54 protein-coding genes (2 of these 54 only partly in view) are annotated in these 55,392 nt (G+C 66.5%); 31 read left to right on the top strand and 23 right to left on the bottom strand.

Annotated features, from left to right (window positions below; genetic code table 11):
* From LC062_RS18360 to LC062_RS18350, 3 genes are all read left to right on the top strand, one after another.
* Nucleotides 1–86: the 3' portion of a 3-hydroxybutyryl-CoA dehydrogenase gene (locus LC062_RS18360; RefSeq protein ID WP_224912476.1), read on the top strand. 796 nt of this gene lie to the left of the window's left edge; only the last 86 of its 882 coding nucleotides appear in the window; its start codon lies off the left edge, out of view; the stop codon is at nt 84–86.
* 68 nt (nt 87–154) lie between these two features.
* Nucleotides 155–1,648, top strand: a complete 1,494-nt coding sequence (locus LC062_RS18355; protein ID WP_224912475.1) for a class I adenylate-forming enzyme family protein — start codon at nt 155–157, stop codon at nt 1,646–1,648.
* Between the two features lie 73 nt (nt 1,649–1,721).
* Nucleotides 1,722–1,922 (top strand): hypothetical protein, encoded by a 201-nt coding sequence (locus LC062_RS18350; RefSeq protein ID WP_181759770.1) that lies wholly within the window; start codon nt 1,722–1,724, stop codon nt 1,920–1,922.
* Nucleotides 1,923–1,951: 29 nt separating this feature from the next.
* On the opposite strand, the gene tlpA is transcribed toward LC062_RS18350, so the two are convergent.
* Nucleotides 1,952–2,614: a thiol:disulfide interchange protein TlpA gene (gene tlpA / locus LC062_RS18345; protein WP_224912474.1), complete on the bottom strand. Its 663-nt coding sequence runs from the start codon at nt 2,612–2,614 to the stop codon at nt 1,952–1,954.
* 41 nt (nt 2,615–2,655) lie between these two features.
* Here tlpA and argH point away from each other — a divergent pair, with 41 nt between their 5' ends.
* The 4 genes from argH to LC062_RS18325 all read left to right on the top strand — a co-directional run bounded on the left by argH (nt 2,656) and on the right by LC062_RS18325 (nt 8,392).
* Complete coding sequence (argH, locus tag LC062_RS18340) at nt 2,656–4,053, top strand: argininosuccinate lyase (RefSeq protein ID WP_224912473.1); 1,398 nt, start codon at nt 2,656–2,658, stop codon at nt 4,051–4,053.
* 90 nt (nt 4,054–4,143) lie between these two features.
* Nucleotides 4,144–4,365: a lipoprotein gene (locus LC062_RS18335; protein WP_224912472.1), complete on the top strand. Its 222-nt coding sequence runs from the start codon at nt 4,144–4,146 to the stop codon at nt 4,363–4,365.
* 81 nt (nt 4,366–4,446) lie between these two features.
* On the top strand, nt 4,447–5,721 hold the full coding sequence (gene lysA / locus LC062_RS18330) for a diaminopimelate decarboxylase (RefSeq protein ID WP_224912471.1): 1,275 nt from the start codon (nt 4,447–4,449) through the stop codon (nt 5,719–5,721).
* A 124-nt stretch (nt 5,722–5,845) separates the two neighbouring features.
* Nucleotides 5,846–8,392: a TIGR02302 family protein gene (locus tag LC062_RS18325; RefSeq protein ID WP_404829746.1), complete on the top strand. Its 2,547-nt coding sequence runs from the start codon at nt 5,846–5,848 to the stop codon at nt 8,390–8,392.
* A 59-nt stretch (nt 8,393–8,451) separates the two neighbouring features.
* Here LC062_RS18325 and LC062_RS18320 read toward each other — a convergent pair whose 3' ends face one another.
* Genes LC062_RS18320 through LC062_RS18310 form a run of 3 tightly spaced genes read right to left on the bottom strand, consistent with a single transcriptional unit; the run spans nt 8,452 to nt 10,389 of the window.
* Nucleotides 8,452–8,850, bottom strand: coding sequence for a response regulator (locus tag LC062_RS18320; protein ID WP_224912469.1), 399 nt, complete (start codon nt 8,848–8,850; stop codon nt 8,452–8,454).
* A 1-nt stretch (nt 8,851) separates the two neighbouring features.
* Nucleotides 8,852–9,421 carry a hypoxanthine phosphoribosyltransferase gene (hpt, locus tag LC062_RS18315; protein WP_224912480.1) on the bottom strand — a complete coding sequence of 190 codons (570 nt, stop codon included), beginning with the start codon at nt 9,419–9,421 and terminating at the stop codon, nt 8,852–8,854.
* Nucleotides 9,421–10,389, bottom strand: a complete 969-nt coding sequence (locus LC062_RS18310) for an MJ0042-type zinc finger domain-containing protein (protein ID WP_224912468.1) — start codon at nt 10,387–10,389, stop codon at nt 9,421–9,423. Before LC062_RS18310 ends, hpt begins: the two co-directional genes overlap by 1 nt.
* A gap of 280 nt (nt 10,390–10,669) precedes the next feature.
* On the opposite strand from LC062_RS18310, the gene ftsE reads away from it, so the two are divergent.
* Together ftsE and LC062_RS18300 are read left to right on the top strand one after the other, a co-directional pair.
* Nucleotides 10,670–11,329, top strand: coding sequence for a cell division ATP-binding protein FtsE (gene ftsE, locus LC062_RS18305; protein ID WP_224912467.1), 660 nt, complete (start codon nt 10,670–10,672; stop codon nt 11,327–11,329).
* A gap of 100 nt (nt 11,330–11,429) precedes the next feature.
* A complete protein-coding gene (locus LC062_RS18300; protein WP_318246115.1) occupies nt 11,430–12,389 on the top strand; it encodes a cell division protein FtsX in 960 nt (319 codons plus the stop codon).
* Between the two features lie 156 nt (nt 12,390–12,545).
* Here the strand turns inward: LC062_RS18300 and rplS are convergent, their stop codons facing one another.
* Together rplS and trmD are read right to left on the bottom strand one after the other, a co-directional pair.
* Nucleotides 12,546–13,010 carry a 50S ribosomal protein L19 gene (gene rplS / locus LC062_RS18295; RefSeq protein ID WP_224912466.1) on the bottom strand — a complete coding sequence of 155 codons (465 nt, stop codon included), beginning with the start codon at nt 13,008–13,010 and terminating at the stop codon, nt 12,546–12,548.
* A gap of 208 nt (nt 13,011–13,218) precedes the next feature.
* A complete protein-coding gene (trmD, locus tag LC062_RS18290) occupies nt 13,219–13,953 on the bottom strand; it encodes a tRNA (guanosine(37)-N1)-methyltransferase TrmD (protein ID WP_224912465.1) in 735 nt (244 codons plus the stop codon).
* 124 nt (nt 13,954–14,077) lie between these two features.
* Here trmD and LC062_RS18285 point away from each other — a divergent pair, with 124 nt between their 5' ends.
* Nucleotides 14,078–14,581, top strand: coding sequence for a VanZ family protein (locus LC062_RS18285; protein ID WP_224912464.1), 504 nt, complete (start codon nt 14,078–14,080; stop codon nt 14,579–14,581).
* On the opposite strand, the gene rimM is transcribed toward LC062_RS18285, so the two are convergent.
* The 4 genes from rimM to ffh form a co-directional block, all read right to left on the bottom strand.
* Nucleotides 14,521–15,084 (bottom strand): ribosome maturation factor RimM, encoded by a 564-nt coding sequence (rimM, locus tag LC062_RS18280; RefSeq protein ID WP_224912463.1) that lies wholly within the window; start codon nt 15,082–15,084, stop codon nt 14,521–14,523. The two genes, LC062_RS18285 and rimM, sit on opposite strands and share 61 nt — an antisense overlap.
* A 67-nt stretch (nt 15,085–15,151) precedes the next feature.
* Nucleotides 15,152–15,529, bottom strand: a complete 378-nt coding sequence (gene rpsP, locus LC062_RS18275) for a 30S ribosomal protein S16 (RefSeq protein WP_224912462.1) — start codon at nt 15,527–15,529, stop codon at nt 15,152–15,154.
* 33 nt (nt 15,530–15,562) lie between these two features.
* Complete coding sequence (locus LC062_RS18270; protein ID WP_224912461.1) at nt 15,563–15,880, bottom strand: chorismate mutase; 318 nt, start codon at nt 15,878–15,880, stop codon at nt 15,563–15,565.
* Nucleotides 15,877–17,421 (bottom strand): signal recognition particle protein, encoded by a 1,545-nt coding sequence (ffh, locus tag LC062_RS18265; RefSeq protein ID WP_224912460.1) that lies wholly within the window; start codon nt 17,419–17,421, stop codon nt 15,877–15,879. Before ffh ends, LC062_RS18270 begins: the two co-directional genes overlap by 4 nt.
* Before the next feature lie 468 nt (nt 17,422–17,889).
* Between ffh and LC062_RS18260 the strand changes: the two genes are divergently transcribed.
* Nucleotides 17,890–19,332 (top strand): TrkH family potassium uptake protein, encoded by a 1,443-nt coding sequence (locus LC062_RS18260; RefSeq protein ID WP_224912459.1) that lies wholly within the window; start codon nt 17,890–17,892, stop codon nt 19,330–19,332.
* 18 nt (nt 19,333–19,350) lie between these two features.
* Here the strand turns inward: LC062_RS18260 and LC062_RS18255 are convergent, their stop codons facing one another.
* Nucleotides 19,351–20,016, bottom strand: coding sequence for a YggS family pyridoxal phosphate-dependent enzyme (locus LC062_RS18255; protein ID WP_224912458.1), 666 nt, complete (start codon nt 20,014–20,016; stop codon nt 19,351–19,353).
* Nucleotides 20,017–20,267: 251 nt separating this feature from the next.
* On the opposite strand from LC062_RS18255, the gene leuS reads away from it, so the two are divergent.
* From leuS to holA, 3 genes are read left to right on the top strand one after another with little or no spacing between them, the layout of a single operon-like run.
* A complete protein-coding gene (gene leuS, locus LC062_RS18250; protein ID WP_224912457.1) occupies nt 20,268–22,877 on the top strand; it encodes a leucine--tRNA ligase in 2,610 nt (869 codons plus the stop codon).
* On the top strand, nt 22,864–23,442 hold the full coding sequence (lptE, locus tag LC062_RS18245) for an LPS assembly lipoprotein LptE (RefSeq protein ID WP_224912456.1): 579 nt from the start codon (nt 22,864–22,866) through the stop codon (nt 23,440–23,442). The genes leuS and lptE overlap by 14 nt, the downstream gene beginning before the upstream one ends.
* 11 nt (nt 23,443–23,453) lie before the next feature.
* Entirely contained in the window at nt 23,454–24,494 is a 1,041-nt protein-coding gene (gene holA / locus LC062_RS18240; protein ID WP_224912455.1) for a DNA polymerase III subunit delta, read from the top strand.
* Between the two features lie 39 nt (nt 24,495–24,533).
* On the opposite strand, the gene LC062_RS18235 is transcribed toward holA, so the two are convergent.
* The gene (locus LC062_RS18235) at nt 24,534–25,076 is read right to left on the bottom strand and encodes an RNA methyltransferase (RefSeq protein WP_224912454.1); all 543 of its coding nucleotides are present in this window, start codon (nt 25,074–25,076) and stop codon (nt 24,534–24,536) included.
* Nucleotides 25,077–25,219: 143 nt separating this feature from the next.
* On the opposite strand from LC062_RS18235, the gene LC062_RS18230 reads away from it, so the two are divergent.
* Nucleotides 25,220–26,194: an NADPH:quinone oxidoreductase family protein gene (locus LC062_RS18230; protein WP_224912453.1), complete on the top strand. Its 975-nt coding sequence runs from the start codon at nt 25,220–25,222 to the stop codon at nt 26,192–26,194.
* A gap of 31 nt (nt 26,195–26,225) precedes the next feature.
* On the opposite strand, the gene LC062_RS18225 is transcribed toward LC062_RS18230, so the two are convergent.
* Entirely contained in the window at nt 26,226–27,029 is an 804-nt protein-coding gene (locus tag LC062_RS18225) for an exodeoxyribonuclease III (protein ID WP_224912452.1), read from the bottom strand.
* Between the two features lie 273 nt (nt 27,030–27,302).
* Here LC062_RS18225 and lysM point away from each other — a divergent pair, with 273 nt between their 5' ends.
* Both lysM and LC062_RS18215 read left to right on the top strand, forming a co-directional pair.
* A complete protein-coding gene (gene lysM, locus LC062_RS18220) occupies nt 27,303–27,740 on the top strand; it encodes a peptidoglycan-binding protein LysM (RefSeq protein WP_224912451.1) in 438 nt (145 codons plus the stop codon).
* Between the two features lie 190 nt (nt 27,741–27,930).
* Nucleotides 27,931–28,653: a glycoside hydrolase family 25 protein gene (locus LC062_RS18215; protein WP_224912450.1), complete on the top strand. Its 723-nt coding sequence runs from the start codon at nt 27,931–27,933 to the stop codon at nt 28,651–28,653.
* Nucleotides 28,654–28,741: 88 nt separating this feature from the next.
* On the opposite strand, the gene LC062_RS18210 is transcribed toward LC062_RS18215, so the two are convergent.
* Entirely contained in the window at nt 28,742–30,739 is a 1,998-nt protein-coding gene (locus tag LC062_RS18210; RefSeq protein ID WP_224912449.1) for a protein meaA, read from the bottom strand.
* Nucleotides 30,740–31,194: 455 nt separating this feature from the next.
* Between LC062_RS18210 and ccrA the strand changes: the two genes are divergently transcribed.
* The 3 genes from ccrA to LC062_RS18195 all read left to right on the top strand — a co-directional run bounded on the left by ccrA (nt 31,195) and on the right by LC062_RS18195 (nt 34,761).
* Nucleotides 31,195–32,490 (top strand): crotonyl-CoA carboxylase/reductase, encoded by a 1,296-nt coding sequence (gene ccrA, locus LC062_RS18205; RefSeq protein ID WP_224912448.1) that lies wholly within the window; start codon nt 31,195–31,197, stop codon nt 32,488–32,490.
* Between the two features lie 98 nt (nt 32,491–32,588).
* A complete protein-coding gene (locus LC062_RS18200) occupies nt 32,589–33,104 on the top strand; it encodes a CAP domain-containing protein (protein ID WP_224912447.1) in 516 nt (171 codons plus the stop codon).
* Between the two features lie 10 nt (nt 33,105–33,114).
* Nucleotides 33,115–34,761 carry an AMP-binding protein gene (locus LC062_RS18195; RefSeq protein WP_224912446.1) on the top strand — a complete coding sequence of 549 codons (1,647 nt, stop codon included), beginning with the start codon at nt 33,115–33,117 and terminating at the stop codon, nt 34,759–34,761.
* A 20-nt stretch (nt 34,762–34,781) separates the two neighbouring features.
* Here LC062_RS18195 and LC062_RS18190 read toward each other — a convergent pair whose 3' ends face one another.
* The 3 genes from LC062_RS18190 to LC062_RS18180 all read right to left on the bottom strand — a co-directional run bounded on the left by LC062_RS18190 (nt 34,782) and on the right by LC062_RS18180 (nt 38,372).
* Nucleotides 34,782–35,993: a GNAT family N-acetyltransferase gene (locus tag LC062_RS18190; protein ID WP_224912445.1), complete on the bottom strand. Its 1,212-nt coding sequence runs from the start codon at nt 35,991–35,993 to the stop codon at nt 34,782–34,784.
* A gap of 122 nt (nt 35,994–36,115) precedes the next feature.
* Nucleotides 36,116–37,564, bottom strand: coding sequence for a lipopolysaccharide biosynthesis protein (locus tag LC062_RS18185; RefSeq protein ID WP_224912444.1), 1,449 nt, complete (start codon nt 37,562–37,564; stop codon nt 36,116–36,118).
* 103 nt (nt 37,565–37,667) lie between these two features.
* On the bottom strand, nt 37,668–38,372 hold the full coding sequence (locus LC062_RS18180) for a carbonic anhydrase (RefSeq protein WP_224912443.1): 705 nt from the start codon (nt 38,370–38,372) through the stop codon (nt 37,668–37,670).
* Between the two features lie 202 nt (nt 38,373–38,574).
* On the opposite strand from LC062_RS18180, the gene LC062_RS18175 reads away from it, so the two are divergent.
* A complete protein-coding gene (locus tag LC062_RS18175; protein WP_224912442.1) occupies nt 38,575–39,627 on the top strand; it encodes a MaoC family dehydratase in 1,053 nt (350 codons plus the stop codon).
* A 25-nt stretch (nt 39,628–39,652) separates the two neighbouring features.
* Here the strand turns inward: LC062_RS18175 and xerD are convergent, their stop codons facing one another.
* Entirely contained in the window at nt 39,653–40,603 is a 951-nt protein-coding gene (gene xerD / locus LC062_RS18170; protein ID WP_224912441.1) for a site-specific tyrosine recombinase XerD, read from the bottom strand.
* Between the two features lie 51 nt (nt 40,604–40,654).
* Complete coding sequence (locus LC062_RS18165) at nt 40,655–40,798, bottom strand: hypothetical protein (protein ID WP_181759736.1); 144 nt, start codon at nt 40,796–40,798, stop codon at nt 40,655–40,657.
* Between the two features lie 209 nt (nt 40,799–41,007).
* On the opposite strand from LC062_RS18165, the gene LC062_RS18160 reads away from it, so the two are divergent.
* Genes LC062_RS18160 through LC062_RS18150 form a run of 3 tightly spaced genes read left to right on the top strand, consistent with a single transcriptional unit; the run spans nt 41,008 to nt 44,125 of the window.
* A complete protein-coding gene (locus LC062_RS18160) occupies nt 41,008–41,607 on the top strand; it encodes a shikimate kinase (protein ID WP_224912440.1) in 600 nt (199 codons plus the stop codon).
* 26 nt (nt 41,608–41,633) lie between these two features.
* Nucleotides 41,634–42,803, top strand: coding sequence for a 3-dehydroquinate synthase (gene aroB / locus LC062_RS18155; protein ID WP_224912439.1), 1,170 nt, complete (start codon nt 41,634–41,636; stop codon nt 42,801–42,803).
* Entirely contained in the window at nt 42,800–44,125 is a 1,326-nt protein-coding gene (locus tag LC062_RS18150; protein ID WP_224912438.1) for an HlyC/CorC family transporter, read from the top strand. Before aroB ends, LC062_RS18150 begins: the two co-directional genes overlap by 4 nt.
* 26 nt (nt 44,126–44,151) lie before the next feature.
* Here the strand turns inward: LC062_RS18150 and LC062_RS18145 are convergent, their stop codons facing one another.
* Nucleotides 44,152–44,460 (bottom strand): BolA family protein, encoded by a 309-nt coding sequence (locus tag LC062_RS18145; protein ID WP_224912437.1) that lies wholly within the window; start codon nt 44,458–44,460, stop codon nt 44,152–44,154.
* A gap of 135 nt (nt 44,461–44,595) precedes the next feature.
* On the opposite strand from LC062_RS18145, the gene LC062_RS18140 reads away from it, so the two are divergent.
* The 5 genes from LC062_RS18140 to LC062_RS18120 all read left to right on the top strand — a co-directional run bounded on the left by LC062_RS18140 (nt 44,596) and on the right by LC062_RS18120 (nt 50,800).
* Nucleotides 44,596–45,198: a J domain-containing protein gene (locus LC062_RS18140; RefSeq protein WP_224912436.1), complete on the top strand. Its 603-nt coding sequence runs from the start codon at nt 44,596–44,598 to the stop codon at nt 45,196–45,198.
* Between the two features lie 290 nt (nt 45,199–45,488).
* Nucleotides 45,489–46,466 carry a cobaltochelatase subunit CobS gene (gene cobS, locus LC062_RS18135; RefSeq protein WP_371873472.1) on the top strand — a complete coding sequence of 326 codons (978 nt, stop codon included), beginning with the start codon at nt 45,489–45,491 and terminating at the stop codon, nt 46,464–46,466.
* A 14-nt stretch (nt 46,467–46,480) separates the two neighbouring features.
* Nucleotides 46,481–48,373 (top strand): cobaltochelatase subunit CobT, encoded by a 1,893-nt coding sequence (cobT, locus tag LC062_RS18130; protein WP_224912435.1) that lies wholly within the window; start codon nt 46,481–46,483, stop codon nt 48,371–48,373.
* Nucleotides 48,374–48,379: 6 nt separating this feature from the next.
* Nucleotides 48,380–49,417: an esterase-like activity of phytase family protein gene (locus LC062_RS18125; RefSeq protein WP_224912434.1), complete on the top strand. Its 1,038-nt coding sequence runs from the start codon at nt 48,380–48,382 to the stop codon at nt 49,415–49,417.
* A gap of 348 nt (nt 49,418–49,765) precedes the next feature.
* Nucleotides 49,766–50,800 (top strand): aspartate-semialdehyde dehydrogenase, encoded by a 1,035-nt coding sequence (locus tag LC062_RS18120; protein ID WP_224912433.1) that lies wholly within the window; start codon nt 49,766–49,768, stop codon nt 50,798–50,800.
* 122 nt (nt 50,801–50,922) lie between these two features.
* Here LC062_RS18120 and LC062_RS18115 read toward each other — a convergent pair whose 3' ends face one another.
* Entirely contained in the window at nt 50,923–51,252 is a 330-nt protein-coding gene (locus LC062_RS18115) for a c-type cytochrome (RefSeq protein WP_224912432.1), read from the bottom strand.
* Between the two features lie 114 nt (nt 51,253–51,366).
* Here LC062_RS18115 and ggt point away from each other — a divergent pair, with 114 nt between their 5' ends.
* Nucleotides 51,367–53,124 (top strand): gamma-glutamyltransferase, encoded by a 1,758-nt coding sequence (ggt, locus tag LC062_RS18110; protein ID WP_224912431.1) that lies wholly within the window; start codon nt 51,367–51,369, stop codon nt 53,122–53,124.
* Between the two features lie 19 nt (nt 53,125–53,143).
* Here ggt and LC062_RS18105 read toward each other — a convergent pair whose 3' ends face one another.
* A complete protein-coding gene (locus LC062_RS18105; RefSeq protein ID WP_224912430.1) occupies nt 53,144–54,337 on the bottom strand; it encodes an MFS transporter in 1,194 nt (397 codons plus the stop codon).
* A complete protein-coding gene (locus LC062_RS18100; RefSeq protein WP_224912429.1) occupies nt 54,334–54,960 on the bottom strand; it encodes a GNAT family N-acetyltransferase in 627 nt (208 codons plus the stop codon). Before LC062_RS18100 ends, LC062_RS18105 begins: the two co-directional genes overlap by 4 nt.
* Nucleotides 54,961–55,141: 181 nt before the next feature.
* Between LC062_RS18100 and LC062_RS18095 the strand changes: the two genes are divergently transcribed.
* Nucleotides 55,142–55,392, top strand: the 5' portion of a protein-coding gene (locus LC062_RS18095; RefSeq protein WP_224912428.1) for a hypothetical protein. It continues 265 nt past the right edge of the window; 251 of the gene's 516 nt are visible here — the first part of the coding sequence; its start codon is at nt 55,142–55,144; the stop codon falls past the right edge of the window.

Here is a 55,392-nt window from a genome sequence, read left to right as displayed (position 1 = left end):
AATACGTCGAGGCCGGCTGGCTTGGTCGCAAGACCCAGCGCGGGTTCTACGACTATCGCGGCGAAACCCCGGTTCCGACCCGCTGAGCGACGTGCCAGCGTCATGGCCGGCGGGTCTTGCCTCCGGCCATGACGCCTATCGAGACCCATAGCCGATGAGCAACCTTGCCCGTTACTGCCTGACCAATGCGGCGCCGGAGCGGGAGCGCGAAGCGCTTTTGGTGCTTGGCCCGGGCGGCCAGGTCCTGGAATGCTGGACCTATGGCGCGCTGACGGACGCGGTTCTCGCAGTCGCCGGCGGGCTGGGCGCGCTCGGTCTTGCGCCGGGCGCGCGGGTGCTGTTGCGGCTCGGCCATTCCAGCGATTTTCCGCTGATGTTCTTCGGGGCGATTGCCGCCGGGCTGGTGCCGGTGCCGACCTCGGCGATGCTCACCGGAGACGAATGCGCGGTGATCCTGGCCGACAGCGGTGCGGCGCTGATCCTGCATGACGGGGACACGGTGCTGCCGCCGGATGCGGGTATGGCGCAGGTTCTGCGGCCGGAGGATCTGGCGGCGCTGAAGCGCGCGCCGGCAGCGGCCTTCGCCGAGCTGGATGACGATGCCCCGGCCTTCCTCGTTTACACCTCGGGCACCAGCGGCACGCCGAAAGGGGTGCTGCACGCCCAGCGGTCCGCTCGCGGACGGGCGCCGATGGTGGCGGGCTGGTCCGGGCTCGGCCCCGGCGACCGGCTGCTGCATGCCGGTGCCTTCAACTGGACCTATACGCTTGGCGTCGGCTTGATGGACCCTTGGGCAAGCGGCGCCACCAGCCTCGTCTATGACGGTCCGCATGACCCGCAGCTCTGGCCGGAGCTGATCGAGCGGTCCGGCGCAACGCTGTTTGCCGCCGTCCCGAGCCTCTACCGCCGGATCCTGAAATACGGCAAACCGACGAAAGCCTCGTTCCCGAAGCTGCGGCACGGGTTGACCGCCGGCGAGGCACTTGCCCCGGTGCTGCATGCGGAATGGGTGGAGGCCACGGGCCGGCCGCTTTTTGAAGCGCTCGGGATGAGCGAGATCTCCACCTATATCTCCTCCGGACCGGGGACGCCGACCCGTCCGGGCAGCCCGGGCCGGGCGCAGGCGGGCCGCCGCATTGCCATTTTGCCACCGGAGAGCCCGTCGACCGAGCCGCTGCCGGCGCGCGAGACCGGCCTTCTGGCGGTCCATCGCGACGATCCGGGGCTGATGCTCGGCTACTGGGGCAGGCCGGAGGACACGGCGGCGGCGTTTCGCGGCGACTGGTTCCTGACCGGCGACCAGGCGTCGATCGATGCGGACGGCTATGTCTGGTACGGTGGGCGCGACGACGATGTGATGAATGCCTTCGGCTACCGGGTGGCGCCGCAGGAGGTGGAAAAGGTGCTGCAGACCCATCCGGAGGTGCTGGAGGTCGCGGTCACCGATCTCTCCTTGCGCGACGGGGTGTCGCTGATCACCGCGTTCATCGTGCCGCGCGAGGCCAGCGGCTTCGATGAGACGGCGCTGGCCGAACATGCGGCGGCGCATCTGGCCGAATACAAGCGGCCGAAGCTCTACAGGAGCATTGCCGCCCTGCCGCGCACGCCTTCGGGCAAGGTGCGGCGCAAGGCGTTGAAATCCGCGTAGCGCGCTGGCGGCGATCTTAATGCTTCGTTAAGCCTGCGGGCGGATGCTCGGGCTTGGTTCAAGGAGCTCTTCGATGTCGAATGTCGCAGCCGCAATGGCGGGCGCCCAGCAGGCTCAGATGCAGACGGTACTCGCGGCCAAGTTCATGAAGATGAACGCCAGCGCCGAGGCAGGGATTGTCGCCCTTTTGGAGCAGAACGTCGAGGCTACGGCCGCCGCGGCCAAAGCGCCGGTCGCCAATGGCGTCGGCGGTAAGGTCGATATCAGCGTCTGATCCCGTGCCGCGCTCCTGTTCGCCGACCGCTACGTTCCGGGCGCTTCCAGCGCCTTGCGAATCAGCGCCTTGGCATCGTCCGACGCCCATTCCGCCGGCCCCATCAAGGTGCCGATCTCACAGCCATCGCGGCCGATCAGCATGGTGGCCGGCAGGCCGGGTGCGCGTCCGCGCGAGCGCATGTCCTTGAAGATCTTCATTGAGGAGTCGGCGTAGAAGGCCAGGTCGGTGACGCCGATATCGGCGAGGAAGGCCTTGGGCTTGTCAGCGCTGCCCAGATCCACATTGACGGCGACCACTTCGAACTCATCGTTGCCCATTTCCGCCTGAAGGGTGCCGAGCGCCGGCATTTCCTTGCGGCAGGGGGCACACCAGGTGGCCCAGAGGTTGAGCAGCACCGTCCGGCCGGCGAAATCGCCGAGGGTCCGCGTCGCGCCGCTGTCGTCGGTGAAGCTGAGGTCGGCCACCGACAGGGGCTTGCTGGCGGGCAGGAAGGCAGCCACCTCGCCGCTTGCCAGCGGTGCGACGGCGCTGGCCAGATCGAGCGCGGCGGGGCAACTTGCTGCCGCCTCCCGGTTGCCATCGGCCCCGCCCATCACGTATACCCCGGTCATTCCGGCCACCACCACTGCGGCGCCGAGTGCGGCAAAGACGGGAAGGCGGTTTCGTCGGGGCTGTGGTCCGTTTGTCATCTATCCGTTTTCCGTCCGAAGGGCACCAGAAGGGCACGTTCATGAGCAATCGTATGTGGGGCGGCCGGTTCGCCGAGGGTCCCGACGCCATCATGGAGGAGATCAACGCCTCCATCGACTACGACCGCAAGCTTTACCAGCAGGATATAGCGGGCTCCAAGGCCCATGTCCGCATGTTGGCGGCGCGAAATATTGTCGCCGGCGAGGACGCGGAGACGATTGCAAAGGGTCTGGACACGATCCAGGCGGAAATCGAAGCCGGTGCCTTCGCGTTTTCCCGGGCGCTGGAAGACATCCACATGAACATCGAGGCGCGGTTGGCGGAGCTGATCGGCCCGACCGCCGGGCGGCTGCACACCGCGCGTTCGCGCAACGACCAGGTGGCGACGGATTTCCGCATCTGGGTGCGTGACACGCTGGATACGCTCGATGAGCAGGTGACGGCGCTGATCCAGGCGCTGGCCGAGCGGGCGCTGGAACATGCCGGCGACGTGATGCCGGGCTTCACCCACCTCCAGTCGGCGCAGCCGGTGACCTTCGGCCATCACCTGATGGCCTATGTGGAGATGTTCGCCCGCGATCGCGGCCGGATGCGCGATGCGCGCGCGCGGATGAACGAATGTCCGCTGGGCGCGGCGGCGCTGGCCGGCACCTCCTTCCCGATCGACCGGGACATGACGGCGGAAAGCCTCGGCTTCGATCGGCCGACGGCCAATTCGCTCGATGCGGTGTCCGACCGCGATTTCGTGCTGGAAGCCCTGTCGGCAGCGGCGATTGCGTCGATGCATCTGTCGCGGCTCGCCGAGGAAATCGTCATCTGGTGCTCCGCCCAGTTCGGCTTCGTCACCCTGTCCGACCGGTTCTCCACCGGTTCGTCGATCATGCCGCAGAAGAAGAACCCGGATGCGGCCGAGCTGGTGCGGGCCAAGACCGGCCGCATCTACGGCGGCCTGACCGCGCTGCTGGTGATGATGAAAGGACTGCCGCTGGCCTATTCGAAGGACATGCAGGAAGACAAGGAGCAGGCATTCGACGCGCTGCCCAGCCTGTCTCTGGCGCTGGCGGCGATGACCGGCATGGTGCGTGATCTGGTGCCCAACACCCGCGAGATGAAAAAGGCGGCCGGTTCGGGCTATTCCACCGCCACGGATCTGGCCGACTGGCTGGTGCGGGTGCTGGGCATTCCGTTCCGCGAGGCTCACCACGTGACCGGACGCATCGTCGCCCTGGCGGTGGAGCGCGGGGTTGCCCTGCACCGGATCCCGCTGGAGGACATGCAGGCGGTGGAACCGCGCATCACCGCCGATATCTTCACCGTGCTGACCGTGGACAAGTCCGTGCGCAGCCGCACCAGCTATGGCGGCACTGCGCCTGCCAATGTGCGCAAGCAGGCCCGGCGCTGGTTGCAGCGGTTGGAGCGTGAAGCCAAGAAGGGCTGACCCACTCATGTGGAGGGCTTGCGAGGGATCGGGTCCTGTGCGAGGAACGAGAATGAGTTCAGCGGGAACCACAGCGGAGTTCTGCCACAGATGACGTCCGGTCTAGCCTCGGTGCCAGCGCGCGCCGTCTTGTTGCTCGTCGCGCTGCTGGCCGCCGGCACCCTTGCCGGTTGCGGTCGGCGCGGGGCGCTCGACAGCCCGGCCGCCGCCGGGTCGTCCGCCGTCACCGACCCGATGGGCGCCCCGGTGGTTCAGGAGCCGGCCAATGAGCCGGTCAACGACACGCCCTTCATCCTCGACGCCATCATCTGACGTTTGCGATCCGGTGGCCGCCGCCTCCCCGTGCGGCGGCTAGCGGTCCTTCGCCAGCGTCTCATATCCAGGGTCTCCCTCATGCATCACTTTTCTTATGTGAACGACCGACTTCATGCCGAGGACGTGCCGGTCGCGGAGATCGCCGCGGCGGTGGGAACGCCGTTCTACTGCTACTCGACGGCCACGCTGGAACGGCATTACCGGGTGTTCAGCGAAGCCTTTGCCAATATCGATGCGCTGGTCTGCTACGCGGTGAAGGCGAACTCGAACCAGGCGGTTCTGACGACGCTGGCCCGGATGGGCGCGGGTATGGATGTGGTCTCGGGCGGCGAATTGCGCCGGGCCCGGGCCGCAGGCGTGCCCGGCGAGAAGATCCTCTTTTCTGGTGTCGCCAAGACGGAGGAGGAACAGGCTCTCGGACTGGACGAGGGCATTTTGTGCTTCAACGTGGAAAGCGAGGCGGAGCTGCTTCAGCTTTCCCGGGTGGCGACGGAAAAGGGGAAGACCGCACGGGTGTCGCTGCGCATCAATCCGGATGTGGATGCGCGCACCCATGCCAAGATTTCCACCGGCAAATCGGAAAACAAGTTCGGCATTCCCTGGCGCCGGGCCCGCGAGGCCTATGCGGCCGCCGGCAAGCTGCCGGGGATCGAGGTGACCGGCATCGACATGCATATCGGCTCGCAGATCGTCGAGCTTGAGCCGTTCGATGCCGCTTTCTCCCGCCTTGGAACCCTGATCGGCGAGTTGCGCGCCGACGGTCACACCATCGATCATGTGGATCTCGGTGGCGGTCTTGGCATTCCCTATCAGGACAACAACGAGCCGCCGCCCAACCCGGAAGCCTATGCGCGGATCGTGCGTCGGCACGTGGAAGATCTCGACTGCAAGGTGATCTTCGAGCCGGGACGGATGATCGCCGGTAATGCCGGGATCCTCGTGACCAAGGTGGTCTATGTGAAGGAAGGGGCGGACAAGGCCTTCGTCATCGTCGATGCGGCGATGAACGACCTGATCCGGCCGACGCTCTACGATGCCTATCACGAGGTCCGGCCAGTGGTCGTCAAGGGCGCCGATCATCCGCGCATTCGCGCCGATGTGGTCGGCCCGGTCTGCGAGACCGGCGATTACCTGGCGCATGACCGGGATCTGCCGGCTGTGGAAGCCGGGGAGTTGCTGGTTGTCCATTCCGCCGGCGCCTATGGCGCGGTGCTGGCCAGCAGCTACAACAGCCGTCTTCTGGTGCCGGAAGTGCTGGTCAATGGCGACCGCTACAGCGTGGTGCGGCCCCGGCCGAGCTACGATGATCTGATCGGTCAGGATCGGTTGCCGGACTGGCTGACCGAGGACTGAACCGCGCGGACCACATCGGCGTTTGCCGAAGCGGCGCTTGCCAAAGTGGGGCAAAGGCCCCACCCTTATCTTAAAGCCGGATTGCGATAACCGTTCGTCCGGCCGGGCTGGCGGGCACGGAGGCATGACGGTGAGTGAACACGGCGCACCGAAAAGCGCCCGCCCTGGCGCGGGTCCCGCCAAGGATACCCGGCGGCTGGGCCGCGCCATCTGGACCGCACGGGCGGCGATCTGGTGGGAGGCCGCCTGGCCCCGGCTTCAGGGCATTCTGATCCTCCTTGTCTTTTATGTCGGCCTGTCCTGGCTGGGGCTGTGGGCGCTACTGCCGCGCTGGCTGGCGATCCTCTGTCTCCTTGTGTTTGCCGCGCTGCTGCTGCGGGCCGTCTATCGGCTGCGGTTCGTCCGCTGGCCTTCGCGCGCGGAAGCGGTCCACCGTGTCGAACTGGACACCGGACTGCGTCACCGGCCCCTGTCGGCGCTTGACGATCGCCTGTTCGGACAGGGAGACGGCGCCGAAACCGGGGTTCTATGGGCCGCGCACCAGGCCCGGATGGCCGAAGCCCTGAAAAACCTGCGGGCGGCGGTCCCGCATCCGGAGGCGTTTCGCGCCGATCCGCTCGCCCTGCGGGTGCTGGCGGTGCTGTTTCTGATCGTCGGCTTTCATGTGGCAGGCGATGAGCGCTGGCGGCGGCTGTCGCCCTTCGTCGCCGACGAGGTGGCACAGGCGGCGCCGGCCCTCAGGATCGATGCCTGGATCACCCCGCCGGTGCACACACGGCGGGCGCCGGTGTTCCTGACCGGAGCAAGCGCACGGCTGCGCGACCCGGGTCAGCCGGTTTCCGTGCCGGAGGGCAGCGAGGTCACGGTCCGGGCGCAAGGGATCGAGGGGCTGTCCGTGCTCCTGACCGGCAGGGCCGAACCGCAGGTGCTGGCGGCGTTCGATAGCGCCCCGGGCGGTGGGACGGGGCCGGGCAACCATCGCGGCGTGCTGGAGCGGTCCGGCGAGTTGCAGATCCGCGATGGCGACCGGCTGATCGATGCCTGGTCGATTGTCGTTGAGCCGGATGCAGCGCCGACCGTCCGGCTGCTGGATGATCCGGAAGAGCAGTTCAGCGGCAGTGTCCGGTTCTCCTATCTTTTGGGCGATGACTACGGGATCGTCGAGGCCTGGGCCGACGTCAGCCCGGTGCGCTCGAACCGGCGGAATGGCGGCGCACCGGCGCGGCCCCTGGTAGAGGCGCCGCATTTCCCGCTGTCGCTGCCTGGCGGCGAAAGCGGCCGCGGTGCAGGCGAGACGATCCGCGACCTGACGAGCCATCCCTGGGCCGGGTCGCCCGTCAGCCTGGTGCTGGGTGCGCGTGACCATGCCGGGCAGGAGGGGCGCTCGACGCCGCATGACTTCACGCTGCCGCAGCGGCGCTTTGCCAAGCCGCTGGCGCGAGCGATTGTCGAACAGCGCCGGGACCTGGCGCTTGATGCCAACGCGCAGGTGCGGGTGCTCGATGCTTTCGACGGACTGCTGCTGGCGCCGGACCAGTTCATCGAACGGCCGCGCACCTATCTGGGCATGCGCTTCGTGCGGCAACGGATCGCCGAGGCGCAGACCGATGACGCCTTGCGTGAAACGGTCGACCTGATGTGGGAGCTGGCGCTGTCGATCGAGGATGGCAACCTGTCGCTCGCCGAACAGGCCCTGCGCGATGCGCAGGAGGCGCTGCGCAAGGCGCTGGAGGAGGGGGCGTCCGATGAGGAGATTGCCCGGCTCACCGATGAGCTGCGCAAGGCGCTGGACACCTATCTTCAGGCGCTGGCCGAGCAGATGCGCCAGAACCCGCAGGCGATGCAGCCGATGGATCCGAACATGCGGTCAATGCGGCCGCAGGATCTTGAGGAGATGCTCTCCCGGATCGAGGAACTGGCGCGCACCGGCTCGCGCGATGCGGCCCGCGAGTTGTTGGCCGAGATGCAGCGGATGCTGGAGAACCTTCAGACCGGCCGGCCGCAACAGATGCCCGGCGGCATGAGCCAGGAGATGATGGAGGCGCTCAACGAGCTCGGCCAGATGATCCAGCGGCAACAGGAGCTGATGGACCAGACCCACCGGTTCGACCAGGGCAATCCGGATGGCGATCCGCAGCAGGGACAACGGGGCCGGGACGGCGAACAAGGGCAGATGACCCCGGAGCAGATGGCCGAGGCGCTGCGCCGGTTGCAGCAGGGGCAGGGGGACTTGAGCGACCGGTTGCAGCAGCTTCTGGACCAGATGGGCGAGAACGGCATCCCGCAAAACGATGAACTGGGCCGGGCCGGCAAGGAGATGGGCAAGGCGCGCGACAGTCTCGGCGAGGGGGATTCAGGCAGCGCGCTCGGGCAGCAGGGCAATGCGCTCGATGCGTTGCGGCGCGGGGCGCAAGGGCTCGCCGAGCAGATGTTCGGTCAGGGGCAGAGCGGACCGGGCATGGCCCGTCAGAGCGGCCCGCGCGATGAGGATCCGCTGGGCCGGCCTCGGCGATCCGAGGGGCCGGATTTTGGCGGTCAGGTGCGGGTGCCGGATGAGATCGACGTGCAGCGGGCGCGTCGGATCCTGGAGGAGTTGCGCCGGCGGTTCTCCGATCCGGGGCGGCCGACGCTGGAGCTGGATTATCTGGAGCGGTTGCTGCGGCGCTACTGAGCGGGCGGCGCAGGTCTTCGCCGGTGGTTCGAGGGACGCGGACGAGAGAGCCGCCCGCGTCAGGCGTAGAGACGCCGCTCGTCCTCGCGGACGATCCCATGCACCGCATCATGAACGGCGCGGCGGATCTCGGCGAGCGAGAAGGGTTTCACCACCACATCGTGGACCAGGGCGTCAAGGCCGCTGGCCCGTTCGCGCTGATCGGCGAAGCCGGTCATCAGCAGGATCGGCACGTCGGGATAGTCGCGGCCAGCCACCAGCGCGAAGGCGATGCCATCCATCACCGGCATCTTGATGTCCGACAGGATGAGATCGAACGCCCCGTCCGCCCGGGCGAGGCTGGCGGCGGCGGCGGCGCCGTCCTCCTCGGCGATGACCGTATGGCCGTCCAGCTCAAGCGCGCGCGTGACGAAGCTGCGGACCGCTTCGTCGTCCTCGGCGAGTAGGATGTGGCTCATGTCACTCTCCCGTTTGCTCTTCCGCCTGCCCTTCGGTGTCCTGAACCACGTAGCCGATGAAGGGGAGTTGGCGCCATTTGTGGCCCATGTCCATTCCATAGCCGACGACGAATTTGTCGGGACAGGTAAAGCCCACGTAATCCGCAGAAATGGCGGTTTTGCGGCGCATCGGCTTGTCGAGCAGCGCGGCGATGCGGACCGACCCGGCCCCGCGCCGGCTGAGCCGCTCCTTGGCGAAGGCAAGTGTGCGCCCGCTTTCCAGAATGTCGTCCACCAGAACGATGTCCCGCCCCGCCACGTCGCTTTCGACATCGCGCAGGACCTTGATATCGCCCGAGGATTCCGTTCCGGCGCCATAGCTTGAGAGATGGATGAACTCCATCTCCGGTTCAAGACCGATCCTGTGCAACGCCCGCACCAGATCGGCGGCGAACATGAAGCTGCCCTTCAGAACGGCGATGACCAACAGCCCGGACGGGACGTCGGCGGCAATATGCCGCGCCAGATCCTCGACCCGGCTGGCGATTTCGGTCTCGTCGTAAAGGGTGTGAATGTCAGGCTTGCGCCCCATCATGATTTCGCCTGTTTCTGTTTGCGTTCGACAAAACGAACCTGAATGTCCGCAGCCAGTTCCGGGGGGGCTGACAAGCGGGTGCGGAAACGTGTGGTAGCCCCCGGGTCGAGGCGCTGAAGCCTGGGTTCGACCACCCAGGCATAGATCTCCTGTGCGTCCTCGCTGCGCAAGGCAAACCGCAGCGCCGGTACCCGGGAGGACTCCTGAGTAATGTTCTCGATGGTGCCTTCCACCACCAGCACAATGGTTCCTTTTTCCAATTCGCGGAAGGTTCTGAGGTCGCGGAATTCCAATCCGCGCAGATTGACCTCGAAACCGGCAAGGGCGAACAGCCCGGCAAGATCGGGCATGCGCGCGACAATCGGCGTGCGGAAGGCGATAAACAGGGCGCAGAGCGCCAGTGCTCCGGCGAAGAGGCCCGCACCGAGCACCCGGCGGGGCTTGATCTGGCGCAGCCGCCGGCCCAGGGCACCGGCAAGGGCGGCAACGGGCGACCGGCGCTTCCTGGGCTTCACGTTGATCTTGGGCTTGCGGGCCAGGGTTTCGATATCCACCGGCGCCGCAGGCGTCTCTTCATCCTTGCCGCTGTCTTGAGGGACGCTGTCGAACGTGTCCAATGCGTCGAGCGCGGTGCTGTCCGCCAGCCGGCTGAACGCGTCATCCATGTCGGCGGGAGGCGCCTGGTCGGATGCGGTCTTGGGCTCAGGGTCGAAAGAGCTGTCGCTCTCCCCGGAAGGGCTGTCTTCCTGTGCGGTGGCGGCGGTCTGGTCCGGGCCGATGGCCTCTTGCGAGGACAGCTCCGACGGCCAGTCGGTTTCCTCATGCGCATCGGTTTCGGCCGCAGGCGTCGGATCGGCATGCCAACGGGAGCCGCAGCGGGTGCATTTCACGCTGCGGCCGGCCGATCCCAATGCTTCGGCGGTCACCTCATAGGAGGTGCCGCAGTCCGGGCATGTGATTTTCATTGTGGACGAAACCTCGTCATATCCACAAACCTGTCACCTTCTCGCTCAAGGCCGCCATATGCCGCCCGGTCGCGCAGTCCGCTGGCTATCCCACAGGCGTTTCGGCCAGTCGTCGCCCCCGAACCAGCCTGATCCGCTGGCCGCATACGCCCGGCCTCCGACCTTGCACGGGCGCGCGATGGTCGAAAGCTGCCGGTTGCCCATGACGCCCGTATATCGTTAATGAAGCGTTAAAGGCATGCGGGTAGGCTGCGGGCGCGCGTGCAGGAGAGGGTATTCCGTGATCCGTTTCGAAAATGTCGGGCTACGCTACGGTATGGGGCCGGAGGTGTTGCGCGATCTGTCCTTCGAGATCAAGCCGCAGTCGTTCCAGTTCCTGACCGGCCCGTCCGGCGCCGGCAAGACGAGCCTGATGCGGCTGTTGTTCCTGTCGCTGACGCCGACCCGGGGGTTGATCAAGGCGTTTGGCAAGGACACGTCAGCGCTGAAGAAAAGCCAGATCCCGGCCCTGCGCCGGCGGATCGGCATCGTCTTTCAGGATTTCCGTCTGCTCGATCATCTGACGACCTATGAAAATGTCGCCCTGCCACTGCGGGTGGTGGGGCAGGAGGAGAGCCAGTACCGCTCCGATGTGGTGGAGCTGCTCAAATGGGTCGGGCTGGGCGAGCGGATGCACGTGCTGCCGCCGGTGCTTTCGGGCGGAGAAAAGCAGCGAGCGGCCATCGCCCGGGCGCTGATCACCCGGCCGGAACTGCTGCTGGCGGATGAGCCGACCGGCAACGTCGATCCGCCGCTCGCCCGCCGGCTCTTGCGCCTCTTCATCGAACTGAACCGGCTTGGAACCTCGGTGGTGATCGCCACCCACGATCTGGCGTTGATGGAGCAGGTCGATGCGCGCAGGATGGAACTGGGCGAAGGACGGCTTGTGATCCATGACTGATACACCCGCGAAGAAAGCCCCTGGGGGAGCCGCGCCGCATCGGATGCCACCCCGCCCGGGGAAGCCGGCGAGACCGGCAAAGCGAAGCGGTCCGTCCGGGGTGGAGAAGCTGCGCTCCAGCCTCAAGCGCCGGATGGCGCGGCCCGGTGCCCGGGGCGAGCTGCGCCCCTCCGCGCCGATCGTTCCCTCCCAGGCGGTCGCGGGCCGGGCATTGACGCTGGTGGTGGCGATCATGAGCTTTCTCGCCTGCCTGACGGTGGGCGCGGTGACCATCATCCACGAGGCGGCCAATGCCTGGTCGAACGATCTGGTGCGCGAGGTGACGATCCAGATCCGCCCGGCGGACGGGGTCGACATGCTTCGCGAGATCGAAAAGGCGATTGCGGTGGCGCGGGAGTTTCCCGGGGTGGGTGCGGTGCGCGCCCTGTCCGATGAGGAAACCAAGGCTCTGTTACAGCCCTGGCTTGGGGCCGGGCTCGACCTGGAAAGCCTGCCGGTGCCGCGCCTGATCCAGGTGAACATTGCCGATGCGGCGATCCTCGATCTTGCCGGCCTGCGCCAGGCCGTGGTCGAACAGGTCAATGGCGCCAGCCTGGATGACCATTCCCTTTGGACCGACCGGTTGGCGGCGATGGCCAATGCGGTGGTGTTCGGCGGGGTGGCGATCCTGGCGCTGGTGCTCGGCTCGATGGTGCTGTCGGTGGTGTTCGCGACCCGGGCGGCGATGGCCGGCAACCGGGATGTGGTCGAGGTGCTGCATTTCGTCGGCGCCGAGGATGGCTTTGTGGCGCGGGAGTTTCAGCGCCACTTCCTGCTGCTCGGCCTGAAGGGCGGTCTCGCCGGCGGTCTGGCCGCCTGCGCCGTGTTCCTTGTTCTCGGCGTGCTTGCCGATGGCAACACCGGCCTTGCCGGCATGGAGCAGGCGGTGGTGCTGTTCGGCGGGGTCTCGGTCGGTCTCGCCGGCTATCTCGGCGTTCTGGCGGTGATCTTCCTGGTGACCGTGCTGACGGCGGCAACCTCGCGGGTCGCGGTGCACGCGCATCTGCGCCGGATCGACTGAGCCGTCCTTGCAGCGTGAGGCGGGCGGCGCCCCTGCCGTCCGCGCGGCCTGCCTCTCCGAGGCCCGAGCCCTTCTTCCGGAGGCAAGGCACAAAAAAAGCGACCCGAAGGTCGCTTTTTCCGTTTTTATGGCGCTGCAACAGCGCGGGCGCGCCGATTATTCGGCGGCAGCTTCCGCAGCAGCTGCCTTGCGCTCGGCGTCCTTGGCCGCCTTGGCGCTGGCCAGTTCGGCCTTGGCAGCGTCGTTGAGCTTGCGCGCGCGGGTGTTGGTCGCCTCGACGATACGGGCGGACTTACCGCGACGGCCGCGCAGGTAGTAGAGCTTGGCGCGGCGCACCTTACCGCGACGAACCACCTCGACGCCTTCGATCATCGGCGAGAAGATCGGGAACACACGCTCCACGCCTTCGCCGTAGGAGATCTTGCGGACGGTAAAGCTCTCGTTGATGCCGCCGCCGGACCGGGCGATGCACACGCCTTCATAGGCCTGGACACGGGTGCGGTTGCCTTCCGTGACCTTGACGTTGACGCGGATCGTGTCGCCTGCGGAAAACTCCGGGAGCTTGCGGGCGGCTTCGATCTTCGCCATTTCCTCGGCGTTGAGCTGCTCGATGATGTTCATGGCACTACCTTTGGATGTTCGCTCGGTCAGAGCGTCCGCAAACGATCGAGCCGCCGGGACGAATTCACCGTAGTTTTGGCCAGACCGGGCGGTCCGCCCGGGAATTGAGATCAGGCTTCCGCGCGGCGTTGCGACCACCAAGGATCGCACGCGGCACCGCATTGCGGAACCCGTGTGGCGCGGGTGATACCGCAGCCCGCAGCGTTTGTCATCTGTTTTCTGCCTTTCCGGGGCTGGGGATGGGTGCCTGCGTGCGGGCATGGGCCTGCCACAGGTCCGGGCGGCGTTCCCGGGTCAGCCGTTCGGCCTCTTCGCGCCGCCAGGCGTCGATCCGCGCGTGATCGCCAGAGGCGAGGATCGGGGGAATGTCCTGCCCCTCGAAGCTGCGCGGGCGGGTGTAGTGGGGATGCTCCAACAGGCCGGTCTCGAAGCTCTCCAGGGCGCCGCTCTCGGCATTGCCCATGACCCCGGGGATCAGCCGCACCACCGCATCGAGCAACACCATGGCGGCGATTTCACCGCCGGAGAGAATGTAGTCGCCAATCGAGACCTCGGTAAGGCCCCGGCCGGTGATGACGCGCTCATCGACGCCCTCGAAGCGGCCGCAGACGATGACCACACCCGGGCCGGCGCCGATGTCGCGCACCAGCGACTGGGTCAAGGGGCGGCCGCGCGGGCTCATCAAGAGGCGCGGGCGGGGATCCTCCGGCGGGCTTGCCGCATCGATCGCCCGGGCCAGGACGTCCGCGCGCAGCACCATGCCGGCGCCGCCGCCGGCCGGGGTATCATCGACCGAGCGGTGACGGTCGGTGGCGTGGTCGCGGATCTGTCGGGCCTCCAGCTCCCAGTCGCCCCGCTCCAGCGCCCGGCCGGCGAGGCTGGCGCCGAGCGGACCGGGAAACATGTCCGGGTAAAGGGTGAGGATCGAAGCCTTGAAGGTCATGTCTGTCTTTCGAGAAAACTGCGCCGGGGTCCGGGACCCGGCGATCCCGCCGGCAGGCGGGCGGTGACACGTTTGATTAACAGGTGCCGACGTAGGCTGGGAGCCTGCCGTTGGAGCCTTGTCCATGTCCTTGCCTCATATCAGCATAGCCTATCCCCGCTGGATCCGGCGCTATGTCGACCGGGACTATCTCGATCTGTCGCCGAGTCGTGTTTTGCCGATGGCGGTGCTGCTTGTCTACGGGGTGACTGTGGGGCTGGTGTTCAACACCGGTATCGACCACCCTTATGACAAGCTCCAGCATCTGGTGTTCTTCGGCCTGCTGACGCTGGCGATCCACGCGCTCTTCTGCTGTCGCTTGCGGATTTCGGCGGGGGTGGCGATGCTCGCCGGTCTTGCCGGCGAAGGGGTGCAGGCGCTGACGCCGCATCACCATGCCTCCCTGCTCGATGTCGCCGCCAATTCGGTTGGCGTCGCCATCGTGGTCGCGGCGATCATGCTGGTGCGCGCGGAGACGCGGATCGCCGAGGAAGAAGCTGTCGCTTCGGAAGGTGTACCGGCGCCGGTTCAGTCCGCCGCCGGGGTGCTTGTCTCGTCCTCGTCCGTCTCTCCGTCCTCGTCCTCGTAGGCCGGCGGGGGAACGATGGTGATCCGCCCGGCGTCGAGGTCGATGTCGGGGACACAGGCCTGGGTGAAGGGGACGAAGTAGGACGCCGCCGCCTCCGGCTTGATTTCCACCAGCGTGCCGGCACCGAAATCGGGCAGGGCGATCACCGTGCCAAGCACCGCGCCGTCGGCATCGACCGCAGTCAATCCGAGCAGGTCGGCATGGTAGAAGGTGTCATCCTCGTCCAGCTCCGGCAGCGCATCACGGGCAACGAACAGGTCCTCGCCGTTAAGCGCTTCGGCGGCGTTGCGGTCATCGACCCCCTTGAAGCGGGTGACGACCACGGTTTTTTGCACCCGAGCGCTGACCACCTCAAGACGGCGCGACCCGTCCCGCGTCTCCAGCAGGCCGTAGTCGGCAAAGGAAAGCGGGTCGTCGCCATAGGGCTTGACCCGCACTTCCCCGCGAACGCCATGCGGCGCGCCGATGCGGGCGATCATGATGCGGTCGGCGGGGGCGCTCATTGCAAGGCTCCCGCCCGACCGGTCACGATCGCAGCGTCATGCGCGGCGTATCGCACGTCAAGCTGGCTCACTCGGCCGCCGTTTCCTCGGCGGCGGCAGCGGCTGCGTCCTCAGCGGCCTGCTGCTTTGCCTCGGCGCGCTCCTTGGCCTTCTGGCCCGGCTCACCCTTCTGCGGGTTGTTGCGCGCGTCGCGCTTCAGCATGCCGGCGGCGTCGAGGAAGCGCAGAACACGGTCGGTCGGCTTGGCGCCATGGCCGATCCAATACTGGATCCGCTCCTGGTTGAGGACGATGCGCTCGGCGTGCTCCTTCGGCAGCATCGGGTTGTAGCTGCCGACCTTCTCGATGAAGCGGCCGTCGCGCGGCGAGCGCACATCGGCGATGACGATACGGTAGTAGGGGCGCTTCTTGGCGCCACCACGGGCGAGACGGATTTTCAGAGCCATTGAGGTTTCTCCTGTAGGGGTCGTTGTCGCCGCTCAGCGGCGAATGGCTTCGTGGTGCCGGATCACTTCCCGAACGATGAAGTTCAGGAATTTCTCGGCGAAATCGGGATCGAGATTCGCATCCCTGGCGAGGGCGCGCAGGCGCGCGATCTGCCGTTCCTCGCGCGCCGGATCGGCGGGCGGAAGATCATGTTTGGCTTTCAGCACGCCAACTTTCTGCGTGCATTTGAAACGTTCGGCGAGAAGATGCACGAGCGCCGCGTCGATGTTGTCGATCGACCCGCGCAGGCGCTGCAACTCTTCCAGCGGCGCGGCCTCGGCGCCGAGCAGATGTTCCGCGCTGTCGCTCATTTCTTCTTCCCCCGTCCCAGGCCCGGAAGGCCGCCAAGGCCGGGCATCTTCGCCCCGCCAAGCCCGGGAAGGCCGCCAAGCCCGCCCATGCCTCCGGGCAATCCGCCCGGAAGACCGCCAGGCAAGCCGCCGCCGGGAAGCTTGCCGGACTTGGCCAGCTTCTCCAGCTCCTTCGGGTCCATCTCCGGCATGCCGCCGGCCGGCATGCCCATGCCGCCCATCATCTTGCCGAGCAGACCCTTGCCCTTGCCCATCTTCTTCATCATGTCGGCCATCTGCCGATGCATCTTCAGAAGCTTGTTGACGTCGGCGACATCGACGCCGGAGCCGGCGGCGATCCGCTTCTTGCGGCTTGCCTTGAGAAGGTCGGGCTTGCGCCGCTCCTGCGGGGTCATCGACTGGATGATCGCCACCTGGCGCTTGATCATCCGGTCATCGATGTTGGCGCCTTCCATCTGCTTCTTGATCTTGCCGACACCGGGCATCATCCCCATGATGCCCGACATGCCGCCCAGCTTTTCCATCTGCTTGAGCTGCTCGGCGAGGTCTTCCAGGTCGAAGACGCCCTTTTGCATCCGGGCGGCCATCTTGGCCGACTTTTCCTGGTCGATCTCGCGGGCGGCCTTTTCCACCAGCGAGACGATATCGCCCATGCCAAGAATGCGGTCGGCGATCCGCGAGGGGTGGAAGTCCTCCAGCGCGTCGGACTTCTCGCCGGTGCCGATCAGCTTGACCGGCTTGCCGGTGACCGCGCGCATGGACAGGGCGGCGCCGCCGCGCCCGTCGCCATCCATCCGGGTCAGCACGATGCCGGTGATGCCCACCCGCTCATCGAAGGAGGTGGCGAGATTGACCGCATCCTGACCGGTGAGCGAATCGGCCACCAGCAGGATCTCGTGCGGATCGGCGGAGGACTTGATCTCCGCCATCTCGGCCATCAGCGCTTCATCGATATGGGTGCGGCCGGCGGTGTCGAGCATCACCACGTCGTAGCCGCCGAGCCGGGCGGCGGTCATCGCCCGTCCGGCGATCTGCACCGGTGTCTGGCCGGCGACGATGGGCAGGGTGTCGATGCCGGTCTGTTCGCCAAGAACCTTGAGCTGCTCCTGCGCCGCCGGGCGGCGGGTGTCGAGCGAGGCCATCAGCACCTTGCGCTTTTCCTGGCGGGTCAGCCGCAGCGCGATCTTGGCGGTGGAGGTGGTCTTGCCTGAGCCCTGCAGGCCGACCATCATGATGGCGAGGGGCGCCGGGGCATTGAGGTCGATCGGCTCGGCGTCGGAGCCGAGCATCTCCACGAGCTGGTCATGGACGATCTTGACGACCTGCTGGCCCGGCGTGACCGACTTGACCACCTCGTGGCCGATGGCGCGCTGGCGCACCTTGTCGGTGAAGGACTTGACCACTGGCAGGGCGACGTCGGCCTCGATCAGGGCCCGCCGCACTTCCCGCAAGGCTTCCGACACGTCGGCGTCGGTCAGCGCGCCGCGTCGGGTCAGCTTGTCGAGAATGCCGCCGAGGCGATCGGACAGACTTTCGAACATGCCTGGGTGTCCTTTCGGGTTGGCCGCCGGGTGTCCTCGCGGACGGCCCATCAGCGTTTGCGGGATCGGACGGCGCAACTCGCAAAGCGGAACGTCACCCGAGGGCGCATCGCGCTGTCGGGTGGGAACCTCCGGGATCTCTTTAGACCTTTTCGGGTCCCGGTCGGCGGATCGAACTGTCGTCACTCGTATGAGTGTCGCGGAGATAGGCGAAAACCTCTACCGGAGTCAAGGAAAACCGCCCCTCTTCCTTCCAGTGAGCGCCGATTTGGTCGCTCGTTCGGCGCTTGACGGTTGAACCTGGCCGAAAAAAGGCGCAGATGTGCGAACCGTCACCGGTTGCCGTCTCCGGAAGGGGGCCGCCGGTGGTTGTCGGGTCGCCGCCAGCGTCCCGGCTCCACATTACGCCCGGCAGGGTCGCCGTTCCTCCCGCGCGGCTGTCCCGCCGGGGATCAGGGTGCCGGATTTATGGACTACAGAGCCGTCGCGCTGCCAATCGGCCGCCTGATGATCCTGATTGCCGCCTTCATGCTCATTCCAGCGGGGGCGGATCTGATGGTCGGCAATCCCGATTGGATTGTCTTTACCGTTTCCGCCCTTGTGGTGGGCTGTACCGGCGGCGTGGCCACGGCGGCCTTCCTGCGTCGGGGAACCCGGTTCAGCATTCGCGAGACGCTGATCTTCGTCAACGCCGCCTGGCTGACCTTCAGCCTTGCCGGGGCGATGCCGCTCTATCTCAGCGGCCTCGACATTTCCGCGACCGATGCGGTGTTCGAGGCGGCCTCCGGCCTGACCACCACCGGGGCGACGGTGCTGACCGGGCTCGATCACCTGCCGCCGGGCATTCTGCTGTGGCGTTCGTTGCTGCAATGGATCGGCGGCATCGGCATCGTCCTTCTCGGCATCTGGCTGTTGCCGGGGCTGAGGGTCGGTGGGTCCCAGCTCTTCGCCATCGAATCCTCGGAAATGTCCGCCAAGCCCTATGGCCGGTTCGAGCCTTTCCTGGTGCGCCTGTTGCTGCTCTATTTCGGGCTGACCCTGTCGTGCCTGTTGCTTTACCGCTTCGCGGGGATGACGTGGTTCCAGGCGGTCAATCACGCGCTCACCACCGTGTCCTCGGGTGGCTTTTCCACCTCCGACCAGTCGATGGGTCAGTTCGACAGCGTCGCGATCCAGTGGATCGCCATTGTCTTCATGGTGTTTTCCGGACTGCCGTTCCTGTTCATGATCCGGGCGGTGGAGCATCGCGATTTTCGCGAGAACCAACAGGTACTGTTCTTCCTGGGGCTGGCCGGGGCGGCCAGCCTTGCCGCGTTTACCGTGCTGCACCTGGGTGCGACGGCGACACCGTTCCGCGAACTGACCCTGTCGGTCTTCCATGTGGTCTCGGTGATGACCACCACCGGCTACGCGGCGACGGATTACCTGCAATGGGGCAGCTTCGCCACGGTGCTGTTCTTCCTGCTGACCTTCGTCGGCGGCTGTGCTGGCTCAACCTCGGGCGGGTTCAAGTCCTTCCGCATCCTGGTTCTGCTCAATCTGATCCGGGCCATGGTCAAGGGCATGCTGCGCCCGCACCGGATCGCCGAGCCGCAGTTCGCCGGCAAGCCGCTGAGCGTCGGCGTGCGCGAGGGTGTGCTGATCTTCGGCCTGCTCTATGCGGGCACTTTCGCGATCTTCGCGCTGATTTATGCCGGCTTCGGGCTCGATCTGGAGACCGCGCTCAGCGCCTCGATCACGGCGCTGGCCAATGTCGGCCCGGGGGTGGGGGCGATCATCGGACCGTCGGGCACGTTCCAGAGCCTGCCCGATCCGGTCAAATGGATGCTGACGTTGCAGATGATCCTGGGCCGGCTGGAAATCATCTCCGGCATCATCATCCTGACGCCGGATTTCTGGACCGAGCGCTGATCTGCCGCACTCGACGATCTAGCGGGCGCCGAAGATCGCCGAGCCGACCCGCACATGGGTCGCGCCGAAGCCGACGGCAATCGGATAGTCGCCGGACATGCCCATGGACAGCCGCTCAAGACCGTTGCGCCCGGCGATCTTCTGCAGCAATGCGAAATGCGGCCCCGGCGCTTCGTCGGCCGGCGGGATGCACATCAGGCCGATGACATCGAGCCCGATCTCGTTGCGGCACAGGGCGATGAAGGCATCGGCCTCCCCGGGAGCGATGCCGGCCTTTTGCGGCTCCTCTCCGGTGTTGATCTGGATGAAACAGGGCAGGGGGCGGTCCTGCCGGTCCATTTCCGCCTTCAGCGCGCGGGCGATCTTTTCCCGGTCGACCGTGTGGATGACATCGAACAGGGCGACCGCCTCGCGCGCCTTGTTGGATTGCAGTGGGCCGATCAGGTGCAGTTCAAGGTCGGAATACTCCTGGCGCAGGCCGGGCCATTTCTGTTGGCTCTCCTGCACCCGGTTTTCGCCGAACACCCGCTGGCCGGCTTCGATCACCGGGCGGATCTCCTCGGCGCCGAAGGTCTTGGAGACGGCGATCAACTGAACGGATCCCTCCGCACGGCCGGTTTCACGTTCGGCCTGGGCGATGTCCTCGCGGACGGCGAGGAGGCGGGAGGCGGCACTTTCTGACATGGAACGGTCCCTGTGCTTTGCGGCGGTGCTTGATCCGGTTGAACGTCTGTCCGATGGTGGCGGGCGGCCAGCCTACGGGCAAACGGTCGACTGTCTGGCGGTGATGCGGCGATTGGCGGCGGATTGCAACCCCGGCGGTTTCAAACGATCGCGGGCGCGGAAGCTGTTGCCGGTTGACCACGGGCGCGATATCTGGTGACAGTCGCGCCACGCGACCCCATTCACGGAAAACGAGCGAAGCAATCAATATCATGGCGACGGAGCGCTACAACGCCCGCGAAGCGGAAAGCCGCTGGCAACGGGTCTGGGACGAAAACAACGTGTTCACCACGGTGAATGACGATCCCCGGCCGAAATACTATGTGCTTGAGATGTTCCCCTACCCCTCCGGGCGCATCCACATGGGGCATGTGCGCAACTACGCCATGGGCGATGTGGTGGCGCGCTACAAGCGGGCTCGCGGGTTCAATGTGCTGCATCCGATGGGCTGGGATGCCTTCGGCATGCCGGCGGAAAACGCGGCGATGCAGAACAAGGTGCATCCGCGCGACTGGACCTACGAGAACATCGCGGCGATGCGTGGCCAGCTCAAGATCATGGGCCTGTCGCTCGACTGGGCGCGGGAATTCGCGACCTGCGATGTGGACTATTACGCGCAGCAGCAGCGCCTGTTCCTCGATTTCCTGAAGGCGGGGCTCGCCTATCGCAAGAACTCGAAGGTCAATTGGGATCCGGTCGACATGACCGTGCTGGCCAACGAGCAGGTGATCGACGGGCGCGGCTGGCGCTCCGGCGCGCTGGTGGAGCAGCGCGAGCTGACCCAGTGGTTCTTCAAGATCTCCGATTGGTCGGAGGAGTTGCTGTCGGCGCTCGACACGCTCGACCGCTGGCCGGAAAAGGTCCGGCTGATGCAGAAGAACTGGATCGGCCGGTCCGAGGGCCTGCGCGTGCGCTTCGCCTTTACCACGCCCGCGCCGACCGGCGACACCGTGCTGGAGATCTTCACCACCCGTCCCGACACCCTGTTCGGCGCCTCCTTCATGGGGCTGTCGCCCGACCATCCGATTTCGGCCAAGCTGGCGGAGAGCGATCCGAAGATCGCCGCCTTCATCGCCGAATGTCGCAAGACGGGTACCTCCGCCGAGGCGATCGAGACGGCGGAGAAGATCGGCATCGACACGGGTCTGACGGTGGAGCATCCGCTCGATCCGTCGCTGACGCTGCCGGTCTACATCGCCAACTTCATTCTGATGGACTATGGCACCGGGGCGATCTTCGCCTGTCCGGCCCATGACCAGCGCGACCTTGATTTCGCACGCAAGTATGGGCTGCCGGTGAAGCCGGTGGTGCTGCCGGAAGGCGCCGATCCGGCGACCTTCGAGGTTGGCACGGAAGCCTTCACCGATGAGGGGAAGATCTTCAATTCCGGCTTCATGGACGGGATGACGATCGCCGAGGCGAAGGAGGCGGCCGCCTCCACGCTGGAAGCGCGCGAGATCGACGGGGCGCCGCAGGGCGCGCGCCAGGTCAACTACCGTCTGCGTGACTGGGGCATTTCGCGTCAGCGCTACTGGGGCTGCCCGATCCCGGTGATCCATTGCGAGGCCTGCGGCGTGGTTCCGGTTCCGGTCGAGGACCTGCCGGTCAAGCTGCCGGACGACATCGACTTCGACAAGCCGGGCAACCCGCTCGACCGGCATCCGACCTGGCGGAACGTCGCCTGTCCGTGCTGCGGCAAGGATGCGCGGCGCGAAACCGACACGATGGACACCTTCGTCGATTCTTCCTGGTACTTCGCCCGCTTCACCGATTCCAAGGCGGCGACGCCGACGGACAAGGCGGTGGCCGATGCCTGGCTGCCGGTGGACCAGTATATCGGCGGCATCGAGCACGCGATCCTGCATCTCCTCTACTCGCGCTTCTTCGCCCGGGCGATGTGCGCGACCGGCCATCTCGGCGTGAAGGAGCCGTTCAAGGGGCTGTTCACGCAAGGCATGGTCACCCACGAGACCTACCGCAAGCCGGATGGGGCCTGGGCCTCGCCGGCCGAGGTGCGGATCGACGGCGACGGCGATGCGCGCAAGGCGGTGCTGATCGACGGCGGCGCGGATGTGACCATCGGCTCGATCGAGAAGATGTCCAAGTCGAAGAAGAACACCGTCGACCCTTCGGACATCATCGAAACCTACGGGGCGGATACCGCACGCTGGTTCATGCTGTCCGACAGCCCGCCGGAGCGGGACGTGCAATGGACCGAGGATGGCGTCCAGGGCGCCTGGCGCTTCATGCAGCGGGTCTGGCGGCTGATCGGCGATATCGCCGAGACGGTGCCGGCGGGACCGCGCCCGGAGGCATTTGGCGAGGCGGCCACGGCCCTGCGCCGGGCCACGCACAAGATCTGTGTCGCCGTGTCCGGCGATTTCGAGGGGCTGGCGTTCAACCGGGCCGTTGCCCGGGTCTATGAGCTGGTCAACACGCTGTCCAAGGCGCATCAGGGCGGGGTGTCCGGTCCGGACATGGCCTTTGCTTTGCGCGAGGCGGCGGATTTCCTGGTGCAGCTGATGGCGCCGATGGCCCCGCATCTTGCCGAGGAATGCTGGCGCGCACTTGGCCATGAGGGCATCCTGGCCATGACCGGCTGGCCCGAGGTGGAGCAGGATCTGCTGGTGGAAAACACCATCACCCTGCCGGTTCAGGTCAATGGCAAGAAGCGTGCGGACCTGACGATTGCGCGCGAGGCTTCCAAGGAGGAGGTCGAAGCGGCTACTCTGGAACTGGAGGCGGTCGTGCGCGCATTGGCGGGTAAAACGGCACGCAAGATCATCGTGGTGCCGCAAAGGATCGTCAATGTCGTCGTCTGATCGCAACCGCCCGGCGGCGCCGGGCCGCCGCGTCTTTCTTGGTCTCGGGCTTGGCGCCATCGGTGCCATGGCGCTCGGCGGCTGTCAGGTGCGCCCGCTTTACGGCAGCCTCGACAGCGCACCCGGCGTGCCGGGCGTTGCCGACGATCTGGCGGCGATCGACATCGGCGAGGTCACCAGCGGTTCGACGCTGGATCTCGCTCGTGTCGGACAGGTGCTGCGCAACGAACTGGTCTTCGGCTTCCGGCGGGGGCGGGAAGCCGCCCCGGCACGGTACCGGTTGAAGATCATCATCAACCGTCCTTTGAGCGAGGTCGGCGTGGAGCGACTGGCGGACGTGCCCTCCGCCTACACGGTGACCGTCAACGCCAGTTATGTGTTGAGCGAGATCGAGGGCGACCGCACCCTGACCACCGGCCGTGCCTTCGGTTCGGCCTCGTTCGACTTCTCCAGCCAGCGTTTCGCCAACCTTCGAGCGGAGCGGGATGCGGAGAACCGGGCGGCCAAGGCGGTGGCGGCCGATATCCAGACGCGGATCGCGGGCTTCTTCGCCGCGCGCGGCTGAGGAGGCGAAAGATGGTCGCGCTCAAGGCCGGCGATGTCGACCGGTTTCTGGCCCGTCCGCCGGCGGATGTCCCGCTCATCCTGGTCTTTGGGCCGGATGTGGGGCTGGTGTCGGAGCGGGCTTCCGCCCTGGTGCAGGCCGCCTCGGGCGGGACCGACGATCCGTTTTCCCTGGTGAAGCTCGATGCGGGCGAGGTGGTGTCCGACCCCTCCCGGCTGATCGACGAGGCGCTGACCATTCCGCTCTTCGGCGGGCGCCGGGTGGTTTGGGTGCGCGACGGGGCGGGCAAGAACCTGGTGCCGGCGGTGGAGCCGCTGCTCGGCCAGCTCGATCCGGCCAATGCGCTGGTGGTGATCGAGGCGGGCGATCTGAAAAAAGGCGTCGGCCTGCGCAAGAAGGTCGAGGCGGATCGCGGCGCGGTGGCGATCCCTTGCTATGTGGATGCCGAGCGCGATCTGGAAAAGCTGATCGACGGCGAATTACGCGCCGCCGAACTGTCGATTTCCCGCGAGGCGCGCATGGCGCTGATGAGCCTTCTGGGCGCTGACCGGCTGGCGAGCCGGGGCGAGGTGCAGAAGCTTTGCCTTTATGCCCATGGGCGCGAGCGCATCGAGGTGGCGGATGTGGAGGCCATCATTGGCGATGCCTCGGCCTTTGCCGTCGATGAGCTGATCGACGCGGCGGCGCTGGGCGATCTGAAGACCCTCGATCACGGGTTGGAACGGCTGGAGGCGGCGGGCATGCGGCCGGACGTCTTGGCCAACATGGCCTTGCGCCATTTCCAGTTCCTGGCCCGCGCCCGGGCCGAGGTCGACCGGGGCGTTCCGGCCAATCAGGTGATTTCCCAATCGCGTCCGCCGGTGTTCTTCAAGCGGCAGCCGGCGGTGTCGCGGCAGGTGATGCTGTGGCGCGCGAGCGATCTGTCCCGCGCCGGCGAACGCCTGGCGGCGGTGGTGGCCGAGGCGCGAAAGGTCCCGACCCTCGGCGCGGCGCTGGTCAGCGATGTGCTGCTGATCCTCGCCCGGGTGGCGCGTCAGCGCGCCCGGCGTTAGGGGCCACACACCCGAACAGGACGAGCTGGCGAGGAGGCCTCAGCCGGGGATCTTGCGCCCGGAGCGCATGATCGGGCCGCCGTGCTTGTGCGCGGCGCGCGGTGTCTTTGGGCCTCCGGCGGTCACCGGCCGGTCGGCATACTGACCATGCACCCGGTGCCGGTCGTAAAGCACGATCGCCCCGGCCACGGCGATGTTGATGCAGAACTTGGTCGGGATCTTGATGATATGGGCGCAGCGTGCCTGCATTTCCGGTGACAGCGACCCCCGTTCCGGCCCAAGCACATAGGCCGCCTGCAGCGGATGCATGAAGCTGGGCAGGTCGACCGCGTCGTCGGTCAGTTCCACTCCGACGAGCTGGCAACCGCTCGGCAGGTCCATGTCGTCGATCGCCGGCCAGTGAAACAGCGGCAGATGGCCGGTGCTCTTGGAGGTGTCGGAGGGTGGCGCCTTGCGGATCCGCGTGTCCGCGTCAACGGTGAAGAAGAAGCTGGCGCCGAAGGCATGGGCCGAGCGCATCAGGTTGCCGAGATTCATCGGTTTGGAAATGCCTTCCGCGCCAACGGCGAAATAACCGCGCATGGGACCTGCCTGGATCGTTGTGTTGGGGTGTCCGGACATAGCGGCAGGGCGCGCGCAAGGCAAGCCATGCCTTGCGCCGGCTTTTCCCCCATCCGTGTCCATGCTAGGCGAGGAGAGTAGACGGTGAGCGGAGGGGGTATCCGGTGAAAGCGGTGTTGTGCGAGCGCCTTGGCGCGCCTGAGGATCTTGTTGTTCGCGATCTGGCGACGGCCGCGCCCGGTCCGGGCGAGGTGGTCGTCCGGGTGCGGGCGGCAGCGCTGAATTTCTTCGACACGCTGTTGATCCGGGGCAAATACCAGTTTCGCCCCGAGCCGCCGTTTTCTCCCGGGGCGGAATTCGCCGGCACGGTGAGTGCCGTCGGCGAGGGGGTGGAGCTGTTCGAGCCGGGCGACCGGGTGATGGGCTATATCCGCTGGGGGGCGGTGCGCGAGGAGGTTCTTGCGACCGAGAAGGACTTGGTGGCGCTGCCGGACGGGGTGGGCTTTGAACAGGCGGCCGGGTTGACCGTCACCTATGGCACCACCCTGCACGCCTTCAAGGACCGCGCGGGTCTCCGGTCGGGTGAGACCGTCGCCGTGCTTGGCGCCTCCGGCGGGGTTGGCCTGGCGGCGGTGGAGCTTGCCAAGACGATGGGCGCCCGGGTGATCGCCTGCGCCTCAAGCGCGGAAAAGCTGGCACTGGCGCGGGCCCATGGCGCGGACGAGCTCGTCAACTACGGCGAGGAGGATCTGAAGATCCGCCTGAAGGCGCTGACCGACGGCCGCGGCGTCGATGTGGTCTATGACCCGGTCGGCGGGACTTACGCGGAAGCGGCGCTCAGGGCGACCGGTTGGCGCGGCCGCTATCTGGTGATCGGCTTTGCCGCCGGCGAGATTCCGAAGCTGCCGCTCAATCTGGTGATGCTGAAGGGCTGCGACGTGCTTGGGGTGTTCTGGGGCGAGGCGCTGGTGCGTGAACCCGAGGCGCATCGGCAGAACATGGAGCAGCTTCTCGGCTGGGTTCTCGATGGCCAGATCACCCCGCATGTGCATGGGGTGTTCCCGCTGGAGGAAACGCCCCGCGCCTTGCGCGAACTGGCGGACCGCAAGGCACAGGGCAAGGTGATCATCCGGATGTAGTGCAAGCACATCCCGCCCGGACGCGCGGGCCTCAGGCCTTGAGGTGCATCAGCACGGGCGCGTGGTCGGAGGGCTTTTCCCAGCCCCGGGCCTCGCGCAGCACTTCCATTCCGGTTGCGGTGGCGCCAAGGTCTGCCGTGGCCCAGATGTGATCGAGGCGGCGCCCCTTGTCGGCCGCCGACCAGTCGCGCGCCCGGTAGCTCCACCAAGTGTAGAGCTTTTCCTCTGCCGGCACGAAGCGGCGCATGATGTCCTGGAAGTTCCCGGCCTCGCGCACCGCCTCCAGCTTGTCGCATTCGCCCGGCGTATGGCTGACCACCTTCAAAAGCGCCTTGTGCGACCAGACGTCATGTTCGTAGGGCGCGATATTGAGATCGCCGACCACCACGGACGGGGATGAAAAGCCGGCAAACCAGTCGCCCATCTCGTCGAGGAATGCCAGTTTGTGGGCGAATTTGTCGTTGACCTCCGGGTCCGGCTCGTCGCCGCCGGCCGGAACATAGAAATTGTGCAGGCTGAGCTTGTCACCGGCAAAGGCGATGTCGGTGGCCACGTGCCGGCTGTCGCCCTTATCGCAAAAGCCGCGTCGCTCCTCGGCGAGGAAAGGTCGCCGCGAAAGGGTTGCGACGCCGTTGTAGCCCTTCTGACCGTTGATGGCGATGTGCTCGTAGCCAAGCTTGCGCAGGGCGGCGAGCGGGAAGTTGCCATCGGGGCACTTGGTTTCCTGCAGGCAGAGAACGTCCGGGGCGTGCTCCTGCAGGAACCTTTCGACGATCGGCAGGCGCAGGCGCACCGAATTGATGTTCCAGGTGGCGATCGTCAGGCTGTCGGTCATGCGGTGTCGTCACTTTCGCGCGAGGGTCAAGGGCGAGGGCGCTCCGGAACCGCTCGGGGCGCGCCGGATCGCTCCCGATGACATGCCAGTCCCGTGCGGCGGTTTCAAGGGGCGGCTCTTGCCGGCGCCAGCCTTCCGCGCTTGCGCCCTCTGTTCTTCTCCGCATTAATGGCTGCGCCCCAGGCATGAAGGGCCCGGGGCACTCATGGCGGCAGGTCCGTCAGGTGCGTCGCAAAGCGCCGGTCCAAGCGCCGGCGGAGACGGGAGAGTGACATGGGTTTTTTCGATTTCGTGAAGGATGCCGGCAAATCCTTGTTCGGCGGCGACGAGCCGGAAGCGGAGGCGGCGGCGGCCATCGAGAAGGAGGTCGCCGATCTGGGGCTCGATGGCGATGTCAAGGTCGAGGTCGCCGGCGACACGGTGAAGATCGCCGGGGCGGCGCCGACCCAGGAGGCGCGAGAAAAGCTGATTCTCGCCGCCGGCAATGTGCTTGGCATCGCCAAGGTGGAGGAAGAGATCGCGGTCACCGAAGCGGCGCCGGAGGCGCGGTTCCATACGGTTGCCAAGGGCGACACCCTGTGGGCGGTGGCTGCGACGGTCTATGGAGACGGCTCCAAATACATGGCGATCTACGAGGCCAACACACCGATGCTGTCGAACCCGGACAAGATCTATCCCGGTCAGGTGCTGCGGATTCCCACGCTCGGTTGACCCGCTTGTCAGTCCGAACGGATGCGCCAGGAGCGCATCCGTTCACATTTTCGTGAAGTTTCATTTGCGTTCCGGACGCATCGCATTTCCGCGCGGTTCGGTTGGTAAGCCAATCCTTAACGGTTTGCCAATACGGTCCTCTCCCGCTGGTGGGCATAGGCCTTGAGCCTGAGGGGACCGAGAGAGAGTGATGCTGGCGCGCGTGTTGTCCTTGATCTGTGCAGTCTCGCTGGCCGCCTGTGCGGCCTTTGATTTTCCGGACCCGACGCCGGAGGATTTCGCTATCCATGGCATTGATGTGTCGCGCTATCAGGGCGACATCGATTGGCACCGGGTCAAGCGCGCGGGCACCGAATTCGCCTGGATCAAGGCGACCGAGGGCGGGGACTATGTCGACCCGAAGTTCATGGAGAACTGGGTCAGGGCCAAGGCCGCCGGGGTGCCGCGCGGCGCCTACCATTTCTATTACTTCTGCCGTCCGGTCGAGGAGCAGATTTCCTGGTTCTTTGCCAATGTGCCGGTGGATCCGGATGCGTTGCCGCCGGTGCTGGACATGGAGTGGAACGCCCATTCCAAGACCTGCCGCGAGCGGCCGCCGCGGGCGCAGCTCTTGCGCGACATGCGGGTCTTCCTGGAGGCGATGGAAGAGCACTACGGCAAGAGCCCGGTGATCTATTCCTCCGTCGACTTCCACCGCGACCGGCTGGTTGGCGCCAAGCATGAGTATGATTTCTGGCTGCGTTCGGTGGCGAGCCACCCCAACCGCAAGTATGAAAAGCGCGGCAACTGGGTGTTCTGGCAGTATACCGCCGAAGGCCGGGTCGATGGCGTCGACGGCAATATCGACCGCAACGTCTTCTTCGGCACCCGCTCCCAGTGGCGCGATTGGCTGAAGGGCGAGCTGGAGCGATAGCGGCTGCTGCCGGTTCGTACCCGATGCCTTTCCGCCGCCCTCCCCCTCGGACGGGGGCGCGGCGGAAAGGCGTGTTTGAGACCTGTCGTCAGGCGGCCACCTCGGCGCGGGCGCCGACGATCTCCACCACTTCCCGCATGATGTCGGTGAGCTGGAAGTTCTTCGGTGTGTAGACCGCGGCAACGCCCATGGCGCGCAGTGCCGCCGCGTCCTCATCGGGGATGATACCGCCGACGATAAGCGGGATGTCATCGATGCCGCTGGCTCGCAGCCGCTCCATCACGTCGCGCACCAGCGCCAGATGGGAGCCGGAGAGGATCGACAGGCCGATGACATGGACATCCTCTTCCAGCGCGGCGTTGACGATCTGCGCCGGGGTCAGGCGGATGCCCTCATAGACCACTTCCATGCCGCAGTCGCGGGCCCGCACGGCAATCTGTTCCGCTCCGTTGGAATGGCCGTCGAGACCAGGCTTGCCAACCAGGAACTTGAGCCGGCGGCCGAGCTTGGCCGAGACCGTGTCGACGGCACTGCGCACCTCGTCCAGATCGCCGCCGTCGCTGCGCGCCGCCTTGCCGACCCCGGTGGGGGCCCGGTATTCGCCGAACACCTCGCGCAGCGCCGCGCCCCATTCGCCGGTGGTGACGCCGGCCTTGGCCGCGGCAATCGACGGCTCCATGATATTGCGCCCCTCCTGGGCCGCTTCCTTCAGCGCGGCCAGGGCTCTTGCGGCGGCATCGCCGTCCCGTTCCGCCCGCCAGGCCTGCAGGGTCTCGATGGCTTCCGCCTCCACATGTTCGGGCACGGTGAGGATGCCGCCATCCTCGCCGGCGGCCAGCGGCGAGGGCTCGCTTTCGGTGAACTTGTTGACGCCGACGACGATCTGCTCGCCCGCTTCGATGGCAGCGAGGCGCTGGGCATTGGAGGCAACCAGCGCCTGTTTCATGTAGCTCGATTCCACCGCGGCAATGGCCCCGCCCATCTCCTCGATGCGGGCGAGTTCGGCGCGCGCTTCCTCTTTCAACGCCTCGACCTTGGCGGTGATCACCGTCGATCCGTCGAAGATATCGGCGTATTCGAGAAGGTCGGTCTCGTAGGCGAGGATCTGCTGCACCCGCAGCGACCATTGCTGGTCGAACGGCCGGGGCAGGCCGAGGGCCTCGTTCCAGGCGGGAAGCTGCACCGCGCGGGCGCGGGCGTTCTTCGACAGGACGACGGCCAGCGCCTCGATCAGGATGCGGTAGACGTTGTTTTCCGGCTGCTGCTCGGTCAGGCCGAGCGAATTGACCTGGACACCATAGCGGAAGCGCCGGTGCCGCTCGTCGGCAACGTCATAGCGCTCGCGGCAGATCTCGTCCCACAGCTCGGCGAAGGCGCGCATCTTGCACACCTCGGTGATGAAGCGCATGCCGGCGTTGACGAAGAAGGAGATGCGGCCGACCGCCTTGGAAAAATCCGCCGGCGGGATGGCGCCGCTGTCGCGCACCTCGTCGAGGATGGCGATTGCGGTGGCCAGGGCGAAGGACAGCTCCTGCACCGGCGTCGCACCGGCCTCCTGAAGGTGATAGGAACACACGTTCATCGGGTTCCACTTGGGCATCTCGGTATAGGTCCAGGCGATCACGTCGCGGGTCAGGCGCAGCGACGGGGCCGGCGGGAACACATAGGTGCCACGCGACAGGTATTCCTTGATGAGGTCGTTCTGGGTGGTGCCGGCCAGCAGCTTGCGATCCGCGCCCTGCTCGTCCGCGGCGGCCACATAAAGCGCCAGCAGCCACGGGGCGGTGGCGTTGATTGTCATGGAGGTGTTCATCTTCTCCAGCGGAATATCGGAGAAGAGCGCTCGCATGTCTCCCAGATGGGCGATCGGCACGCCGACCTTGCCTACCTCGCCGCGCGACAGCGCATGATCGGGATCGTAGCCGGTCTGGGTCGGCAGATCGAAGGCGACCGACAGGCCGGTCTGGCCCTTGGCAAGGTTCGTCCGGTAGAGCCGGTTGGAATCCCGCGCGGTCGAATGTCCTGCGTAGGTGCGGAAAATCCACGGGCGGTCCCGATGCGGCGTGTCCGAAGGGGTCTTGCTCATGGGGTCTCCTCACTCCCGCGCCCGCGCTTCAGTCGAACGGGCATTTTGCTGATTTTCGCCCGATCCGCCAAGGTACGGCGGGCATCCGGACGGTCCGATTGATGGCGCCCGGGCCGGTGCCCGAGCGGGTGCATGTGCACAATTTCTATGTGCGATGCAAAAACAGTCTTGGGCAAATGCGTAAATTAAGCAATAGTCCAATAGCGTACCCCCTGTTTTTAGCACGATAGTTTCGTGCTGTAAGCGGGAAACCGCGTTGGGACGGGGTTGGCGAGAGGCTGATGCGGCGGCGCAGCATCGGGCTTCAGCCACGCGGAACTGACGGGTTGAGCGCCATCCGCCGGTCGATTTCCGGCAGCTGGCGCGTTGGGAACGGACGGGTGTGCGGTGCTGTCATGCGGACGGCGCCGGAAACGGGTTGACGGGAAACCGGGAACAGGGAGGATGTGATTGGCATGAGTTCCGGGGCACTAGCGAATGACAACCGGGCAGCGGAGGAGAAGCCGTTGAAGGATCTGTACGAAATTGGCGAGATCCCGCCGCTCGGCCACGTGCCGAAGAACATGTACGCCTGGGCGATCCGCCCGGACCGGCATGGTCCGCCGGAAACCTCGATGAAGCTGGAAGTGGTCCCGACCTGGGAGCTGGACAGCAACGAGGTGCTGGTTCTGGTGATGGCCGCGGGCGTCAACTACAACGGCATCTGGGCGGGGCTTGGCGAACCGATCTCGGTGTTCAAGGTGCATGACCTGCCGTATCACATCGCCGGCTCCGACGCCTCGGGCATCGTCTGGGCGGTCGGCTCCAAGGTGAAGCGCTGGAAGGTCGGCGACGAGGTCATCATCCATTGCAATCAGGACGATGGAGACGACGAGGAGTGCAACGGCGGCGATCCGATGTTCTCCGCTTCCCAGCGGATCTGGGGGTATGAGACGCCGGATGGGTCGTTCTCCCAGTTCTGCCGGGTGCAGTCGCAGCAGTTGATGCCGCGGCCGAAGCATCTGACCTGGGAGGAAAGCGCCTGTTACACGCTGACCCTCGCCACCGCCTACCGGATGCTGTTCGGCCATGCGCCGCATCAGCTGCGTCCGGGGCAGAACGTGCTGATCTGGGGCGCTTCGGGTGGTCTTGGCGTGTTCGGGGTGCAGCTTGCCGCCGCGGCCGGCGCCAATGCCATCGGCGTCATTTCGGACGAGGACAAGCGGGATTACGTCCTGTCGCTCGGTGCGCGCGGGGTGATCAACCGCAAGGACTTCGACTGCTGGGGGCAGATGCCCAAGGTCAACTCGCCCGAATACAACGCCTGGCTCAAGGAAGCGCGGCGGTTCGGCAAAGCGATCTGGGACATCACCGGCAAGGGCAATGACGTCGACATGGTGTTCGAGCACCCGGGCGAGGCGACCTTCCCGGTGTCCTGCCTGGTGGCCAAGCGTGGCGGCATGGTGGTGTTCTGCGCCGGCACGTCCGGTTTCAACCTGACCTTCGACGCGCGCTATGTCTGGATGCGGCAGAAGCGGGTGCAGGGCTCCCATTTCGCCCATCTGAAGCAGGCGTCCGAGGCGAACCAGTTCGTCATCGACCGGCGCATCGACCCGTGCATGAGCGAGGTGTTCCCCTGGGAGGAAATCCCCCAGGCGCACACCAAGATGTGGAAGAACCAGCATGCGCCGGGCAACATGGCGGTGCTGGTCAACGCGCCGACCACGGGTCTTCGCACCCTGGAAGACGCGCTGGCGGTCGGTCGCGGCTGATCGATCCTCGCGTGATCCCTGCCGCCGGAGCGCCGTATGGCCTGCCCCGGCGGCAGAAAATTCTCGCGCCGGCCGCGTCGGCGCTGTATGAGGGCGGAATGACCTTCACACGCTTGATGCCGGTTCTGGCCCTTTTCGCGGGCACGTTGACCGCCGGCTGCCTGCCCGATCGGGACGCGGTCCCTCCCTATTACAAGAGCATGGCCCGGGTCGATGCGACGGTCGACGCCGCTTCGGCGGCGCAGATGATCGGCAGCTATCGGCAAACCCGGGGGCTTCCGCCGCTGACGATCGATCCGGCGCTGATGCGGGCCGCCCGCCAGCAGGCTACGGCCATGGCCGCCGCCGGCACCGTTCGCGCCTCGCTGGAGGGGGAAAACCGCCTTGCCGCGCGCATGGCCGCCGCCGGCGAGCCGAAGACCTATGCGGTGGAAAATGTCAGCGCCGGCTACCGCACGCTGGCCGAGGCGTTCTCCGGCTGGCGCGATTCTCCCGCGCATGACGCGGTGATGCGCGATGCCAAGGCGACCCGCATGGGCATCGCCACCGCCTATTCCTCCGGTTCGAAGCACAAGGTGTTCTGGTCGCTGGTGCTGGCGGCACCGGCGCCTTGAGGGCCTGACGATGCTGCAACGGGCCGAGACCTACCGGGACCTGCGCGAACGCTTCCGCTGGCAGATCCCGGCGCACTACAACATCGCCGTTGCCGCCTGCGATCGCTGGGCGGCACGGGAGCCGGACCGGGTGGCGCTTTTCTATCATCGGGAGCTTGGCGGTGCGGTCGAGCCGTGGAGCTACGGCGCGTTGGCGCGTCAGTCCAACCGTCTGGCCAACGCCCTGCGGGCGCAAGGGATCGGTCGGGGCATGCGGGTGGCGCTGCTCCTGCCGCAATCGCCGCAGACGCTGCTATCCCATCTGGCGGTCTACAAGCTCGGGGCGATCGCCGTGCCGCTGGCCAATCTGTTCGGCGTCGAGGCGCTGCGCTATCGGTTGGCCAATTCCGGCACCCGGGCGGTGATCACGGATGCGGCTGGGGTGGCGAAGGTCGCCGAAATCCGCGACGAGCTGCCAAACCTGTCCTTGCTGATCTCGGTCGATGGCGCTGCCGCCGGCGCGGCCTGTTTCGAGACGCTGGTGGCCGCCGGACGGGATGCCTTCGATCCGGTTTCGACCACGCCGGACGACCCGGCGATGATGATTTACACCTCCGGAACCACCGGGCCGCCCAAGGGCGCGCTGCATGGTCACAAGGTGCTGCCGGGGCATCTGCCGGGCATCCAGATGGCGCATGAGTTCATGCCCTGCGCGGGGGATCTGTTCTGGACGCCGGCGGACTGGGCCTGGGCTGGCGGTCTGTTGAACGCGCTGTTGCCGGCCTTGTCGCTCGGCGTGCCGGTGCTCGCCCATCGGTTCGAGAAGTTCGATCCGGAGCAGGCCTTCGCGTTGATGGCCGGGGCGGGGGTGCGCAATGCCTTCATCCCGCCCACCGCCCTGAAGATGCTGCGTACGGTGGCGCGGCCACGGGCGAGGTTCGATCTGCGTCTGCGCAGCATCGGATCGGCCGGAGAGGCGCTGGGCCGCGAGACCTATGACTGGGTTCGCGAGGAGCTCGGCCTCGCCGTCAACGAATTCTACGGCCAGACGGAATGCAACGCAGTGCTGGCCTCCTGCGCGGCCATCGGCGTCAGCCGGGCCGGGGCTATCGGCAAGCCGGTGCCGGGACATGAGGTGGCGATCATCGACCCATCGGGCGCGATCTGCGCGCCGGAGGTACAGGGGCAGATCGCGATCTGCCGGCCCGATCCGGTGATGTTTCTGGAATACTGGGGCGACCCGGGAGCGACCCGGGCGAAGTTCGTCGGCGATTGGATGGTCACGGGCGACCAGGGCGTCGCCGATGACGAAGGCTATGTGCATTTCGTCGGGCGGGACGACGACATCATTACCTCGGCGGGGTACCGGATTGGCCCGGGCGAGATCGAGGATTGCCTGCTCTCCCACCCCGATGTGGCGCTCGCCGCTGTCGTCGGCAAGCCCGATGCGCTGCGCACGGAGATCGTCAAGGCATTCGTCGTGCCAAGGGATGGGGCTGCTGCGGGCCAGGACCTGGAAGAGAGCATTCGCGGTTATGTGCGCACGCGCCTGTCCGCCCATGAATACCCGCGCGAGGTGGCGTTCGTGGATGCGTTGCCGCTGACGACGACCGGCAAGGTGATCCGGCGATTGTTGCGGGAAGAAATTTCTGCCGTAGCCGGGATCTCCGAAGAGTAGGCCTGCCGCGACGTCGGGGCTCAGGTCGCTGTCGTCGCGCCGCTTTTTCCGCGCCCGGCGCGCAGGCGGCGAAGGCCGGCCTTCGCCAGCTGGCGCAGGGAGCGGGTCATCGCAAGATCGAAGCGAAGCAGGCGGCAGCGCGTGGAGGCCAGGGCGCCGCGTGCCAGCAGCACGGTGGCGTAGGGCACGGTGCCGCGCCAGAGCGGCGTGATCATCGGATGATGCGGGACCGCGAGTGAATCCGCCTCCGCCAGCCCCGGTTCGGCCAGATCCTGCCGCATGGAATAACGGGTGATCTGCGCGCCGGGAGAGTAGCGCGCATAGCGCTCGTCATAGGCGATCTTCCACGACCAGATGCGGTGGCCGTCGCGCAGCATCACCATGGCGGCGATTGGTGTTCCGTCGAGGGTGAGACGGTCGATCCGCACCCGGCCGGCCTTCGCCTGGGCCTTGATGAAGTCGCGGGCGAAGGCGAGGCTGGCGGGCTGGCTGGCAAGGGCGGTGCCGTTCGTCCCCTTCCAGCCGCTCGCTTCGAGTTGAAGGAAGCCCTCAAAGGCGGGCAACACCTCCTGTCGCCCATCGACGCTGGTCAATTGGACGGCACCCAGGTCCTTCAGCCGCCGCAACTGCCGTTCGATTTCCCGCCGGCGGCTGGTGCCGACCAGGTCGTATTGTTCCTGGCCGGTGGGGCCGGTCGCATGTCCTGCGCGCACCTGTTCGCTGTCGAGTTCCAGGTGTCCGCCATCCTGAGCGGCGAGGTCCTGAAGCAGGTCGAACACCGGGCCATCGGTGCGCTGATAGGGGAGCGTCATCGGACCGGAGCCGAAGGTTTTTCTTGCGGTGGCGAAGAGTGTCTTGAGCGTCGCCGTATCCGCCTCGGGCGCGACCAGAGGCGTGCCAAGCGGCCCGTATTCTTCGACAAGGGCAGTGAGGGCTGGAAACAGCAGTCCCGGACGGCGGCGGCAAAAGGGCATCAGCGCCAGAAAGGCGCCGTCGCCGGGGCGGCGAACGACGCAGATCCGGCCGCGCCCGGGGGCCATCCGGGCCAGATACGGCAACAGGAATTCCGGCCGGAAGAACGGGTTGGGCTCGACGGCCCGGTCCGCCAGCCGGGTCCAGTCGGCGAGATGCGTTTCGGCCTCCTCCGGGGCGAAGCACAGGCCGGTCATGCCGTCCGGCCCCGGTCCGGGGCGCGATGTCGGCGGGGCTTGAGTGTGCTCGGCAACTGCCATTGGACCGATCCTTCCGGCCGCCCCGGGGAAAGGGACAGACAACGCGGGGTGATTGCAGAGGCGATCATGCCACACTCTTCATCGGTTTCTGGCGGTTTCTGGCGGTTTTTGGTTGGCGGTGGTTAATCCTGCTCGCGAGGCTCGTACGGTGTGGTTCTGCGGGTGACGGTCCATACGAAGGTGCGCAGACCGAGCCGGGTGTGGGCCTGATGGCAGAGTGCGGCGGCCTCGAAGCACATGGCGATGCTGGTGGCGATGGCGGCACCCAGAATGCCGAACCGGGGAATGAGCAGGATATTGAGGGTGATGTTGAGGGCGAAGGTCAGCGCATAGACGATAGCGCAGCGGTTCTGCTGATCGGCCATGGTCAGGAGCGCATCGACGGGCCCGACGGAGGCCCGCGCGAGCACGCCAGCAAGCAGGATCAGCATCACCGGATAGCCGCTTTCGAAGCCCGGGCCGAACAGGGCAAGCAGGAACGGGCCGACCGCCGCCAGCAGCAGGCAGAGGCCAAGGGTGGGCCAGAAGGTCCAGCGGGCGGTCTTGCCGGCGAGGGTTGCAAGGGCCGCGTGATCGCCCTTGTGAAACAGGTCGGAAAAGCGGTGCGCTGTCGCGGAGCGGACCGCGAAATAGACGAAATGGGCAATGGCCGGGGTTTTCGAGGCAGCGAAATAGATCGCCACCTCATCGGGTGGGCGCCACAGGCTGACCAGCACCACATCGGCACTGGTGATCAACTGGAAGAAGCCCTCGACCAGCAGGATCGGCAGGGAAATCTTCAGCCAGAGGCGAAGGGTCCAGTTGTCGCGGGCGGGCAGGCGTGGCGGTTGCGGCTTCAAGGCTCGCTGGAGCACGAGCATCTGCAGAAGGGCGATCGACCAGGTGGAGAGAATGGCGATGAGGCAGGCGGTTTCGGCGCTTGCCGGTGCGCCGGCCCAGATCGCCAGGGACAGCCCGCCGAGGAGCAGAAGGGGCCGCCAGATGAAGGTCGGCAACATGGCCAGCAACGGCCAGTCATAGGCCCGGGCGATGCCATCCTGAATGCTGCCGATGGTGAACAGCGGCAGGCAGACCGCGCCGAGAAACAGCGGCAGGACATAATACGAGGTGACCAGGTCGCCGAGCAGCCAGACGGCCAGCATGCCGGTGGCGGCGATCCCTGTCGCGGCAAGCCCGCCGACCATGCGGCTGCCGAGCAGCAGGGCGTTGAGCCGGGCCGGGGTGCTGTGGGCCCGATATTCGGGGATGAGGCGCAGGACGGAGGAGGAAAAGCCGAGCGGCGCGAAGATGCCGAGCACGACCACCAGGGTCCAGACGACAACATAGATGCCGTATTCGTGACCGCCCATCAGCCGTGCCAGAATGACCTGGGAGGCGTAGGCGACAACGGCGCCAAGCACGCGCACGGCAAAGATGATCAGTGCCATGCGCTGGGCGCGGAAGGTGTCCCGGTCGCCGGTCAGGATCGCATCGGCATGCTCAAGCAGAGGCCGAAAGCGCCGGAAAAGGGCCGCGGGCAGAACACGTTCGGACCATGTCAGCAGGGACAGGCGCAACAACAGCGGCTCCATTCCAGGGTGGCGTCGACAGAACCTAGGCCAAGAGCCTTAATTTTCCGTGCGCCACCCGGGACTTGGCGGGGGGAGATGCCAGCCCCAGCCCGCCTGCTGGGCGTCAGGTTCCGGCCGGCGAGCCGAAGGCGGCCTGGAAGCGGCCGGTGGCCGGATCGAGCAGGCGCAATTCGCCCGAGCCGATGTCGAACCAGGAGCCATGCAGGGCGAGCCGGCCTTTTTCCTCAAGGATCCGGACGCACGGGAAGGAGCGCAGGTTTTCCAGCGACTGGCGCACGCCGGCGTATTCAAGGGCGAGCTGCGGATCCTCTTCCCGCTCCAGCGGCAGGCATTGGAACTTGGCCGCCGGCTCCAGCAGGGTCATCCATTTGCCGATGAAATCGCCCGGCGAAAGCGGAACGGAATTCTGGTTGAGGAAGGCCTTCACGCCGCCGCACTGGCCATGGCCCATCACGACGATGTGTTTGACCCGCAGCGCCTGGACGGCGAATTCGAGGGCGGCACTGGTGGAATGGTAGTCATCGTCCGGCGCGTAGGGCGGCACCAGATTGGCGACATTGCGGACCACGAACAATTCGCCGGGGCCGGCGCCGAAGATACCCTCCGGGGTGACCCGGCTGTCGCAGCAGGACACCACCATCACCTCGGGCTGCTGGCCATAAAGGGCAAGCTTTTCGTAGCTGTGGCGGTGCGGTGCGTGCGCCTGGTCCAGGTAGTTGCGGTATCCGTCCAGAAGGAGATCGGGAAAACCGGAAGGTGCGGCGCCGTCCGAAGGCGTTTCGGCGCCGGTGGAGTGTTCGTTGGCCATGCGAAATCCCCATTCTGGGCCCGGCGTCCGGGCCCCGTGACTGATGGCCGGAACGTAAGGTCAAGTCGGGGTAACGTCCAGATGGGGGAGCGGGAATTGTTCCAAGTTCGTATTGCGCTGCGGTGAAACAGGCGGTCAAATGCGGCACTGCGAAAAAGGGGCCGGCCCGGAAGATGGGTGTTGGCGAGGGAAGGAACAGGCGTTGAGCAAGACCAATCCGGGCAATTTCTTTGAGGACTTCTACGTTGGGCAGGTGATCCGGCACGCGACGCCGCGCACGGTCACGGAGGGAGACAGCGCGCTCTACACCGCGCTTTATGGCTCGCGTTTCGCCGTGCAATCCTCGGCCGCGTTCGCGCGCGCGCTGAACTATCCGGCGGCGCCGGCGGATGACCTTCTGGTGTTCCACATCGTCTTCGGCAAGACCGTGCCGGATATCTCGCTGAACGCGGTGGCCAATCTGGGCTATGCCGGCGGGCGCTTCCTGGCCCCGGTCTATCCCGGCGACAGCCTGTCGGCGGTGTCGGAGGTGATTGGCCTGAAGGAGAACTCCAACGGCAAGACCGGTGTCGTCTATGTGCGTTCCACCGGCTACAAGGACGATGGCACCGAGGTGCTCGACTATGTGCGCTGGGTGATGGTGCGCAAGCGCGACCCGTCGGCGCCGGCGCCGATGCCGGTGGTGCCGGATCTGCCGGATGCGATCGTGCCCGACGCGCTGGGTGACGCCTGCCCGCTGATCGACAACACGGCCTGGGACACGGATCTGTCGGGCGCGTCGCACCGGTTCGGCGACTATGTGGCCGGCGAGCGGATCGACCATGTGGACGGCATGACCGTGGAGGAGGCGGAACACCAGATCGCCACCCGGCTCTACCAGAACACGGCGAAGGTGCATTTCAACCAGCATTCGGAAGGCCAGGGACGGTTCGGCCGCCGGCTGATCTATGGCGGCCATGTGATTTCGCTGGCCCGGGCGCTGTCCTTCAACGGCCTGGCCAATGCGTTCCATGTCGCGGGGATCAACGCAGGCCGCCATGTGGCGCCGCTGTTTGCCGGCGATACGGTCTATGCCTGGTCGGAAGTGCTTGAAACCTCCGATATTTCCGGGCGCGACGATGTGGGAGCAGTGCGTTTGCGCACTCTGGCCACCAAGGATCGCCCCTGCGCCGATTTTCCCGGCAAGGGCGCGGATGGCGCCTATGACCCGGCGGTGATCCTCGACTTCGATTACTGGGTGCTGATGCCGAAGTGATCGGACCCAATGGCGGCGGCGCCGGTCAGGTGCCGCTTGCCAGCGGGTGATGCTCTTCGACGAGCGCGCGCAGGCGCTCGTCGAGCACATGGGTGTATATCTGGGTGGTGGAAATATCCGCATGACCCAGCAACTGTTGTACCACCCTGAGATCGGCGCCATTCTGCAAGAGATGCGAGGCGAAGGCGTGGCGCAGCACATGCGGGCTGAGAAGGCGCGGGTCGAGGCCGGCGCGCGCCGCCAGCGCCTTCAGGTCGCGGGCAAAGGCCTGGCGCGTGAAATGACCGCTCTCGCCATGGGAGGGAAACAGCCAGCGGCTGCCCGTCTGACCCTTCGATCTTGGACCTTCGAGCGCCTGGCGTTCGGCGACATAGGCGCGCATTGCGTTACGCGCGGCCGGGCTGAGTGGCACGGCCCGTTCCTTGTTGCCCTTGCCGCTGACGGTGATCAGCCGCTCGTCGCGCAGGGCAGCCGACAGCGGCAGGGCGACGAGTTCCGACACCCGCAGGCCGGTGGCATAGAGCACTTCCAGCAGTGTGTGCAGGCGCCGCGCCCGCAGCGCCGCCGCTGGGGTCGCCCCGCCGGCTCGCGCTTCCGCCTCGGCGGTCTTGAGCAACAGGTCCACGTCGTCGACGCTGAGCACCTTGGGCAGGGCGGCGCGCTTTTTCGGCGCGAGCACCGCGCGGGTCGGATCGTCGCCGCGCAGGCCATCTGCGTAAAGGTGCTTGTAGAACTGGCGCAGTGCCGACAGGCGCCGGGCCTGCGAGCTGGCGGCAAAGCCGCGGTGGGTCAGATCGCCGAGATAGGCGGTGATCGTCTCCGTGTTCGCGCCAAGGAGGGTGGTGGCATTGGCGCCGGCGAACTCGGCGAAATCCTCAAGATCGCGCCGGTAGCTTTCCAGCGTGTTTGCCGCCGCGCCCCGTTCGGCGGAGAGCATTTCCAGAAAGGTTTCCAGATGGCGGCTGTTATCGGCCACGTCGGGTCTCCTGTTCCCGTTCGGTCGCGGGGTGTCCCCGTTTGACCGCTGTCAGCGGCCGAACCCGTCCATCTGCACGCGAACGGTGATGTCGCGCTGGGATGGCTCGACAAAGGTCGCCAGGCCATACACGGCGGCGACCGCGAGACCGCCAAGCAGCACAAGGACGAACAGCAATCGGGAAAGTGTGGGCATTCGGGATCCGTGGTGGTCCGGTGTCGCCGCCAGGCAGAGGGGCGTGCGGTCGCTGCGCAAGTATGTGGCCAAACCGGACGGGCGATGCAAGAAAAACAAGGCGATCCGCCTTGGCAGACATTATGTCCACGTGGGATGGCCGGGGGCTGACCTTGACAGCACCGGCGCGACACGGTCAAAGCGGGGCAGATGTTTCAGGGAGAGGCGCGGTGCAAACGTCCGCAGTGAGGAAAGACCTGGACCGGGATCGGGTTGCGCGCCTGACGGCGGCGCTGGGCACGCGCTCCATCGTGCTGGTCGGTATCATGGGGTGCGGCAAGTCGAGCGTCGGCCGCCGGCTGGCGCAGGCGATCGACCTGCCGTTCGTCGATGCCGATACCGAAATCGAGGCGGCCGCGAACCAGACCATCTCGGAGATTTTCGCCCAGCATGGCGAGGCTTATTTCCGGGCGGGCGAACAGCGGGTGATCGCCCGACTGTTGAAGAGCGGGCCGCAGGTGCTGGCCACCGGGGGCGGTGCCTTCATGAACGCGGAAACCCGCGAGGAGGTGCGCAAGGCGGGCATTTCCGTCTGGCTGCGCGCCGAGTTGCAGGTGGTGATGCAGCGGGTTCGCCGCAGGGGCACCCGCCCCTTGCTGCAGGATCCGGATCCGGAAGGGGTTTTGCGCCGGCTCCTGGAGGAGCGCGAACCGGTTTATGCGCTCGCCGATCTTGCGGTCTGGTCTCGCGATGTGCCGCATGAGACGGTGATGAATGATATTGTCGTCGCGCTGGAGGGGCATCTGGGCCTTCCGCCGGCACAGGATTGAAACACTTGAAAGGATCGATAGTTCCAATGGTCGCCAATGTTCCCCTTGATGCCGTCGATGCTGAAGCCTGCGGCCTGACGCGGGTGCCGGTCGATCTCGGCGCGCGCAGCTATGACATCGTCATCGGCCGGGGCGCGCTTGCCGAAGCGGGACGCAGGATCGCCGAGGTGCTGCCGGGCAGCCGGGCGGCGATCGTCACCGACGAGACCGTGGCGGGGCTGCATCTGGAGGCGGTGCGCGCGTCCCTCGATGCGGCCGGGATCGGCCATGAGGTGATCACCATTCCCGCCGGCGAGGCCAGCAAGCGCTTTGCCATGTTCGAGACGGTGTGCGAACGGGTGCTTGATGCGAAACTGGAACGGGGCGACGTGGTGATCGCGCTCGGCGGCGGTGTCGTCGGCGACCTTGCCGGGTTCGTCGCCGCCAGCGTGCGGCGCGGCATGCCCTTCGTCCAGTTGCCGACCAGCCTGCTGGCCCAGGTGGATTCCTCCGTCGGCGGCAAGACCGGGATCAATGCGCGCCATGGCAAGAACCTGATCGGCGCGTTTCATCAGCCGAGCCTCGTCATCGCCGATACCGCGGTGCTCGACACCCTGTCGCCACGGGAGTTCCGCGCCGGCTATGCGGAGGTGGCGAAATACGGCCTGCTCGGCGACGCCGGGTTCTTCTCCTGGCTGGAGGCCAACCACGCGGCCGTGTTCGCCGGCGGTCCGGAGCGGGAAGAGGCGGTGGCCGCTTCCTGCCGGGCAAAGGCGGCGGTGGTGGCCGATGACGAACGCGAGGCGGGGCGGCGGGCGCTGCTCAATCTCGGGCATACCTTCGGCCATGCGATGGAAGCGGTGGTCGCCTATGATGGCGCGCGGCTGGTGCATGGCGAGGGCGTGGCCATCGGCATGCGCATGGCCTTCGATTTCTCGGTGGAACTTGGGCTGTGCCCGCCGGAGGACGTGGCGCGGGTGGAGGCCCATCTGACGGCGGTCGGCTTGCCGACCACCCTGGCCGACATTCCCGGGCAGATGCCGCCGGCGGAGACGTTTCTCGACATCATGGCCCAGGACAAGAAGGTGTCCCGTGGGGCGCTGACCTTCGTTCTGGTGCGCGGCATCGGCGAGGCCTTCGTGGAACGCGGCGTCGATCCGGAGCGGGTGCGGGAGTTCCTGACGCGGGAACTGCAACGTGAGGGTACCCTCCGATGAGTGATGCGAACCTCTGGCTCTATGTTCTGGCAATCCTCGTGCTCTTGGCCCTGTCCGGGTTCTTTTCCGGCTCGGAAACGGCGCTGACGGCGGCCTCTCGCGCGCGGATGCTGCAACTGGAAAAGAACGGCGAGCACCGTGCCGGAGTGGTCGGCCGGCTGATCGCCGCGCGCGAGCGGCTGATCGGGGCGCTGCTCTTGGGCAACAATCTGGTCAATATCCTCGCCTCGGCCCTGGCGACCAATGTGCTGCTCAACCTGTTTGGCGATGCCGGCGTGGTCTATGCCACCCTGGTGATGACCATGCTGGTGCTGATCTTCTCCGAGGTCCTGCCGAAGACCTGGGCGATCGCCGATCCGGACCGCTTCGCCATCGCGGTTTCTCCGGTGGTGCGCTGGGTGGTGGTGCTGTTCGGGCCGGTGGTGGTGGGTGTCGAACTGGTGGTGCGCTCGATCCTCAGAGTGTTCGGTGTCGATGTGTCGGAAAACCGGGCGGTTCTGTCGGCGCATGAGGAATTGCGCGGCACGGTCGATCTCCAGCACATGGAAGGCGGGCTGGTAAAGGCGGAGCGCGACCGCATCGGCGGCCTCTTGGATCTGGCCGATCTGGAAGTGTCGGATGTGATGGTACACCGCACCGACATGAATGCGCTCAACGCTGACGATCCGCCGGCGAAGATCGTCAGCGAGGCGCTACAGAGCCCCCATACCCGGCTGCCGCTGTGGCGCCGGGAGACCGACAATTATATCGGCGTGCTGCATGCCAAGGACCTGCTGCGGGCGCTGGCCAGTGCCGGTGGCGATGCGGACAGCCTGGATATCGACGAAATCGTGTCGCCGCCCTGGTTTGTGCCGGACACCACCAGCCTGCAGGACCAGCTCAACGCCTTCCTCAAGCGCAAGGCGCATTTCGCGCTGGTCGTCGATGAGTATGGCGAGGTGATGGGGCTGGTGACGCTGGAGGATATCCTGGAGGAAATCGTCGGCGAGATTTCCGACGAGCACGATCTGGAACTGGCGGGCGTCAAGCCGCAGCCCGATGGCTCGATCATCGTCGATGGGTCGGTGCCGATCCGCGATCTCAACCGGGCGGTCGACTGGCGCCTGCCGGATGACGAGGCGACGACCATCGCCGGGCTGGTGATCCACGAGGCGCGCATGATCCCGGAAGAGCGGCAGGCCTTCACCTTCCATGGCTTCCGCTTCACCGTGCTCGGACGGCAGAAGAACCGCATCACTCGGCTGCGGATCATGCCCTTGGCGCAGCAGGGTTCGGGCGCGGCGAAGGGCCCGGTGGCGGCGAATGCCGCTGTGACCGGCTAGGCGCCAGGATCGGCAAGGGCTTTGCCTCAGGTGGGGCTGTTGACCCTGCGCGCGGCATCGCGCGGGTCGGCTTCGCCGGGGGCGCGGGCCTCGATCGCCAGGGCATGCACGCCGGCGTCAAGCGGGCCTTTCAGGCAGGCGTTGACCGCGCGGTGACGGGCAAGGCGGTTTTTTCCGGCGAAGGCATCGGCAACGATGCGGACCCGGAAATGGGTTTCCCCGCCCTCGCGCCAGCCGGCATGGCCGTGGTGCTTTTCCGATTCGTCGATCACCTCAAGGTGCTCGGGCGAAAAGCTCTGGGCGAGAAGGGTCTCGATCTGTGCGCGCATGGTCATGTGCCCTTCATGCGCCAGGCGATTGGGGCGCGTCAAGACCTTGCCGAAACGGGCGCGTACCCCCTATTTATGCAGACCGCCTCGACGGCGGGCCCCTCCGGCCCCCGGCGGATTGGTGCCCTTGCAATGGACTGAATGACCGTGACATCCGACATTTTCGACCGGATCCGCATCAACAAGAAGCGTGGCCGCGCCGAGGAGGAGGCGGTGACCGATCGCGTGTGCGAGTGGGAGGGATGCATGCAGGCCGGCACCCATCGCGCGCCCAAGGGGCGACACCGCGATGGCGACTATCACTATTTCTGCCTTGAGCATGTGCGCGCCTACAACAAGTCCTACAATTACTTCTCCGGGATGGACGACAACGAGACGCGCGCCTACCAGCGCGATGCCCTGACCGGGCATCGGCCGACCTGGAAAATGGGGGTGAACGCCAAGGCCGCCGGCCAGCAGGCGGCCTGGTCGGATATCGACCCGCGCGCGGCGGCCCGCGCCCGGGCCGAGGCGCGGCGCGGCAAGCCGACGGCTCGCCGGCCCAAACTGAAGGCGCTGGAGGCGCGGGCGTTCGATACGCTGGGGCTGGCGCATGAGGTGCGCGGGGCGGAAATCAAGGCCCGCTACAAACTGCTGGTCAAGCGGCACCACCCGGATGCCAATGGCGGCGACCGGTCGTCGGAGGATCGGTTGCGGGAGATTATCCAGGCCTACACCCTGCTGAAGAAGGCCGATTTCTGCTGATCGGTCGATAACGGGTGCGGGGGGCGCGGCGAAACGCCGATTTGCACGGCTGTGCGAATGCGCTATGACACCGCATGCGCGTGGTGGTCCTGCCGCTTCTGCCTGGGAGGGTGGCGGCGCGAAGGGTCGGGCGCGCTGGCTGTTTCGCCAAGGCGACAAACCATTTTCACTTGGCTGGATCTTGCTCTAGGGTCTCTTGCCGATCCACACCTCGCGCGCCCGCGCGCCCTGCTGTTAACGCAAAGCCCGAAGCCCGGACTGCACGGGCCGTCGGAGGACAAATGACCGATATGATGCTGCCTGCCGAATCCCTGCCCGATACCAGCGTTTCCGTCCGGGATGTGTTTGGCATCGATACCGACCTGACCGTTCCGGCCTATTCGGCGCCGACCGAGCAGACCCCGGATCTCGACCCGGACTATCTGTTCGACCGGCCGACGACCCTGGCGATCCTCGCCGGCTTTGCCCATAACCGCCGCGTGATGGTGACGGGCTACCACGGCACCGGCAAGTCGACCCATATCGAGCAGGTGGCCGCGCGCCTCAACTGGCCGTGCGTGCGCATCAACCTGGACAGCCACATCTCGCGGATCGATCTGGTCGGCAAGGACGCGATCGTCATTCGCGACGGCCATCAGGTGACCGAATTCCGCGATGGCATCCTGCCCTGGGCGCTGCAGAACAACGTGGCGCTGGTGTTCGACGAATATGACGCCGGCCGTCCGGACGTGATGTTCGTGATCCAGCGCGTCCTGGAAGTGTCCGGCCGGCTGACGCTGCTCGACCAGAACCGGGTGATCCGTCCCCATCCCGCCTTCCGCCTGTTCGCCACGGCGAACACCGTCGGTCTCGGCGATACCTCCGGCCTTTATCATGGCACCCAGCAGATCAACCAGGGCCAGATGGACCGCTGGTCGATCGTCACCACGCTGAACTATCTGCCCCATGACAACGAGGTGGAAATCGTTCTGGCCAAGGCCAAGCACTACCAGAACGAGGAAGGCCGGCAGACGGTCTCGCGCATGGTGCGGCTCGCCGACATGACCCGCAATGCCTTCATCAACGGCGATCTGTCGACGGTGATGAGCCCGCGCACGGTGATCACCTGGGCGGAGAATGCCGAGATCTTCGACGATCTGGGCTTCGCCTTCCGCGTGACCTTCCTCAACAAGTGCGACGAGATGGAGCGGACCCTGGTGGCCGAGTTCTATCAGCGCTGCTTCGGGGTGGATCTTCCTGAATCGGCCGCCAACGTGGTGATGAGCTGACGGGGCATCTCTCCATGCGCAATCCGCCTTCGGAAAAGAGCAAACCGACCGTGGAGCCCCTGAAGCGGGCGGTCGGCGACACCATGCGGGCCATTGCCGGCGACCCGGAACTGGAAGTTCTGTTCTCCTCTGACCGGGCCTCCCTGTCCGGGCATACTGCCCGGATGCCGGAGCCGGCGCGTCGGCTGAGCGGGACGGATGTCGCGGTGACGCGCGGGCTTGGCGACTCCATGGCGCTCAAACTCGCCTGTCACGATCCGGCCATGCATCGCAAGCTGGCGCCGCAGGGCGAGATGGCGCGGTCGATTTTCGAGGCGGTGGAGCAGGCGCGCTGCGAGGCGGTCGGCGCCAACCGGATGCCCGGTGTGGCGGACAATCTCGCGGCGATGCTGGAAGACCGGTGCAACAAGGCCGCCTATGCGGATGTGGCCAGCCGCGAGGATGCGCCGCTTGAGGAGGCGGTCGCGCATATGGTGCGCGAGCGTCTGACCGGCCTTGCGCCGCCCAAGAGCGCCGAGCCGATGATCGCCCAGTGGCGTGACTGGATCGAGGAGAAGGCCGGCGAGGATCTCGATCTTCTGTCCGGGCAGATGGAGAATCAGGGCAGCTTCGCGCGCCAGATCCGTCACCTGTTGTCCTCGCTGGAAATGGACGAGGATTTCGGCCAGGAAGGCGAGGATACGGACGGCGAGGAGAACGAGCAGGACGGCAACGGCGAGCGCGGCGAAACCGCTTCGGAAGGTGAGGAAAACACCGGCGAGGAGGAAGGCGCGCCGCAGGACGTGGAGCTGTCCGGCGAGGAAACCGAGGCCGGCGAGACCGAAGCGCTCGATGGCGATCTGCAGGAAATGGCCGAGGACGATGACGCGGCCGATGCGCAGGAGCCGGGCGAGAGCCAGCGCCGCGAGCTGCCGTTCTCCAATCAGCCGCCGGTGTCCGACTACAAGGTCTTCACCACCCAGTTCGACGAGATGATCCCGGCCGAGGAGCTGTGCGACACCGCGGAGCTGGACCGGCTGCGCGGACATCTCGACAAGCAGCTTGTGAACCTGCAAGGAGCGGTGGCGCGGCTCGCCAACCGGCTGCAGCGCAAGCTTCTGGCCCAGCAGAACCGCTCCTGGAGCTTCGATCTGGAAGAGGGGATGCTCGACACCGCCCGGCTGACCCGGGTGGTGACCGACCCGATGCAGCCGCTGGCCTTCAAGCAGGAAAGCGACACCAATTTCCGCGACACCGTGGTCACCCTGCTGCTCGACAACTCCGGTTCGATGCGCGGCCGGCCGATCACCGTTGCCGCCACCTGTGCCGATATCCTGGCGCGCACACTTGAGCGCTGCGGCGTCAAGGTGGAGATCCTCGGCTTCACCACCCGGGCGTGGAAGGGCGGTCAGTCGCGTGAGGCATGGCTTGCCGCCGGCAAGCCGGCCCAGCCCGGCCGGCTCAACGACCTGAGGCATATCATCTACAAGTCGGCGGATGCGCCGTGGCGCCGGGCACGGCGCAATCTTGGCCTGATGATGCGCGAGGGGCTGCTGAAGGAGAACATCGACGGCGAGGCGCTCGACTGGGCGCACAAGCGTCTGCTCGGCCGGCCCGAACAGCGCAAGATCCTGATGATGATCTCCGATGGCGCGCCGGTGGATGACTGCACCTTGTCGGTCAATCCGGGCAACTATCTGGAGCGACATCTGCGCTATGTGATCGAGGAGATCGAGACCCGGTCGCCGGTCGAACTGATCGCCATCGGCATCGGCCATGACGTGACGCGCTACTACCAGCGGGCGGTGACGATCATCGACGCGGAGGAGCTGGCCGGAGCGATGACCGATCAGCTGGCGAACCTGTTCGACGATCAGACCCTGATGCCGCGGGCCACCGGGCGCCGCCGGATGCGGTCGCGGGGCTAGCGGACGGTGGCGAAGACGCCCTTCGCGCGCCGGCTTGCCGCCGTCATCGCCTGCCTTGCGGTGCTGGCGACGGCGGGGGTCGCGACGGCGTCCGGCATCGGGCCGCAGGGCGAGGCGGTGCCGCTCACCGCGCGTCCCATCGATCATTTCCGCATCGGCCGACCGGAGGTGACGCAGTTCGGGCGGCTCACCTTCCTCGGTGGGCTGGAACTGCTGTCGCCGAACCGGCACATGGGCGGGCTGTCCGGTCTGCTTGTCACCGATGAAGGGCGCGATCTGATCGCGGTGGCCGACAACGGGCTCTGGCTGTCGGCGCGCGTGAAGCAGGACGATACGGGACGGCCGCTGGCGCTGGAAGGCGCGCGGGTCGCCCCGCTGCTGGGGCCAGGCGGCGAGACCCTGATGGAGCTGGGGCGCGGCGACAGCGAGGCGCTGACCCTGCGCCGCAGTGATGCCGGGGCGGAGCTGCTGGTGTCGACCGAGCGCCGGCATGGCATCTTCGCCTTTCCCTATCCGCTCGATTTCGCGGCACATGGGCGGGAAATCCCGCTGCCTGCCGCCATCAAGTCCCTGCGCCACAACAAGGGGATGGAAGCGGTCGCCGCGGCCAATTCCGGCCCCCTGGCGGGCACGCTGGTGGTGATCGCCGAGCGTGGTCCGACCTTCGCCGACGACATGCCCGGGTTTCTCATCGGCGGTCCCCGGCCCGGCACCTTTACCCTGAAACGCCAGGACGATTACGACGCCACCGACGCGGCCTTCCTGCCCGATGGCGATCTCTTGCTGCTGGAGCGCCGCTTCACCCTGCGCCACGGCATCGGCATGCGGCTCAGACTGTTGCCGGCCGCCGAGCTGGTGCCCGGGGCGCAAGTCGTCGGCACCGTGCTGCTGGAGGCTGGGTTCAACGAGCAGATCGACAACATGGAAGGGCTGTCGGTGCATCGCTCGCCGTCCGGCGATACCGTTGTGACGCTTGTCTCGGATGACAACCGGTCGATCCTGCAGCGGACCCTGTTGCTGCGGTTTCGTCTGGACGGCGATTGAGGCGCGGTCCTCGCTGTCCGTTTTTGTGATCGTATTTGTTGACTTTGATCGTCGCTGCCCGCATGAAAGGCGCCTAGTGTCCCTTCAATCGCGGAAAGAGCGATGATTGATCGCCGTACCCTTGGTTCCAGTGCCTGCATGACCGCGCCGCGCGCGGGCGTTTGCGCATGGGCGGGGGCCTCCGCGGGCGAAGACACGACGACCACCAAAACCACGACGACCACCAAAACCGTCTGACGGCCTCTCTCGTTCCGCGCTCCCCCGGTTCGACGGGGGTCAGGAAGAGCCGATGGACCGCGACAGGCGCTCCGCACGGCTCGCGGGGAGCGGAACGAGAGGAAGAACTCTATGGCTTACAAGGTCGCTGTTGTCGGCGCCACGGGCAACGTGGGGCGCGAAATGCTCGATATTCTCGCCGAGCGCGGCTTTCCCGCTTCGGAAGTGGTTGCGGTTGCCTCGCGCCGGTCCCAGGGCGTCGACGTGTCCTTCGGCGACAAGACGCTGACCTGTCAGGCGATCGACCACTACGACTTTTCCGATGTCGATATCTGCCTGATGTCGGCGGGCGGCGAGGTGTCGAAGGAGTGGTCGCCGAAGATCGCCGCGCAGGGCTGCGTCGTCATCGACAACTCCTCCGCCTGGCGCTACGACGCGGATGTGCCGCTGATCGTGCCGGAGGTGAATGCGGATGCGATTGCCGGCTTCACCAAGAAGAACATCATCGCCAATCCGAACTGCTCGACCGCACAGCTCGTCGTTGCGCTGAAGCCGCTGCATGATGCGGCGAAGATCAAGCGTATCGTCGTTTCGACCTATCAGTCGGTCTCCGGCGGCGGTAAGGAAGCGATGGACGAGCTGTTCAACCAGACGCGTGCCGTGTTCGTCAACGATCCGATCGTGCCGGAGAAGTTCACCAAGCGGATCGCCTTCAACGTCATTCCGCATATCGATGTCTTCATGGAAGACGGCTACACCAAGGAAGAATGGAAGGTGCTGGCCGAGACCAAGAAGATGCTGGATCCGGCGATCAAGGTCACCTGCACCGCCGTGCGCGTGCCGGTGTTCATCGGCCATGCGGAAGCGGTCAACATCGAGTTCGACAAGCCGATCACCGCCGACGAGGCCCGCGATATTCTGCGCGAGGCGCCGGGCGTGCTGGTCGTCGACAAGACCGAGGATGGCGGCTACGTCACCCCGTATGAATGCGCCGGCGAGGATGCGACCTATGTCAGCCGTATCCGCGAGGATGCGACGGTGGAAAACGGTCTGAACCTTTGGGTCGTGGCCGACAACCTGCGCAAGGGCGCGGCGCTGAACACGGTGCAGATCGCCGAGGTGCTGGTCAATCGCCAGCTGATCGCGCCGAAGAAGGCTGCCGCCTGATCGGGACGGATCAAGGACCGGAGGTCGCTCCGGGAACTGGGACATACCGAAAGGGGATCATGGCGCGGCCATGGTCCCCTTTTTCGTTGGCGGCCCCGTAGGCACTGCAAACGGGCAGCCGGTCAGCGGGCGAGCGAAGCGATATAGGCGGACAAATCGGCAATCTCCTGCCGTGACAGGGTCATGTCGGGCATGATCGGATGTTGGCCGGAGAGGGTGGCGGCCAGCCCGCCGCGGTCGAAATTCGGCCGGTTGGCGATCTCGGCGAAGGGCGGCACCGCCTCGCTGCCGGACGCCTGGTCATCGGCGACCACGTGGCAGGCGGCGCACCAGAGGCGGGCAAGGCGCGCACCGTCTTTGGCATCGGCCAGCGCCGTGCCCGGCGTACCCGCAATGCCTGCCAGAGCGAGTATGGCCGCAATCGTTGCAACCGGCTTCCGCATCGCGTTCATGGTGCTATGCTCCCTGCGTTCTGACTGCCACCGTTTGGCAAATGGTAGCGTTTCAACCCGCGTGGCGACAGGGCCTTTCCGTCGGGAAGAGGGTTTCATTCAGGAGGTTGTTCGATGGCGTTTCGGCGAATATCCCGCATCATGCTCATGGCGGGGCTTGTCTGCGGACTGGCAACCGGGCCGGTCGCGGCCCAGAGCGGGAGCGTTCAGACAGGGCCGATCCTGTCCGGCGACGACCGGTTCCATCCGGTGGTGGCGCGTGGCGGCATGGTGTCGAGCCAGGAAGCGCTGGCCAGCGCTGTCGGCCGCGACATTCTCGCCCGGGGCGGCAATGCGGTGGATGCGGCGGTCGCGGTCGGGTTCGCCCTGGCGGTGACCCTGCCCCGGGCAGGAAATCTCGGCGGCGGCGGTTTCATGATGGTGCATCTGGCCGACAGCGGCCAGACCCATGCGCTCGACTATCGCGAGCTGGCGCCGGCGGGGGCGTTCCGCGACATGTTCCTCGATGCCGATGGCAATGCGGACAGCAACAAGTCGCGCTATTCCGGCTTTGCCGTTGGTGTGCCGGGCACCGTCGCCGGCATGTTTGCCGCTCATGAGAAATACGGCAGCGGCACCTTCACCTTCGCCGAGTTGATTGCCCCGGCGATCGCGCTGGCCCGCGACGGGTTTATCGTCTCCGACGATCTGGCGGGATCGCTCAAGCAGGTGCACCCGCGCCTGTCGAAGGACCCGGCCAGCCTTGCCGCCTATTACAAGCCGGACGGAAGCTTCTATGAAGCCGGGGACACGTTGAAGCTGCCACATCTGGCGGCGACCCTGGACAAGATCGCCAGCGAGGGGCCGTCAGGGTTCTACAGCGGGCCGGTGGCCGAGGCGATCGTCGCGCGGGTTGAGGAGGCGGGCGGTCCGATGACCCTTGCCGACCTGGCCGAGTACAAGGTGGTCTGGCGCGCGCCGGTCACCGGCACCTATCGCGGCTACACCATTGCCTCCATGCCACCGCCCTCCTCCGGCGGGGTGCATATCGTGGAGATCCTCAACATGCTGGAGGATCATGACCTTGCCGGCTCCGGCGCCGGTTCGGCGGCCACCTTGCACGTGATGGCCGAGGCGATGAAGCGGGCCTATGCGGACCGGTCCGAGTATCTCGGCGATCCGGATTTCGTCGATGTACCGGTCAAGGGCCTGACCTCGAAGGCCTATGCCCGCGAGCGGATGGCCGATTTCTCGCCGGATCGGGCGGCGCCGGCGGCGGAGATCAAGCCGGGTGCCCCGGTGCCCTATGAGAGCGATCAGACGACCCATTATTCCATCGTCGATGACGACGGCAACGCGGTCGCCAACACCTATACGCTGAACTTTTCCTATGGCGCCGGCCTGATGGCCGGGGATACGGGTGTTCTCCTCAACAATGAGCTGGACGATTTCTCCGCCAAGCCGGGCGTTCCCAATGCCTATGGGCTGATCGGCGGCGACGCCAATGCGGTGGCGCCGCGCAAGCGTCCGCTGTCCTCCATGAGCCCGACGCTGGTGTTCAAGGATGGCGAATTGCTGATGGCCACCGGATCGCCTGGCGGCAGCCGGATCATCACCACCGTGCTGCAGGTGATCCTCAACGTGGTCGACCATGGCATGAATGTCGCGGAGGCGAGCGCGGCGCCGCGGGTGCATCACCAGTGGCTGCCCGATGAGCTGCGGGTGGAGGAGGGGGTTTCCCCCGATACGCTGGCGCTGCTGCGGGCCAAGGGGCACACCATCGCGCTGAAGCCGACCATGGGCTCGACCCAGTCGGTGATGAGCGTCGAGGGCGGTCTGGCCGGTGCCGCCGATCCGCGCCGTCAGGGCGCGCTGGCCGTCGGTCACAACTAGCAAGAAACGCGCGGTGCGATCAGTCGCTTGCGGCTGATCGCGCTGCTGGCCGCTGTGGGACGAGTTGCCGATAAAGGGCGACGACCAAGAGCAGCGTATAGACGCCGGCGAGCAGAAGCGGCAGGCCGTTCAGGCCGAAGAGATCCATGGCGCTGCCGGCGAGCGCCGGACCGAGCGCGCCGCCCACACCCCACATCACCGCGAAACCGGCGTTGCCGGCGATCAGCATGGCGCCGGAAAACCGGCGGCCAAGCTCCATCAGGGCGATGGTGTAGATGCCATAGGCCGCCGATCCCCAGACGAACAGCATGGCCCACAGAGGCAGCGGTGCGGCGATCACCAACGGCAGCAACGCGGCGCCGAGAATGGTCAGGGCACAGAGCAGCGTCATCATCCGTTCCGCGCCCCAACGGTCGGCGATGATACCGATAGGCACCTGAAACAGGATGTTGCCGACGATCAGGATGGCCAGAGCGGTGGAGACCGCGCCGGCGGTCAGCCCGTGCCCCAGCCCGTAGACCGGGAACAGGGTCAGGATCGCCTGATCGAAGGCTGCGGCGGTGCCGGTGATGACGAGCAGGAAGGGAATGAGCGGCGCGACTTGGCGGATCGAACCGGTGTCGCCGGCGGAGAATTGCGGCAACCGATGGTGGATCGACAGGATCAACCCGCCGCAGACCAGACAGACGGTGATGCAGATCAGGAAGGGGGCGAGCGTGTCCGTGCCGGTGAGCACCAGGCTCGCCGGCCCCAGGGCGAACCCGCCGGCAAGGGCGGTGGAATAAAGGCCGAGCAGGCGCCCGCGCATCCGGTCGGGGGCAAGCTGGTTCACCCAGGTCTCACTGGAGATGTAGAGCCCGTTGATGGCGAAGCCGAGCAAGAGCCGCGCCGGGAACCAGACCAGGAGTGACTGGAACAGGCCGATCAGGGCGAAGAGGACGGCGAGTAGCAGCGCGCTGGCGATGGCCAGACGCGCGGCGCCGAAGCGCAGGGCCAGTTGCGGGGTCAGCGGGGCGGAGACGATCAGGCCGATCGCCATCATCGCCGCATTGGCGCCGATCAACCAGGCCGGCACGCCCTGCCGTTCCAGGATGAAGGCAAGCAGCGGATAGGTGAGGCCCTGGGCGAGGCCGAACACCGCGACCATGCCCAGCACCACCGAGATCGCCAGTCGGTCGAGGGTTCCGGGGGCGGCGGTGGCAGCGCCGATCATGGCCCGGTTGCCGGGGGCTGGATCGATGGCGCATTTCCCGGGTCGATCGCCCGGTGCATCTCTGTCACGGCGGAGAACCCGAACAGCAGCTGGAAGAGCCCGAGCTGTCTGGTCTCGCCGGCAATGAAACCACTGCGCTCGTAAAGCGCGCGGGCGCGCGGGTTGCTGTCAATGACATCGAGCCGCACGCTGTGCCGCCCGGCCTGCCGGGCGATGCCGCAGATGGCGTCGAGCAGCGCGGTGCCGATGCCCCGTCCCCGCGCCTCGGGGCTCACCGCGATGCCGTCCATGGACAGAACGCCTGCCTCCTTGCCCTTTTCCAGCAAGGACAGCCCGGCGGCACGCCAACTCGCGCCGAACAGTCCGAAATGCCGCTGAAGGTCGGCCCAGCCGGGGTTGAACAGCTCGCGCCCCGCCAGCCGATACCCGGCGATGCCGGCGATCCGGCCATCGACAAGGGCGGTGACGGCACGCTCCCGGCACAGGTGGGGTGCGAGAAACGCGACAGCACGGTCCACCTCGCCGAAGAACGGGCGCAGCTTCTGAAACAGCGCCTCGGCAAAAAGGCGCGTCGCGGCGGTCTCGTCGCCCGCGCGCACGAAGGGGAGGATGTCGAGTGTCATGATCGGCCGCTCCGAGGTTCGCCTTATTCTTGTGGGGGGCGATGGGTGCAATGACAAGTCCCCGGTCCTGCGGTGGGACGCGAAAAGCGGTGCGGGGACGCCATCCGCTGCTGGACACAGGTCGTGAAATGGGAGAATCACGCTATCAAGGATGGACTGAGGCGAGCGGACAAGCCGGACCATGATCACGGAACTCGGGGCGTTTTACGATTTTCTGCAAGGCTCGCCGGTGGCGGTCTTCCTGGCCGGGTCCGCGCTTGCGCGCGATCTGACCGCCTTTGCCCATGTCATTGGTGCGGCGATGCTGTTTGGCGCCATTCTGCCGTTCGATCTCAGGATGCTCGGGCTGTGGCCGTCGGTGCCGCTGTCCGAACTTGCCCGAGTTCTGGTCCCGGTCTCCGCCGTCGGGTTTCTGCTGGCGCTTGCCACGGG

This window comes from Stappia indica (genome assembly GCF_020177335.1).
GTDB lineage: Bacteria > Pseudomonadota > Alphaproteobacteria > Rhizobiales > Stappiaceae > Stappia > Stappia indica_B.
Note: the sequence above shows the minus strand (reverse complement) of the source record. Positions and strands in the feature narration are given on the sequence as shown.

What these genes read in the sequence shown, in the direction of transcription:
- LC062_RS18185 (WP_224912444.1), bottom strand. Translation starts at nt 37,564, where the DNA reads ATGGAGCCGCTGTTGTTGCGCCTGTCCCTGCTGACATGGTCCGAACGT.
- LC062_RS18180 (WP_224912443.1), bottom strand. Translation starts at nt 38,372, where the DNA reads ATGGCCAACGAACACTCCACCGGCGCCGAAACGCCTTCGGACGGCGCC.
- ffh (WP_224912460.1), bottom strand. Translation starts at nt 17,421, where the DNA reads ATGTTCGAAAGTCTGTCCGATCGCCTCGGCGGCATTCTCGACAAGCTG.
- rplS (WP_224912466.1), bottom strand. Translation starts at nt 13,010, where the DNA reads ATGAACATCATCGAGCAGCTCAACGCCGAGGAAATGGCGAAGATCGAA.
- rpsP (WP_224912462.1), bottom strand. Translation starts at nt 15,529, where the DNA reads ATGGCTCTGAAAATCCGTCTCGCCCGTGGTGGCGCCAAGAAGCGCCCC.
- LC062_RS18150 (WP_224912438.1), top strand. Translation starts at nt 42,800, where the DNA reads ATGAGTGATGCGAACCTCTGGCTCTATGTTCTGGCAATCCTCGTGCTC.
- LC062_RS18255 (WP_224912458.1), bottom strand. Translation starts at nt 20,016, where the DNA reads ATGTCAGAAAGTGCCGCCTCCCGCCTCCTCGCCGTCCGCGAGGACATC.
- LC062_RS18100 (WP_224912429.1), bottom strand. Translation starts at nt 54,960, where the DNA reads ATGACACTCGACATCCTCCCCTTCGTGCGCGCGGGCGACGAGACCGCC.
- LC062_RS18215 (WP_224912450.1), top strand. Translation starts at nt 27,931, where the DNA reads ATGCTGGCGCGCGTGTTGTCCTTGATCTGTGCAGTCTCGCTGGCCGCC.
- holA (WP_224912455.1), top strand. Translation starts at nt 23,454, where the DNA reads ATGGTCGCGCTCAAGGCCGGCGATGTCGACCGGTTTCTGGCCCGTCCG.
- LC062_RS18270 (WP_224912461.1), bottom strand. Translation starts at nt 15,880, where the DNA reads ATGAGCGACAGCGCGGAACATCTGCTCGGCGCCGAGGCCGCGCCGCTG.
- lysA (WP_224912471.1), top strand. Translation starts at nt 4,447, where the DNA reads ATGCATCACTTTTCTTATGTGAACGACCGACTTCATGCCGAGGACGTG.
- LC062_RS18335 (WP_224912472.1), top strand. Translation starts at nt 4,144, where the DNA reads ATGACGTCCGGTCTAGCCTCGGTGCCAGCGCGCGCCGTCTTGTTGCTC.
- rimM (WP_224912463.1), bottom strand. Translation starts at nt 15,084, where the DNA reads ATGAGCGCCCCCGCCGACCGCATCATGATCGCCCGCATCGGCGCGCCG.
- LC062_RS18310 (WP_224912468.1), bottom strand. Translation starts at nt 10,389, where the DNA reads ATGAAAATCACATGCCCGGACTGCGGCACCTCCTATGAGGTGACCGCC.
- hpt (WP_224912480.1), bottom strand. Translation starts at nt 9,421, where the DNA reads ATGGGGCGCAAGCCTGACATTCACACCCTTTACGACGAGACCGAAATC.
- tlpA (WP_224912474.1), bottom strand. Translation starts at nt 2,614, where the DNA reads ATGACAAACGGACCACAGCCCCGACGAAACCGCCTTCCCGTCTTTGCC.
- LC062_RS18140 (WP_224912436.1), top strand. Translation starts at nt 44,596, where the DNA reads ATGACCGTGACATCCGACATTTTCGACCGGATCCGCATCAACAAGAAG.
- lysM (WP_224912451.1), top strand. Translation starts at nt 27,303, where the DNA reads ATGGGTTTTTTCGATTTCGTGAAGGATGCCGGCAAATCCTTGTTCGGC.
- LC062_RS18285 (WP_224912464.1), top strand. Translation starts at nt 14,078, where the DNA reads ATGTCCTTGCCTCATATCAGCATAGCCTATCCCCGCTGGATCCGGCGC.
- LC062_RS18325 (WP_404829746.1), top strand. Translation starts at nt 5,846, where the DNA reads ATGACGGTGAGTGAACACGGCGCACCGAAAAGCGCCCGCCCTGGCGCG.
- LC062_RS18115 (WP_224912432.1), bottom strand. Translation starts at nt 51,252, where the DNA reads ATGAACGCGATGCGGAAGCCGGTTGCAACGATTGCGGCCATACTCGCT.
- ccrA (WP_224912448.1), top strand. Translation starts at nt 31,195, where the DNA reads ATGAGTTCCGGGGCACTAGCGAATGACAACCGGGCAGCGGAGGAGAAG.
- LC062_RS18120 (WP_224912433.1), top strand. Translation starts at nt 49,766, where the DNA reads ATGGCTTACAAGGTCGCTGTTGTCGGCGCCACGGGCAACGTGGGGCGC.
- cobS (WP_371873472.1), top strand. Translation starts at nt 45,489, where the DNA reads ATGATGCTGCCTGCCGAATCCCTGCCCGATACCAGCGTTTCCGTCCGG.
- LC062_RS18105 (WP_224912430.1), bottom strand. Translation starts at nt 54,337, where the DNA reads ATGATCGGCGCTGCCACCGCCGCCCCCGGAACCCTCGACCGACTGGCG.
- argH (WP_224912473.1), top strand. Translation starts at nt 2,656, where the DNA reads ATGAGCAATCGTATGTGGGGCGGCCGGTTCGCCGAGGGTCCCGACGCC.
- lptE (WP_224912456.1), top strand. Translation starts at nt 22,864, where the DNA reads ATGTCGTCGTCTGATCGCAACCGCCCGGCGGCGCCGGGCCGCCGCGTC.
- ggt (WP_224912431.1), top strand. Translation starts at nt 51,367, where the DNA reads ATGGCGTTTCGGCGAATATCCCGCATCATGCTCATGGCGGGGCTTGTC.
- LC062_RS18190 (WP_224912445.1), bottom strand. Translation starts at nt 35,993, where the DNA reads ATGGCAGTTGCCGAGCACACTCAAGCCCCGCCGACATCGCGCCCCGGA.
- LC062_RS18260 (WP_224912459.1), top strand. Translation starts at nt 17,890, where the DNA reads ATGGACTACAGAGCCGTCGCGCTGCCAATCGGCCGCCTGATGATCCTG.
- LC062_RS18195 (WP_224912446.1), top strand. Translation starts at nt 33,115, where the DNA reads ATGCTGCAACGGGCCGAGACCTACCGGGACCTGCGCGAACGCTTCCGC.
- LC062_RS18210 (WP_224912449.1), bottom strand. Translation starts at nt 30,739, where the DNA reads ATGAGCAAGACCCCTTCGGACACGCCGCATCGGGACCGCCCGTGGATT.
- trmD (WP_224912465.1), bottom strand. Translation starts at nt 13,953, where the DNA reads ATGACCTTCAAGGCTTCGATCCTCACCCTTTACCCGGACATGTTTCCC.
- LC062_RS18350 (WP_181759770.1), top strand. Translation starts at nt 1,722, where the DNA reads ATGTCGAATGTCGCAGCCGCAATGGCGGGCGCCCAGCAGGCTCAGATG.
- cobT (WP_224912435.1), top strand. Translation starts at nt 46,481, where the DNA reads ATGCGCAATCCGCCTTCGGAAAAGAGCAAACCGACCGTGGAGCCCCTG.
- LC062_RS18200 (WP_224912447.1), top strand. Translation starts at nt 32,589, where the DNA reads ATGACCTTCACACGCTTGATGCCGGTTCTGGCCCTTTTCGCGGGCACG.
- aroB (WP_224912439.1), top strand. Translation starts at nt 41,634, where the DNA reads ATGGTCGCCAATGTTCCCCTTGATGCCGTCGATGCTGAAGCCTGCGGC.
- LC062_RS18355 (WP_224912475.1), top strand. Translation starts at nt 155, where the DNA reads ATGAGCAACCTTGCCCGTTACTGCCTGACCAATGCGGCGCCGGAGCGG.
- LC062_RS18225 (WP_224912452.1), bottom strand. Translation starts at nt 27,029, where the DNA reads ATGACCGACAGCCTGACGATCGCCACCTGGAACATCAATTCGGTGCGC.
- LC062_RS18320 (WP_224912469.1), bottom strand. Translation starts at nt 8,850, where the DNA reads ATGAGCCACATCCTACTCGCCGAGGACGACGAAGCGGTCCGCAGCTTC.
- LC062_RS18145 (WP_224912437.1), bottom strand. Translation starts at nt 44,460, where the DNA reads ATGACCATGCGCGCACAGATCGAGACCCTTCTCGCCCAGAGCTTTTCG.
- LC062_RS18165 (WP_181759736.1), bottom strand. Translation starts at nt 40,798, where the DNA reads ATGCCCACACTTTCCCGATTGCTGTTCGTCCTTGTGCTGCTTGGCGGT.
- leuS (WP_224912457.1), top strand. Translation starts at nt 20,268, where the DNA reads ATGGCGACGGAGCGCTACAACGCCCGCGAAGCGGAAAGCCGCTGGCAA.
- LC062_RS18235 (WP_224912454.1), bottom strand. Translation starts at nt 25,076, where the DNA reads ATGCGCGGTTATTTCGCCGTTGGCGCGGAAGGCATTTCCAAACCGATG.